General features: G+C 68.7%; 45 protein-coding genes and 2 pseudogenes (1 of these 47 only partly in view). 26 read left to right on the top strand and 21 right to left on the bottom strand.

What is annotated here, in order from left to right; genetic code table 11:
• From DMX10_RS19830 to gspG, 9 genes are all read right to left on the bottom strand, one after another.
• A protein-coding gene (locus DMX10_RS19830) for a filamentous haemagglutinin family protein (RefSeq protein WP_111262665.1) crosses the window boundary here: on the bottom strand, positions 1-2,978 show its start. The gene continues 9,565 nt to the left of window position 1, outside the view; only the first 2,978 of its 12,543 coding nucleotides appear in the window; the start codon lies at positions 2,976-2,978; the stop codon falls past the left edge of the window.
• Between the two features lie 209 nt (positions 2,979-3,187).
• Positions 3,188-4,429, bottom strand: a complete 1,242-nt coding sequence (locus DMX10_RS19825; protein WP_111262664.1) for a substrate-binding domain-containing protein — start codon at positions 4,427-4,429, stop codon at positions 3,188-3,190.
• Between the two features lie 1,008 nt (positions 4,430-5,437).
• Positions 5,438-6,646, bottom strand: a complete 1,209-nt coding sequence (gene gspF, locus DMX10_RS19815) for a type II secretion system inner membrane protein GspF (RefSeq protein WP_111262662.1) — start codon at positions 6,644-6,646, stop codon at positions 5,438-5,440.
• Positions 6,646-8,064 (bottom strand): type II secretion system ATPase GspE, encoded by a 1,419-nt coding sequence (gene gspE, locus DMX10_RS19810; protein WP_111262661.1) that lies wholly within the window; start codon positions 8,062-8,064, stop codon positions 6,646-6,648. The genes gspF and gspE overlap by 1 nt, the downstream gene beginning before the upstream one ends.
• Complete coding sequence (gene gspD, locus DMX10_RS19805) at positions 8,061-10,457, bottom strand: type II secretion system secretin GspD (RefSeq protein ID WP_111262660.1); 2,397 nt, start codon at positions 10,455-10,457, stop codon at positions 8,061-8,063. The genes gspE and gspD overlap by 4 nt, the downstream gene beginning before the upstream one ends.
• Positions 10,454-11,005, bottom strand: coding sequence for a type II secretion system protein GspM (gene gspM / locus DMX10_RS19800; RefSeq protein WP_111262659.1), 552 nt, complete (start codon positions 11,003-11,005; stop codon positions 10,454-10,456). The genes gspD and gspM overlap by 4 nt, the downstream gene beginning before the upstream one ends.
• Complete coding sequence (gspL, locus tag DMX10_RS19795; RefSeq protein WP_111262658.1) at positions 10,998-12,167, bottom strand: type II secretion system protein GspL; 1,170 nt, start codon at positions 12,165-12,167, stop codon at positions 10,998-11,000. Before gspL ends, gspM begins: the two co-directional genes overlap by 8 nt.
• Positions 12,164-13,105, bottom strand: a complete 942-nt coding sequence (gspK, locus tag DMX10_RS19790) for a type II secretion system minor pseudopilin GspK (protein ID WP_111262667.1) — start codon at positions 13,103-13,105, stop codon at positions 12,164-12,166. The genes gspL and gspK overlap by 4 nt, the downstream gene beginning before the upstream one ends.
• Positions 13,106-13,140: 35 nt before the next feature.
• The gene (gene gspG, locus DMX10_RS19785) at positions 13,141-13,590 is read right to left on the bottom strand and encodes a type II secretion system major pseudopilin GspG (protein ID WP_021217637.1); all 450 of its coding nucleotides are present in this window, start codon (positions 13,588-13,590) and stop codon (positions 13,141-13,143) included.
• Between the two features lie 262 nt (positions 13,591-13,852).
• On the opposite strand from gspG, the gene gspI reads away from it, so the two are divergent.
• Entirely contained in the window at positions 13,853-14,248 is a 396-nt protein-coding gene (gene gspI, locus DMX10_RS19780; protein ID WP_111262657.1) for a type II secretion system minor pseudopilin GspI, read from the top strand.
• Positions 14,249-14,250: 2 nt separating this feature from the next.
• Here the strand turns inward: gspI and DMX10_RS19775 are convergent, their stop codons facing one another.
• Entirely contained in the window at positions 14,251-14,679 is a 429-nt protein-coding gene (locus DMX10_RS19775; RefSeq protein WP_111262656.1) for a type II secretion system protein N, read from the bottom strand.
• Positions 14,680-14,736: 57 nt separating this feature from the next.
• On the opposite strand from DMX10_RS19775, the gene gspH reads away from it, so the two are divergent.
• Both gspH and DMX10_RS19765 read left to right on the top strand, forming a co-directional pair.
• On the top strand, positions 14,737-15,207 hold the full coding sequence (gspH, locus tag DMX10_RS19770; RefSeq protein WP_111262655.1) for a type II secretion system minor pseudopilin GspH: 471 nt from the start codon (positions 14,737-14,739) through the stop codon (positions 15,205-15,207).
• A complete protein-coding gene (locus DMX10_RS19765; protein WP_111262654.1) occupies positions 15,207-15,824 on the top strand; it encodes a type II secretion system protein J in 618 nt (205 codons plus the stop codon). The genes gspH and DMX10_RS19765 overlap by 1 nt, the downstream gene beginning before the upstream one ends.
• Positions 15,825-16,245: 421 nt before the next feature.
• On the opposite strand, the gene glgB is transcribed toward DMX10_RS19765, so the two are convergent.
• Genes glgB through DMX10_RS19750 form a run of 3 tightly spaced genes read right to left on the bottom strand, consistent with a single transcriptional unit; the run spans position 16,246 to position 23,778 of the window.
• Entirely contained in the window at positions 16,246-18,441 is a 2,196-nt protein-coding gene (gene glgB / locus DMX10_RS19760; RefSeq protein ID WP_111262653.1) for a 1,4-alpha-glucan branching protein GlgB, read from the bottom strand.
• Entirely contained in the window at positions 18,438-21,758 is a 3,321-nt protein-coding gene (gene treS / locus DMX10_RS19755; protein ID WP_111262652.1) for a maltose alpha-D-glucosyltransferase, read from the bottom strand. The genes glgB and treS overlap by 4 nt, the downstream gene beginning before the upstream one ends.
• 10 nt (positions 21,759-21,768) lie before the next feature.
• Positions 21,769-23,778: an alpha-1,4-glucan--maltose-1-phosphate maltosyltransferase gene (locus DMX10_RS19750; RefSeq protein WP_111262651.1), complete on the bottom strand. Its 2,010-nt coding sequence runs from the start codon at positions 23,776-23,778 to the stop codon at positions 21,769-21,771.
• Positions 23,779-23,988: 210 nt separating this feature from the next.
• On the opposite strand from DMX10_RS19750, the gene DMX10_RS19745 reads away from it, so the two are divergent.
• The 6 genes from DMX10_RS19745 (at position 23,989) to DMX10_RS19720 (ending at position 33,268) form a co-directional block, all read left to right on the top strand.
• Positions 23,989-25,509, top strand: coding sequence for a sigma-54-dependent transcriptional regulator (locus tag DMX10_RS19745; RefSeq protein ID WP_111262650.1), 1,521 nt, complete (start codon positions 23,989-23,991; stop codon positions 25,507-25,509).
• 518 nt (positions 25,510-26,027) lie between these two features.
• A complete protein-coding gene (gene gcvH / locus DMX10_RS19740) occupies positions 26,028-26,402 on the top strand; it encodes a glycine cleavage system protein GcvH (RefSeq protein WP_111262649.1) in 375 nt (124 codons plus the stop codon).
• An 11-nt stretch (positions 26,403-26,413) separates the two neighbouring features.
• Positions 26,414-29,278, top strand: a complete 2,865-nt coding sequence (gene gcvP, locus DMX10_RS19735) for an aminomethyl-transferring glycine dehydrogenase (protein ID WP_111262648.1) — start codon at positions 26,414-26,416, stop codon at positions 29,276-29,278.
• Between the two features lie 182 nt (positions 29,279-29,460).
• Complete coding sequence (locus tag DMX10_RS19730; protein WP_111262647.1) at positions 29,461-30,837, top strand: L-serine ammonia-lyase; 1,377 nt, start codon at positions 29,461-29,463, stop codon at positions 30,835-30,837.
• A 106-nt stretch (positions 30,838-30,943) separates the two neighbouring features.
• Entirely contained in the window at positions 30,944-32,059 is a 1,116-nt protein-coding gene (gene gcvT / locus DMX10_RS19725) for a glycine cleavage system aminomethyltransferase GcvT (RefSeq protein ID WP_111262646.1), read from the top strand.
• Between the two features lie 654 nt (positions 32,060-32,713).
• On the top strand, positions 32,714-33,268 hold the full coding sequence (locus DMX10_RS19720) for a hypothetical protein (protein WP_111262645.1): 555 nt from the start codon (positions 32,714-32,716) through the stop codon (positions 33,266-33,268).
• Between the two features lie 575 nt (positions 33,269-33,843).
• Here the strand turns inward: DMX10_RS19720 and feaR are convergent.
• The 4 genes from feaR to DMX10_RS32555 all read right to left on the bottom strand — a co-directional run bounded on the left by feaR (position 33,844) and on the right by DMX10_RS32555 (position 36,816).
• A complete protein-coding gene (gene feaR / locus DMX10_RS19715; protein WP_111262666.1) occupies positions 33,844-34,758 on the bottom strand; it encodes a transcriptional regulator FeaR in 915 nt (304 codons plus the stop codon).
• Between the two features lie 156 nt (positions 34,759-34,914).
• Positions 34,915-35,838, bottom strand: coding sequence for a phenylacetic acid degradation operon negative regulatory protein PaaX (gene paaX / locus DMX10_RS19710; protein WP_111262644.1), 924 nt, complete (start codon positions 35,836-35,838; stop codon positions 34,915-34,917).
• Between the two features lie 67 nt (positions 35,839-35,905).
• Positions 35,906-36,502: a phenylacetic acid degradation protein PaaY gene (gene paaY / locus DMX10_RS19705; RefSeq protein ID WP_111262643.1), complete on the bottom strand. Its 597-nt coding sequence runs from the start codon at positions 36,500-36,502 to the stop codon at positions 35,906-35,908.
• Positions 36,499-36,816: a hypothetical protein gene (locus DMX10_RS32555; protein ID WP_146603036.1), complete on the bottom strand. Its 318-nt coding sequence runs from the start codon at positions 36,814-36,816 to the stop codon at positions 36,499-36,501. Before DMX10_RS32555 ends, paaY begins: the two co-directional genes overlap by 4 nt.
• Before the next feature lie 105 nt (positions 36,817-36,921).
• Between DMX10_RS32555 and paaF the strand changes: the two genes are divergently transcribed.
• From paaF to paaK, 6 genes are all read left to right on the top strand, one after another.
• A complete protein-coding gene (gene paaF / locus DMX10_RS19700) occupies positions 36,922-37,695 on the top strand; it encodes a 2,3-dehydroadipyl-CoA hydratase PaaF (protein WP_111262642.1) in 774 nt (257 codons plus the stop codon).
• A 38-nt stretch (positions 37,696-37,733) separates the two neighbouring features.
• On the top strand, positions 37,734-38,525 hold the full coding sequence (gene paaG, locus DMX10_RS19695; protein ID WP_111262641.1) for a 2-(1,2-epoxy-1,2-dihydrophenyl)acetyl-CoA isomerase PaaG: 792 nt from the start codon (positions 37,734-37,736) through the stop codon (positions 38,523-38,525).
• Positions 38,526-38,528: 3 nt separating this feature from the next.
• Positions 38,529-40,052: a 3-hydroxyacyl-CoA dehydrogenase PaaH gene (gene paaH / locus DMX10_RS19690; RefSeq protein WP_111262640.1), complete on the top strand. Its 1,524-nt coding sequence runs from the start codon at positions 38,529-38,531 to the stop codon at positions 40,050-40,052.
• Entirely contained in the window at positions 40,039-40,488 is a 450-nt protein-coding gene (paaI, locus tag DMX10_RS19685; RefSeq protein WP_021217229.1) for a hydroxyphenylacetyl-CoA thioesterase PaaI, read from the top strand. Before paaH ends, paaI begins: the two co-directional genes overlap by 14 nt.
• A complete protein-coding gene (gene pcaF, locus DMX10_RS19680) occupies positions 40,481-41,686 on the top strand; it encodes a 3-oxoadipyl-CoA thiolase (RefSeq protein WP_111262639.1) in 1,206 nt (401 codons plus the stop codon). Before paaI ends, pcaF begins: the two co-directional genes overlap by 8 nt.
• Before the next feature lie 90 nt (positions 41,687-41,776).
• Positions 41,777-43,090: a phenylacetate--CoA ligase PaaK gene (gene paaK / locus DMX10_RS19675; protein WP_111262638.1), complete on the top strand. Its 1,314-nt coding sequence runs from the start codon at positions 41,777-41,779 to the stop codon at positions 43,088-43,090.
• A 283-nt stretch (positions 43,091-43,373) separates the two neighbouring features.
• On the opposite strand, the gene DMX10_RS19670 is transcribed toward paaK, so the two are convergent.
• Positions 43,374-43,745, bottom strand: a complete 372-nt coding sequence (locus DMX10_RS19670) for a type II toxin-antitoxin system HigA family antitoxin (RefSeq protein WP_111262637.1) — start codon at positions 43,743-43,745, stop codon at positions 43,374-43,376.
• Positions 43,742-43,879, bottom strand: a pseudogene (locus DMX10_RS19665) (type II toxin-antitoxin system HigB family toxin); the annotation flags it as partial. The gene DMX10_RS19670 and the pseudogene DMX10_RS19665, both read right to left, overlap by 4 nt.
• Before the next feature lie 143 nt (positions 43,880-44,022).
• Here DMX10_RS19665 and DMX10_RS19660 point away from each other — a divergent pair.
• Positions 44,023-44,376 (top strand): DUF1428 domain-containing protein, encoded by a 354-nt coding sequence (locus DMX10_RS19660; protein ID WP_111262636.1) that lies wholly within the window; start codon positions 44,023-44,025, stop codon positions 44,374-44,376.
• Positions 44,377-44,540: 164 nt separating this feature from the next.
• On the opposite strand, the gene DMX10_RS19655 is transcribed toward DMX10_RS19660, so the two are convergent.
• The gene (locus tag DMX10_RS19655; protein WP_111262635.1) at positions 44,541-44,735 is read right to left on the bottom strand and encodes a hypothetical protein; all 195 of its coding nucleotides are present in this window, start codon (positions 44,733-44,735) and stop codon (positions 44,541-44,543) included.
• A 68-nt stretch (positions 44,736-44,803) separates the two neighbouring features.
• Complete coding sequence (locus tag DMX10_RS32550; RefSeq protein ID WP_146603035.1) at positions 44,804-45,007, bottom strand: hypothetical protein; 204 nt, start codon at positions 45,005-45,007, stop codon at positions 44,804-44,806.
• 589 nt (positions 45,008-45,596) lie between these two features.
• Here DMX10_RS32550 and paaA point away from each other — a divergent pair.
• The 10 genes and pseudogenes from paaA to DMX10_RS33660 form a co-directional block, all read left to right on the top strand.
• Complete coding sequence (paaA, locus tag DMX10_RS19645; RefSeq protein WP_111262633.1) at positions 45,597-46,586, top strand: 1,2-phenylacetyl-CoA epoxidase subunit PaaA; 990 nt, start codon at positions 45,597-45,599, stop codon at positions 46,584-46,586.
• A 155-nt stretch (positions 46,587-46,741) separates the two neighbouring features.
• Positions 46,742-47,023: a 1,2-phenylacetyl-CoA epoxidase subunit PaaB gene (gene paaB / locus DMX10_RS19640; protein ID WP_111262632.1), complete on the top strand. Its 282-nt coding sequence runs from the start codon at positions 46,742-46,744 to the stop codon at positions 47,021-47,023.
• A gap of 10 nt (positions 47,024-47,033) precedes the next feature.
• Entirely contained in the window at positions 47,034-47,795 is a 762-nt protein-coding gene (paaC, locus tag DMX10_RS19635) for a 1,2-phenylacetyl-CoA epoxidase subunit PaaC (RefSeq protein WP_111262631.1), read from the top strand.
• Positions 47,782-48,315, top strand: coding sequence for a 1,2-phenylacetyl-CoA epoxidase subunit PaaD (paaD, locus tag DMX10_RS19630; RefSeq protein WP_111262630.1), 534 nt, complete (start codon positions 47,782-47,784; stop codon positions 48,313-48,315). Before paaC ends, paaD begins: the two co-directional genes overlap by 14 nt.
• Positions 48,316-48,391: 76 nt before the next feature.
• Positions 48,392-49,468 carry a 1,2-phenylacetyl-CoA epoxidase subunit PaaE gene (gene paaE / locus DMX10_RS19625; RefSeq protein WP_111262629.1) on the top strand — a complete coding sequence of 359 codons (1,077 nt, stop codon included), beginning with the start codon at positions 48,392-48,394 and terminating at the stop codon, positions 49,466-49,468.
• A gap of 85 nt (positions 49,469-49,553) precedes the next feature.
• Entirely contained in the window at positions 49,554-49,862 is a 309-nt protein-coding gene (locus DMX10_RS19620) for a DUF485 domain-containing protein (RefSeq protein WP_111262628.1), read from the top strand.
• Positions 49,859-51,496, top strand: a complete 1,638-nt coding sequence (locus DMX10_RS19615; RefSeq protein WP_111262627.1) for a cation acetate symporter — start codon at positions 49,859-49,861, stop codon at positions 51,494-51,496. The genes DMX10_RS19620 and DMX10_RS19615 overlap by 4 nt, the downstream gene beginning before the upstream one ends.
• Before the next feature lie 72 nt (positions 51,497-51,568).
• Positions 51,569-53,623, top strand: coding sequence for a phenylacetic acid degradation bifunctional protein PaaZ (paaZ, locus tag DMX10_RS19610; RefSeq protein ID WP_111262626.1), 2,055 nt, complete (start codon positions 51,569-51,571; stop codon positions 53,621-53,623).
• Between the two features lie 295 nt (positions 53,624-53,918).
• A complete protein-coding gene (locus DMX10_RS19605) occupies positions 53,919-55,256 on the top strand; it encodes a hypothetical protein (protein ID WP_111262625.1) in 1,338 nt (445 codons plus the stop codon).
• A gap of 1,232 nt (positions 55,257-56,488) precedes the next feature.
• Positions 56,489-57,351: pseudogene (locus tag DMX10_RS33660) on the top strand (methyl-accepting chemotaxis protein); the annotation flags it as partial.

The raw sequence follows: 57,351 nt of genomic DNA, 5'->3' as shown, positions 1-57,351 counted from the left end.
CGCAGCAGCAGGGTGCCGGCATCGGCTGAGGTGGCGCTGTCGCTGATCAGCACCTTGCCGGCCTGCAACGCCAGGGTGCCACCACCCTTGACGCCCTGGCCGCGCAGGTCGCCGCCCAGGCTCAATACACCGCTATCGCCCGTCCCGCTGCCGGCGTTGGCCGCCAGGGTGACATTGCCGCCCTTGCCACCCTGCAGCTTGCCGTTGGCCAGCAAAGCGGCACCGGAGGAGACGTCCACCAGGCTGCCGCTGCCCAGCAGGGTGCTGCCGCTGCTGCGCAGGGAGATGCTGCCGCCATTGAGGTAAGGCAGCGCACGGCTGTCGTTCGGGTCCAGCAGCTGGTTGCTCCACAGGCCGCTGGCATCGAGCTTGACGCCCTCGGCGACCTTGACGGATGCCGCCCCGGCCAGGGTGGTATCGGCCTTGCCGTTGGCGGTGATCTGGTTGAGCACGTTGCCCAGCTGGATGCTGCCGCCATGGGCAGTGATGTCGGCATTCACCTCCACCTTCGGGCCATACAGGGTGACGCTGCCCGCCGGGGCCACCTGCAGGTCGCCATCGACACGGATGCCTTCGCTGGCGGCCACCTTGACCGCCCCGAGGTTGAAACCGTTGAGCTGAGCACTGTCGAGGTAGAGGGTGCCCTGGCGGCCGGCCGGCAGGGCCGAACCCAGGTCCAGCCCATCGGCGATGCGGGTGCCGCCCTCGCCGAGGATCACGTTCTTCAGGGTGTTGGCATCGGCGCCCAGGGCGTATTCCAGGGTGCCGCTGCTCTTCACGTACCAGGGGGTGTAGCTGCCCACCACCAGTTGCGCGCCACGGGCCACGGCCTTCTGCGACTGGCTGTAGCCGTCGAGCCCGGCCTGGGCGCCACGGGTCTGGCGCTCGCCCTGGTAGGTGTCGCTGGCCAGGGTGCCTTCCAGCACGGCGTTGCGGGTGCCGATCACCAGGGTGCCGGCGTCGCGCCCCACGGTGTAGCCGCCTTCCTTGCGCTCGTTCGGGGCGATCAGCGGGGTGTAGTAGTAGTCGGTCTGCCCCCAGCGCTGGCTGTGGTCTTCGTAGCCCTTGTAGAGGCCGGTGTAGAGGATGTCCCCCGGCGCGCTGGAGAGCTCGTAGAGGCGCCCGTCGGCGCCCTTGAGCCAGGTCTGCTTGATAGTGCCGGCCTGCACATCCAGGGTGCCGCCGGAGAGGTTGATCTGCGAGCCGGCCTGGGTCACCACCTCGTTGCCGGTGAAGCTGACGGTGCCGCCCTGGGCCATCCACTCCGCCACGCTGTGGCCCTGGGTACCCAGGTAGCCGCTGACTTCCAGCAGGCCGCCGGCGGTGTACCAGCGGTCGGTGGCGTAGCCGTTGGTGCCGGCGGGCACGAACACCAGGTCGCGCACATCGACCCAGATATCGTTGTTGTTCAGGCCGCCACCGTCGCGGTTGACCGAGGAATCGCGCTGCTCGTTGCCCTGCAGGTTGACCTTGACGCTGTTGGACTCCATCGCGACCTTGACCCCGGTGGCACCGGAGACGTCGATCACCGCGCCATCGCGCACCAGGCTGCGCTGGCCGGCGTTGACCGCCACCTGGCCACCGGTGGCCAGGGTGATGGAACCCTTCTGGAAGTCCACGGTGCCGCTGCTGTCGATCTGCACCAGGGACAGGTCGCGGCGGAAGGTATCGCCGGGAATAACCTTGCCGTCCAGAGTCACCGCCGGCGCGATCAGCGCATCGCGCTGGCTGTCCAGGGCCGTGGCGCTGGCATCCAGCAAAATGGCTGTGGTGCTGCCCTCGCCCAGGGTCACGCTGCCGTTGGCGCCGGTTGCGGTGAGGTGCACCGTGCCGCGGGCATCGGCCGAAGTGCTGGCCATTGCCGCGCCGTTCTGGCGCACCTGGTTGCCCGCCAGGGTCACGTCGCCGCTGGCAGCGAGGATCACCCCGCTGTTGGTCACCGTACCGGTGCCGCCGACGGTCACCTCGTTGCCACGGGTGGTGGAGGTCGGGCTGCCGTCGGTGCCATAGCCCTTGCGGATGGTGAAGCTGTCGCCCGCCGCCAGCAGCGCCTGGCCCTTGGGCGTGGCGATGGTGCCGGCGTTGTCCACCTCCTTGCCCAGCAGCAGCACGTAGCCGCCACCGGCCGTGGAGGTGGCCGGCGCGGCGGTGTTGAGCTGCGCACCCTGCTCCACGCGGATGGCGCCCTGGGCGTTGGTGAAGGCCGGGTTGCTGCCGCTGTAGAGGCCGCCGGTCTTGAACTGCTCGTCGCTGAAGTCGGTGGCCGCGGCCACCAGGTTGCGCACGTTGACCTGGCTGCTGCCGCTGAACACCACGCCGTTGCCGTTGAGGATCATCACCGTGCCGTCGCCCTTGATCTGGCCCTGGATCTGGCTCGGCGCCGTGCTGTTGTTGACCTTGTTCATCAGGGCCCAGCTGGCGTCCTGCTGGAAGGCCACGGTGGTGTCGCGGCCGACGTTGAAGGTCTCCCAGTTGAGGATGGCCTTGTCGGCGGTCTGCTTGATGGAGACCAGCACCTTGCCGTTGGCGTCGGTCTGCACCGGCCCCTCGGCGTTGACGAACAGCGGCTTGCCGTCCGGGCCGATCACCACGTTGAGGCCGTTGCCGCCCAGGCCGTTATGAATGGTCTGCGGCCCGCTGGAGGCGGCAGCGCGCCCCGCCGCCTGCGCGGCCTGGGCCGCAGCGATGGCGGCCACCGTGTTGTTCATGTTGGCGAAGCTGCGCCCCAGGCGCTCCTGCACCCGTTGCTGCTGGGCCAGGGGCGGCGGAGTGCCCGGCGCCGGGGTGGTCGGCCGCGTGGCACCCGAGGCCTGGGCCGCGCCCTTGGCGGCGAACCAGGCGGCGCTGAAGGCCGGCTCCGCCTGGGCGCCGCCGGCCAGCAGCATCAGGGCGATGGCCTGGGCCAGGGGCTTGAGCGGCAGGAAGCCGTCGTGGCGGTTGGCGGTGCGGGAAGCGGGCTTGCTCGGCTGGGAACGCATCACTACGGATCCTTGTGTTCTCGCGAAAGACGGGCGCATCGCCCTCCCCTGAGGTGCGCGCCATGGCTATACCCCAAGGCGGTGCCAGCGGCCTCCGACCGAACTTTTGTCATGCAAAGTTCATCTGCCCGGCAGGCGGCTGAAACAGGAAAACCGGCAAGGGCGCGAGGCCATTGCCGGTTCTGTGGAGCGAGGACCCGATTAAGGGCTTAGAGCGGACGGCCGATGCCGTTGCAGGCAGTGGTGTTACCCACGGCCAGGGAGCTGGTCGCCAGGGAGAAGGTGTTGCGGATGGCGTTTTTCCAGTCGTTGTTCAGCGGGATCAACTTGGCAGCGATGATGGCTGCGTCGTTGTTGGTGGTGGTGCTGTAGTGACGGGCCAGCAAGGTGCGCACGGCCGAGGTGTCGGTGCTGTCCTTGTAGCACTGGTTGAACACCAGGAAGGTGTAGCCAACAACCTTGTAACCGCTGGACGGGTTAGCCAGTACCTTGGCCCAGTTTTCCGGCTTGGAACGATCTTCTGCAGGCACGCCGGCAGCGTTCGACGGCGGGGCGATGGTGCTCAGAGCGGTGGTGACGTTGCCGACGGTGGGCAGCAGGCCGTTGACCCTGGAGACTACGGCGTTGCTGGTGGCGTTGACATCTTCCGGACCGACGTAGCCGATAGCGCCTTCGGTAGCCAGAACAGTGCTGGCCATGGCGGGGCTGCTGGCAACAGCGACGGAGCCAGCCGGTGCGGTGCCACCTACAGCGGTGAGGAAGGTGCTGCTGGTGGAGAACTTGCTGGAGCACTGGCTGTTCAGGTGACGGGTGAAGATTTCGCTGGTGCCGCTGCTACCGGAACGGTAGTGAACCTTGATGGCGGTGTTCGGGTAGCTGGCGTTGACCTGGTTCCAGGTGGTGATGGTGCCCGAGAAGATGTCGCAGAGCTGGGCGCTGGTCAGGTCCAGGTTGTTGACGGCGGTGCCGTTGGCCAGGGTCAGCTTGTAGGGGAAGGTGACCGAGGTAGCGGCGGACGGAACCTGGATGATCGGGCCCCAGTTGGCGGCGCTGGAAGTGGGAACGGCCGGGGACTGGTGAGCAGCCTGATAGGTGCTGAGTTCGGTAGCGGACAGGATGGAATCGCTGCCTGCGTAGTCGACGCTTACAGCGGGGCTGTAGACCTGGTCCAGAGTGCCGTTGTCATCCAGGTCCCAAACGAAACCGTTGGAGTTGTTGGTCAGGAAAGCAGTCTTGCCAGCGCCGCTGCCCACGCCGATGTAGTTGTTGAAGCCCGGGTAGGGAGACGAGCCATTGAGAATGCCCAGGGGAGCAGGCTTGGCGGGAGTGCTCGGAATACCATACAGGTTCTGCGGCAGAGTGGCGCCGCCACCGACTACGGCAGCCATGGCCTGGGCGGAGCACAGGCCGGCGACGGCCATGGAAACAGCGAGAACATTGCGCTTGAACATGAAGAATCTCCTTTCATCGTGTCTGGACGTTGAGTGGTTCGCTCTTGCATCACGCTGCGGCCTGGCCCCGAGCCACATTCCCCTGCTCGTCGGTGGGCTGGCCACGAGATAGACGTTCTCAACTTCCGGTGACAGAGAAAGGAAAAAACCTCGGGAGCTTGTGCGGATTTTTTCCAGTATTTCTCGGGAGTTAGCGAAACTTTCCTGACATGTCGGCCAGTCCCTCCAGCCATTTTCCACGGGGTGCGGATCGCCCTCTCCCGCCATTGCTGAGCCGGGCCCACGTTGCATGACGGAAGGATGAACCCGAGTGGCGCGAAGACGGGGCTCTGGAGTGAGGGGCAAGGCTGGACGTGGGCGAATTCATTGGCTCTGTCTGCGTTAAGTGTTGCTAGAGGATTTGAGCCCAGCTGATTGCCGAGTTCTGGTGATGCTTCTGGTTTCGCCCCCCCGGGCGAGTCCCTTTTAACAATCGTCGGAATGCCGAACCACTTAAAAGGAACCAAAAGGGCTTGCCCCATCATCCGGCCCCGGCTTCGCCGGGGTTCCCTCACTCCATCGTCCTATCGGGGGCCGGCGCGATGGGCCATCCATGGCCTGGCGCGCCTCTCGCGGCATCCATGCCGCTCGTCCCCCTGCGCAACGACTGCGTTCGGCCTCCTGGAGGGGCGTTGGCGGCTGCTCCAACTTTTTCGGCCAGCGCATCGCCACGTGGTGCGCACGGGCTTTCGTAGGATGGCGTAGAGCGAAGCGAAACCCATGCGGTGGCGGTGGCAGAAATACTTTGGTGCCCGGAAAGCACCGTGCTTGAGCGCTTGCATTAAAACCACAATAGCTAACGCCGACAGCGCCAATTCATTCGCGAATGAATTGGGTACTGTCGGTGATGGCCCGAGGATGAACACCGTGCACACCGCCGCAGAGTGCTTCCGGAAAATCCCAGGTGCGCGCAGCACACCCTACGTCCGGGGCACTTGTGAAACGGTTCTCCCAGGGGAGACGAACGCCCTACTGCACCAACTGGTTGATCTCGATGATGGGCAGCAGCACGGCCATGACGATGGTCAGCACCACGCCGCCCATGACCACGATCATCAGCGGCTCCAGCAGTGCGGTCATGCCCATGGCGCGGCGTTCGATGTCGCGGGACAGGGTCTGCGCGGCGCGGTCGAGCATGGGCGGCAGGGAGCCGGTCTTCTCGCCGCTGGCGATGAGGTGGATGAGGATGGGCGGGAACACGCCGCCGGCCTTGAGCGCGCTGGCCAAGCTGATGCCCTCGCGCACGGCGAGGGTCGCGTCGGCGACGCAGGCGGCCAGGCGGTCGTTGGCCAGGGTTTCGCGGGCGGCGTCGAGGGCGCGCAGCAGCGGTACGCCGGCGCTGCCGAGAATCGCCAGGGTGGAGGCGAAGCGCGCGGTGTTCACACCCAGCACGAAGCGCCCCAGCAGGGGCAGGCGCAGCACCCGGGCGTGCCAGGCCAGGCGCGCGGCAGCGTCGCGCAGGTACATCCGCCAGCCCCAGAAGGCCCCGGCGATGCCGGCGAAGCAGACCACGCCCCAGGCACGGACGAAGTCGCTGGCCTGGAGCATCACCCGGGTCAGCGCGGGCAGGTCCTGGCGTGCCTGGGAGAAAGCGCTGACCACCTGGGGCACGACGAAGCCGAGGAGGAAGACGACGATGCCGATGGACACCAGCCCCACCACCGCCGGGTAGATGAAGGCGGTGAGGATCTTGCCGCGCAGGTTGTTGCGCTCCTCGATGTAGTCGGCCAGGCGCTCCATCACCTGGGCCAGGTTGCCGGATTCCTCGCCGGCGGCGATCAGCGCGCGGTAGATGTCGGGGAAGTCGCGCGGGCGCGCCGCCAGGGCTTCGGCCAGGCGCATGCCGCTGCGCACGTCGGTGCGCACCGCGCCCAGGGTCTCGGCGATATGGCGGCGCTCGGCCTGGTCGACGGTGGCCGACAGCGCCGACTCCAGCGGCAGCCCCGCCGCCAGCAGGCTGGCCAGCTGGCGGGTGGCCCAGGCCAGGTCGCCATCGGACAGGCGCGGCGCGAACAGGCCGCCAGCGGCGCTGCCACCGCCCTCCTCCTCGGCCAGCTCCAGGGGCGTCAGGCCACGGGTGCGCAGCAGGCCCATGGCGCTGCGCGGGCTGTCGGCCTCCAGGGTGCCGCTCTCGATGCGCCCGCTGGCATCGGCGGCTTCGAAACGATAGCGGTGCATCAGGCATCCCTCGTGACGCGGAGGATTTCCTCGGGCGTGGTGAAGCCGCCCTGCACCCAACGCTCGCCGTCCTCGCGCATGCTGGCCATGCCGGCGGCGCGGGCGGCTTCGCGCAGGCTCTGCTCGGCCTCGCCCTGGTGGATCAGGCGGCGCATGTCGTCGTCGATCACGAAGAGTTCGTGGATGCCGGTACGGCCGCTGTAGCCGGTGTTGTTGCAGGCCGCACAGCCCACCGCGCGCCATTGCCCGGGGAAGGCCGGGTCGGGTTCGCGACATTGCATGCAGAGGCGGCGCACCAGGCGCTGGGCGAGCACGCCGAGCATGCTGGAGGCCAGCAGGAAAGGCTCCACGCCCATGTCGGTGAGGCGGGTGACGGCCGAAACCGCATCGTTGGTGTGCAGCGTGGCCAACACCAGGTGCCCGGTGAGCGAGGCCTGCACGGCGATCTGCGCCGTCTCCAGGTCGCGGATCTCACCGATCATGATGATGTCCGGGTCCTGGCGCAGGATGGCGCGCAGGGCCAGGGCGAAGCTCATGTCGATGCGCGCGTTGACCTGGATCTGGCTGATGCCCGGCAGGTCGTATTCCACCGGGTCCTCCACCGTGAGGATGTTGCTGGTGGCGGCGTCCAGCCGCGCCAGGGCGGCGTAGAGGGTGGTGGTCTTGCCGCTGCCGGTGGGCCCGGTGACCAGCACGATGCCGTGGGGCTGGCGGATCAGCCGGTCGAGCCGCTCCAGCAGCGTCGGCGCCATGCCCAGGGTCTCCAGGCGCAGGCGCCCGGCCTGCTTGTCCAGCAGGCGCATCACCACCCGCTCGCCATGGCCGGTGGGCACGGTGGACACGCGCACGTCGATGGGCCGCCCGGCCACGCGCAGGGCGATGCGGCCGTCCTGGGGCAGGCGTTTCTCGGCGATGTCCAGCTGCGCCATGATCTTGATCCGCGACACCAGCGCCGCGTGCAGCGCCTTGCGCGGGGCGACCACGTCGCGCAGCGCGCCGTCCACCCGGTAGCGCACCACCGAATGGGTCTCGAAGGGCTCGATGTGGATGTCGCTGGCCTCGTCCCGCGCGGCCTGGGTCAGCAGGGCGTTGATCATGCGGATCACCGGTGCGCCATCCTCGGTATCGAGCAGGTCGGTGACCTCGGGCATGTCCTGCAGCAGGCGGTCCAGGTCCACCTCGCTCTCGGCGGCGCCGACCACTGCAGCAGCGCTGCCGGTGTCGGCGTAGGCGCTGGCCAGCAGGGTTTCCAGCTCGGCCTCGGTGACCCGCTGGATGGGCGTAGCGCCATGGCGGCGGCGCACCTCCCCTATGGCCCAGCCGGGGGTGCTGGGGCTCACCAGCAGCACCGCGCCCTCCCCCTCGCCCTGCAGCAGCAGGCGCTGGGCGCGGGCCCAGGCGTAGGGCAGCGCGCTCATGGCTGCTCGCCCGGGCGCAGCGGCACGGCGCGCATGGGCCGGGGCTGCGGGGCCGGCAGGGGCGCTGCCGGCTCCGGCGGCATGGCCTGTTCGGCCGGCGGCAGCTGCGGCGCCTGCATGTCGCTGAGGGACCACTTGCGCTCGGGCTGCAACGCGCCCTGGGCACGGCGGATGAAGTCGTAGCGGTTCAGGGTGATGCTGCGGCCCACGCCGTCGTCGCGAATGATGTAGGGCCGCAGGAACACCATCAGGTTGGTCTTGGTCCGTGCGCGGCGGTCGCTGCGGAACAGCGCGCCGATGCCGGGCAGGCTGCCGAGCCCGGGCACGGCGTCGCTGCTCTGGACGAAGCTGTCCTGCAGCAGCCCGCCGAGCACCATGATCTGCCCGTCGTCGAGGAGGATGCTGGTGTCGATGGCGCGCTTGTTGGTCACGGTGCCGGCATCGTTGTCGGCGCGCTCGTCGACGCTGCTGACCTCCTGGTAGATGTCCAGCTTCACCGTGCCGCCTTCGGAGATCTGCGGTCGCACGTTGAGGCGCAGGCCCACTTCCTCGCGCTCGATGGTCTGGAAGGGGTTGTTGCTGGTGCCGCCGCCGTTGGTGACGTAGTTGCCGCTGACGAAGGGAATGGTCTGGCCGACGAAGATGCTCGCCGCCTCGTTGTCCAGGGTCAGCAGGTTGGGCGTGGACAGCACGTTGGTGCCGCCCTTGCTCTTCAGCGCGCGGGCCAGGACCTTGAGGTCGAGCACGCGACCGATGCCGGGGATGTCCACGCCCCCGGACACCTTGCCGATGCTGAGGCCGCCCGGCAGCACGTCGATGCTGTTCTTGGCGGCGGTGTTCAGGCCCGCGCCCCCGAGGTTGGCGCCCCCGATCCAGCCGTTGCCGGCCAGGTTGCCGGCCTGCCACTGGATGCCGAACTCGCTGGTGTCGTCTTCGCTGACTTCGACGATCAGGCTCTCGATCACCACCTGCGCACGGCGCTGGTCGAGCAGGTCGATGACCTCGCGCAGGTTGCGGTACAGCGGGTCGGGCGCGGAGATCAGCAGGGTGTTGGTGGTGGTGTCGGCCTGCACGGTGACGCCGTTGGCGGAGAAGGCCACCGCGCCCTCCTGGCCGCCCTGCCCCTTGGCTGCCGACAGCAGGCCGCCGCCCGACTGCCCGTAGCCACCGGAGCTGCCGCCCTGCCCGTTGCTGCTGGTGGCGGTGCCGGAGCTGGAACCGCTGCTGCCGGTGCCACTCTGCGTGCTGCCCCCCAGGTTGCCGCCATTGAGCTGGGCACGGCTGCCGTCGCCCTGCCCGGCGCTCTCGCCCTCGCCGGTGAGCAGGCCGCGCAGCGCCTGGGCCAGTTTGTTGGCCTGGGCGTTGCGCAGGTACACCACGTGCAGGTTGCTGGGGTTGCCCTGGGCGCTGTCGAGCTTGGCGATCAGCTGGCGGGCCAGCTCGGTGCGTTCGGGGCTGCCGGTGCGCAGGATGATGCTGTTGGAGCGCGGGTCGCCGATCACCGCGACCTTCTGCGTGGCGTCGTTGCCCGGGCTCTCCATCAGCTCGGCGACCATGGCGGCGATGTCGGTGGCGATGCCGTTCTGCACGGGCACCACGTCGGTGTCGATGGAGCCAGGCACGTCGATGTTGGCGATGATCGCCGCGACCCGTTCGAGGTTCTCCGCGTAGTCGGTGACCACCACCGTGTTGTTGCCCGGGTAGGCGTTGATCGGGTTGTTCGGCGAGACGATGGGGCGCAGCACCGGGATCAGGTTCACCGCGTTCTCGTACTGCAGGCGGTAGGTACGGGTGACCATGCCGTTGCCCGCCGGACGGTCGGCGTCGCTCACCGGGCCGCCGAGCAGCTTGGCGTCGGCCTCGGGTACCACCTGGCTGACGCCGCCCACCTCCACCACCGAGAAGCCCTGCATGCGCAGCGCCGCCAGGAGCATGTCGTAGGCGGTGCGGGCCGGCACCTCGCCCTCGGAGACCAGGGTCAGCTGGCCCTTGACCCGGGGGTCGGCGAGGAACTGCCGGCCGGTGGCGCGGGACAGCGCACGCAGCACGGCGGGGATGTCGGCCTCGACGAAGTTCAGCTGCACCGGCTGCTCGCCCAGCACGGCGGTGCGCGTGTCCCGGGGCGGCGTGCCGGGGTGCCGGGCGGCCTGTTGCGCGCGCTGCGCCCGCGCCACCTGCTGCTGGCGCTCGGCCTGGGCCTGGATGCGTTCGCGCTCCGCCAGGGCATCACCCTGCCCCACCTGGGCCATGGGCCGGCCCAGCTCGCTGGCGGCTGGGATCGGCAGCGGCGGCGTGCCCCCGGACTGACTGCAGGCAACGAGCACCGCCGCGAGGGAAATCGCCGCCCCGTGCCGCAGCGTCCGCCGCAGCCCTTGTCCATCGAACCGCTTCATGAGGATTCCTTAGCGCCTGGCGCCTGTTCCATGCCGACGACGCCGGAAAGCCGGGCGTCCGTCCGTTCGCTTTCTGTCCCGCCGTCGCGCCGCAGCCGCACCTGGCGCAGCTCCAGCGGCAGGCTCGGGGTCACGCCCAGCAGCCAGTCCATCACCCCTTGCGCCGGGGCGCCTTGCAGTTCCAGCTGCCAGTGCGGGCCTTCCGCCCGCAACTGGTAGTGCCCGGCCAGGCCGTTGCCATCCAGACCCTGGCGCAGCAACGTTTCCAGGGATGCACCGGGCGCCAGGGCGGCGGGCCCCTGCACCTCGGCCAGCACCGCTTCGAGGGTCTGTGCCTGGGCACGCAGGCGCGGCAACTCGGCCTGCCAGTGCTCGATGCGCGCCAGGGGCGGTTCGATCAGGGCGAACCACAGCAGCATCGGCGGCAGCGCGATGGCCGCCAGGCGCAGGATGCGCCGGTCGCGCGGGCCCAGCCGCTGCCAGCGCTGGCGGGCCTGTGCCGTCTGTTCGCGCCAGGTGCCACGCAGTTTCAGCAGGCGCTCATTCATCGCGGCCGGCCTCGCCGCTGGGGGCGTCGCCCGGTGGCAGCGGCTTCAGGCTCCAGCCGTCCGCGCCGATGGCCGCCTGCAACCCGGCCTGGGCCAGGCTCGCCTGCCAGGCAGGGTCCGCCGGGGGCTTGCGCGCGCCGGCACGGGGCGTCAGGCGCAGGGTCTCGCCGTCGTAATCGATGGACTCGATGGCGCCCAGGGCGAAGGGCATGGCGCCAACGGCCTGCTGCACCAGGGCGGCGAAGCGGCCGGGGCCATCCTGGGTGCCGCCGGCAAGGCGCGCGTCGCGCTGCTGGCGGGCTTGCTGCAAGGGGTTGAGCACCACCGGCAGCTGCGGGAAGACCTGTTTCACCCGCTGCGACATCTGCTGCTTGAGTGCCAGCCCCTGGTGGGCCATCTGGGTGGCGTGCAGGTTGAGGCCGAGGGTCCAGACGCCAACGGCCAGGGCGCAACAGGCCAGTGCCCTGCCCCAGCGCCGTGGTCCCCGGGCGGGCCCTTCCAGCCCCTGCAGCAGGTTGCAGGCGGGTGCCGGGCCGGTCCAGCGGCGGCTGGCGGCGACGGCCTCGCCCGGCAGGCCCTCGGGTACATCGCCAGGCCAGCGCGGTGCCTCGCCGCTCTCCAGCAGGCGCGGCAGGCAATCTTCGGGCAGGGGATGCACCCAGCCGCCCTGAACGTTTTCACGCACCAGCAACTGGCCGTCACGCAGTTGTGCGCAGGCGGCCCCAGCGTCGACGTTCAGGAAGAACGGCGCGCCGTAGAGGCCGCGAGGCTCCAGCGCACATTGCCGCAGGCCCTGCAGCAGGCGCTGCAGGCGCTCCCGTTCGAGCCAGGCCAGCTGCACCCGGCCATCGGCCTGGCGCGGGCCGTGCACCAGTTGCAGCCCCTCGCAGCCGCCGAGCACCAGGCCGTCCGCCGCGCAGCGCACGGCATCCCCCAGGCGCGCGGCGGGCAGCGGCGGCAGTTCGAGGCTGGCCAGCAGGCTGTCGTCCGGGTGTAGGGTCAGCTCCACGGCCTTGCCCCGGGCCTGGCGACCCAGTTCGGCGAGGCTGGCCCGGCCCTCGCTGGCGAGGTGGCCCTGGCGATCCAGCCAGGCGTACTCCACTTCGGCCTCGGGGTGCAGCCCGGCCAGGGGTGGCAAGGCGATCCGCAGTGACGCGCTCATGCGCCCACCCGCGTCCAGACGATGCGCGGCTGGCCTTCCTCGGCACGGAACAACAGCGCCTCCACCGGGCTGCGGCGCTCGCCGGCCCGGGCCAGGCCGCGCACCAGGAACCACTCGCTGGTGATGCCGATGCGCACCCGCTCGGTGGTCAGGTCCGGCATGCGCAGGCGGTTGAGCACATCACCGCTGTTGATGAACCACTGCCCGCGGTCGCGCTCGGCCACCAGGGCGCGGGCGCGCTCCAGGCCAAGGCCGGGCACCCGCGCGGCGATCACCTCGGCGCTGGTGGTGTTGCCGTTGACCCAGGTGGGCACGGGCAGCAGCGTGACGAAGGGTGCCAGGCGCTGCAGGGCATCGGCGGGCACGCCGGGCAGCCCGGCCAGGTCCTCCAGGCGGCGCAGCATGGGGCGCTTGGCTTCGATGGCGCGATCCTGCGCCTCGGGCGAGGTCAGCCGGCCGCTGTCGAAACCGCTGCCCCCGGCCGGCTCGCTGCGGGGCGGCGGGAGGCGGTAGGCATAGCCGTCGATCACCCGGCGGGCGATGCGCGAGGCCGCATCCGGCGGCACGCCGAGCAGCGCGCAGAGGCGTTCGAAGGTGGCCATCTCCAGCGGGTCGAGCTGGTCGTCCTGCACCAGGTTGCGCAGGTTGAAGCGGCCCTGTTCGTCGATGATCGCGCCCTCGAAGGCGGCGCCCTCGCCCAGGTTCAGGTTGCGCAACGGCTGTGCCCAGGCCTGGTCGAGACGGGTAGCCGGCTCGCGCAGGCGCGCCTCCCAGAGCCGCTGGCGGCTCCACTCCAGGGCGCCGCGTGCGGCCCAGGCGCCCTGCAGGCGCTGCTGCTCGCTCTCCACGGCGCGGGTGATGCGCGCCTGGCGGGCGATCATGCCGGCGGCGATCACCGCCACGACGGTCGCGATCAGCAAGGCGCTGATCACCGCCATGCCGCGCTGGCTGGCCAGGGGATGCACGGCGCGGCCTACAGCTGCCAGGAGCCGATGTCGGCATTCACGCCCTCGCCCTCGGGCTGGCCGTCGGCCCCCAGGGAGAAGATGTCCACCTCGCCGTTGGCGCCGGGGTTGAGGTAGTTGTAGGGGCGACCCCAGGGGTCGTTGGGCAGGCGTTCGAGGTAGGAGCGCCAGTTGCTCGAGGTGGCATTCGCCGGGCGTTCCACCAGCACCTTCAGGCCCTCGTTCTGGCTCGGGTAGCGGCCCTGGTCGAGGCGGTAGAGCTTGAGCGCCTGCATCAGCCCGCCGATGTCCTGGCGCGCGGCGGTGGCGCGGGCCTGGTCGGGGCGGTCGAGCACCTTGGGCACCACCATGGCGGCGAGGATGCCGAGGATCACCACCACCACCATGATCTCGATGAGGGTGAAGCCCTGCTGGCCATTCCGGCCGCGAACCGGGGAGCTGAACCGCGCGATATCCATCTCGACACTCCTTGGGTCTGCCTCGGCCCGCTTCCATGGAGGCGGGCCTGTCCTGTCGACCCGGATTGTTCCAAGCGCATATGTCACTGGTATTGAAAATCCTCGGGAGGATTTCCCCCGCGTCCGGCCACGACGCCCGTGGCATGGGGGCTGCGGGCCGGCGGGCCAGGGCTACGGCGCACCGTCCTCCGGTGTTTCCGTCAGCGTTTCGTCAGACGCCGGCGCTAGGCTGGAGCCTTCTTCCCCGCCCCGTGACCCGCTCATGAGCAAGGCCCACGCAACGCCCCGGCCAGCGGCCGGTTTCACCCTGATCGAAGTGCTGGTGGCGCTGGCCATCGTCGCCGTGGCGATGTCGGCGGCGGTGCGTGCCGCCGGGCAGATGACCCAGGCCGACGGCTTGCTGCGCGACCGATCCATCGCCCTGCTGGCGGCCCAGTCGCGCCTCGCCGAGCTGCGCCTGGAGGGGCTGCCGGGTGTCGGCCGCAAGGTGCTGGAGTGTGATCAGGGGCGCCTGCGGTTGAGCTGCGAGCAGCGCGTCACCCCGCTGGGCGACCTGGTGCAGCTGAGCCTGCGCGTGTACGACCGCGAACGTGGCGGCCCGCCCCTGGCGCGCCTGGAAACCCTGGTGGCACGCGACCGCCTGCAGGTGACGCCGTGAACTCAGCGCAGGGACGGCAGCGGCGGTGCCTCGGGCAGGCGGGCGATGGACAGGCGCTGGGTTTCACCCCCCCGGGCGATGATCACCGCATCGCCTTCGATGGCGTCCAGGCGCACGCCTTCGCCCAGGCTCTCGCCCGTGAGGAAGGCGCGTGGCGGTGCATCGTCGATGGCGAGGATGGCCACGGCACCGCGCTCCCCGGCGAACAGCCCGGTGAGGCGCACGTCCAGCTGGCTGGCGCGGCTGGCGAACCATTGCGCCGCCTCCCGGGCGGCGGCAGGCGCCGGCTGCGGGGCCTGGCTGAGCGCCTGGGCCTGCTGGGGCCTGGGGTCGCCCAGCAGCAAGCCCCAGGTGACGAGGCCGGCCAGGGTCGCCGCCAGCGCGGCGCCCTGGACCCATGCGGCGGGGTTGAAGCGGCTGACAAGGCGCATGCGACGGTTCTCCGGAAATTCCTGGCGCCGACGCTAGCAGCCGATCTTCACGGTTTTATGTCATCTCCTCCCGAGTGTGCCGGGCACGCGCAACGGGGCTTCACCCTGATCGAGCTGATGGTGGTGCTGGTGATCGTCGGCATCGCCACGGCAGCGGTGAGCCTGAGCATCCGCCCCGACCCGGCGCGCCTGCTGCGCGAGGACGCCAAGCGCCTGGCGCTGCTGTTGCAGAGCGCCCAGGACGAGGCCCGTGCCGACGGACGCGCCATCGCCTGGCAGCCGGATGAACGCGGCTACCGCTTCCTGCGCCTGGAAGATGGCGGTGCCGATGAGCGGGTGTTCGCCGGCGACCCGCAGCTGCGCCCGCGCACCTGGCAGGTGAGCCCGCTGGAGGTGCGCCTGAGCAGTGGCCGCTGGCTGCTGATCGACGCCGAGTGGATCGGCGAGCCGGCGCGCATCGAGCTGTCGGATGGGCACAACAGCGTCAGGGTCGTGCGCGAGCCCTCCGGCCGCATCGAGGTGCAGTGATGAGGGGGCAGCGCGGTTTCACCCTGATCGAGGTGATGGTGGCGATCCTGCTGATGGCCCTGGTGTCGCTGGTGGCCTGGCGTGGCCTGGACAGCGTGAGCCGCAGCGACGCGCACCTGCAGGCAGCGGCCGAACGCAACGATGAACTGCTGCGCGCGCTCAACCAGTTGCAGCGCGACCTGGCCCAACGTGCCACCACCGAGCTGCTGGAGCCGTTGCGCCCGGACGCCGACGCGGGCGCGCTGCCGATCCGCTCCGGGCCGCCGGCCCTGGTGCTGCGCGGCGGCGGCAATGGCCCGCCGCGCCTGGAGCTGGTGCGCGTGGCCCCCTCCCGCCCCGGTCGCCTGCTGCGGGTGCGCTGGTGGGTGGAAGGCGACACCCTGTACCGCGCCGCCTCCTCCCCCGGCACGCGCTACCCGCTGCCGGCCCCCGACAAGGGCGTGGCGGTGATGAGTGGCGTGAGCGACTTCGACCTGCGCACCTGGCGGCCCGGCAAGGGCTGGGCCGCCCTCACCGGCACCCCGGTGGAGAACCCCGGCGGCCTCGAACTCACCCTCACCCGCCAGACAGCGCAAGGCACCGAGCACTACCGCCAGGTGATGGGGCCGTTCGAGTGAACCCCGGCGCACACGCGGTGGGAGCGAGTTCATTGGCGATGGAATGTCCGGTCGCTCGCAGCCTGTTGCCGGTGGCAGGTCGTTCGCGGCTGAAGCCGCTCCCACACATTGGAGCCGTCCTGGCACGGATGTAGGTTGGGTTGAGGCACGAAGCCCAACGCAGCAGAGCCGAACCCCGCACCGTTGGTGCCTCGCTGCGCTCGGCGCCAACCTACGGCACCGTGCTTATCCCGGACCACGGTGTTAACCGGTGTGTAGGGTGGATGACGCTCCACCCATCCACCATCGCGGCCCCGTGCAACACCGCTGGTGGAGGTAAAGAGCGACCTCCACCCGCAGTCTGTAGCCTGGGCTTTAGCCCGGGGATACCGGCCGCCTCGCTCCCGGGCTGAAGCCCGGGCTACCGTCGACAGGGTCACCTTTACTGCGGTTTGAGGATCAGCGCGCCCAGCGGTGGGAGGTCGAGCACCAGGGAGTGGGGCTGGCCGTGGCTGGTCTCGTCCTCGGCGTGCGCTTCGGCGAGGGTGCCGGCGTTGCTGCCGGCGTACCCTTCGGCGTCGCTGTTGAGCAGCACCTGCCAGGTGCCGGGCAGCGGCACGCCGATGCGGTAGCCCGAGCGCGGCACCGGGGTGAAGTTGTGCACCACCAGCAGCGGCGCGCCATCCCGGCCCTTGCGCAGCCAGGCGTAGACGCTGTTGGCCTTGTCGTCGCCGATCAGCCACTGGAAGCCGTCGGCGACGCCGTCCAGCTGGTGTAGGGCGGGCTCGGCGCGGTACAGGGCATTGAGTTCGCGCAGCAGGGTCTGCACGCCCTGGTGCTCGCCGTAGCGCAGCAGGTACCAGTCCAGTTCGCTGTCGTGGCTCCATTCGCGCCACTGGCCGAACTCGCAGCCCATGAACAGCAGCTTCTTGCCCGGATGGCTCCACATGAAGCTGAGGTAGAGGCGCAGGTTGGCGAACTTCTGCCAGCGGTCGCCGGGCATCTTGTCCAGCAGCGAGCGCTTGCCGTGCACCACCTCGTCGTGGGAGATGGGCAGGATGAAGTGCTCGGAGAAGGCGTAGAGCAGGCCGAAGGTCAGTTGGTGGTGGTGATGGCTGCGGTTGACCGGGTCCTCGCTGGCGTACTTCAGGCTGTCGTGCATCCAGCCCATGTTCCATTTGTAGGCGAAGCCCAGGCCGCCCTCGCGGGTGGGCCGGCTGACGCCGGGCCAGGCGGTGGATTCCTCGGCTATCACCAGCGCGCCCGGCGCCTCGGTGGCGACCACGTCGTTGAGATGGCGGAGGAAGTCGATGGCCTCCAGGTTCTCGCGGCCGCCGTGGCGGTTGGGGATCCACTCGCCGTCCTTGCGCGAGTAGTCGCGGTAGAGCATCGAGGCCACGGCGTCCACGCGCAGCCCGTCGATGTGGTAGGCGCGCAGCCAGTGCAGCGCGGAGGCCAGCATGAAGCCGTGCACCTCGGTGCGGCCGAGGTTGTAGATGTAGGTGTCCCAGTCCTGGTGGAAGCCCTCGAAGGGGTGCTCGTACTCGTACAGCGCGGTGCCGTCGAAGCGGCCCAGGCCGTGGGCGTCGGTGGGGAAATGCGCCGGCACCCAGTCGAGGATGACGCCGATGCCGGCGCGGTGGCAGGCATCGATGAAGGCGGCGAAGTCACGCGGGCTGCCGTAGCGCGAGGTGGGCGCGAACTGCGACAGCGGCTGGTAGCCCCAGGAGCCGCCGAAGGGGTGCTCCATGATCGGCAGCAGCTCGATATGGCTGAAGCCCAGCTCCAGCACGTAGGGAATCAGCTGTTCGGCCAGCTCGTGCCAGTTGAGCACGCGGCCGTCGTTGCCGCCCTCCTTGCGCCAGGAGCCGACGTGCACCTCGTAGATCGACAGCGGGCGGTCGTGGGCCTGGCCGCGCTGGCGGCCGTCCATCCAGTCCTGGTCCTGCCAGTGGAAGTCCAGCGGCGCACTGACCACCGAGCCGGTGGCCGGCGGCAGTTCGGTGGCCAGGGCCACCGGGTCGGCCTTGAGCGGCAGCAGGCCGTGCTGGCCGAGCAGCTCGTACTTGTACACCTCGCCCGCCTGCAGGCGGGGCACGAAGAGTTCCCAGACCCCCGCCGGGTGACGCAGGCGCATGGGGTGGCGGCGCCCGTCCCAGCCGTTGAACGCGCCCACCACGGAGACGCGCCGGGCATTGGGCGCCCACAGGGCGAAACGCACGCCGGGCACGCCCTCGTGCTCGGTGAGCTGGGCGCCGAAGACCTTGCCCAGCTCGCGGTGGTTGCCCTCGGCGAACAGGTAGAGGTCGGTCTCGCCCAGCAGCGGGCCGAAGGCGTAGGGGTCCTCGGTTTCCTGCACGCCTTCACTCCAGTGGATGCGCAGGCGGTAGCGCTGCAGCTGCGCGGGCCGGGCGATGAACAGGCCCGGCGTGGCGGCCTGTTCGAAGGGGCACAGGGTCTGCCCGCTGTCGCCATCCAGCAGCTCGACGCCCAGGGCGCCCGGCAGGTAGGCGCGGACCACCGGGCCCTGGTCGTCGTGGTGCGGGCCGAGGAAGGCGAAGGGGTCGCCGTGCTCGGCGCGCACCAGTGCCTCGATCTGGGCCCGGTCGGCGCCCTGCTCCATTGCTACGTCATTCATTTCTTGCTCCCCAGGAGATGGCGACCCAGTTCCACCAGCCCCAGCATCGGCACATCCAGCCAATCGGGGCGGTAGCGGGCTTCGTAAAGGATTTCGTAGGCGGCCTTCTCGATGCTGAACAGCGCCAGGGCGGCGACCTCGCCGTCACGCTCGTGCCAGGCGTGCGGCAGGTTGGCGGCGGCCAGCCGATAGGCTTCATGGAAGGCCGTGCGGGCCTGGCTGCGGTAGGCGCTGGCGATGCGCTGGCGGGCCGCCTCGGCCTCGCTGGAAGCATCGGCGCCCTGGGCGTTGCGCAGCGCCATGGCGGCGGCGTAGTCGAAGGAGCGCAGCATGCCGGCCACGTCTTTCAGCGGGCTGTGGTGGGCGCGGCGCTCCTCCAGGCTGCGGGTCGGCTCGCCTTCGAAGTCGATGATGAAGGCGTCGCCCTGGGCCACCAGCACCTGCCCCAGGTGCAGGTCGCCGTGCACGCGGATGCGGATGCCGCCGGCGCTGCGCCGGGCCAGCCTGTCGACCACCTCCAGCAGCCCGGCCTGGTGGCTGCCCAGCCAGTCGGCCAGCGCCCGGGCGGAATCGGAAAGGCCCTCGCGGGATTCGGCCACCCGCTCCAGGGCCTCGCGCAGCTGCACGCCGACGCTGTGGGCCCAGGCGTCGGTTTCCGGCGTGTCGCTGCCCCGGTAGCCGAAGTCGGGGTTGTCGCTGGGGCGGGCGAGCACCTCGTGCATCTCGCCGAGGCGGCGGCCGAGCATGCGGGCGAAGGCCTCCAGTTCCACCAGCGCGGTGTACTGGCTCTCCAGCCCGGACACGCCACCGGCCAGCTCGTCACGCACGGCGCGTTCCAGGGTGTTCTGCGTCCATTGCCAGGCATCGCCCTGGTTGCTGAGGAAGGCCTGCAGCACCATCAGCGTGTGCGGCGTGCCGGCTTCGTCGACCCGGCGCACCTCGCCCAGCAACGGCGGGATGTTGGCGAAACCCTGCTCGGTGAGGTAGCCGCCCATCTCGGTTTCCGGGTGGATGCCGGGCAGCACGCGGCGCACCAGCTTGAGCACCATGCTCTCGCCGATCACCGCCGAGCTGTTGGACTGCTCGGCGGAGACGAGGTTGACGTCGCCGTCCAGGGCGCCGATGAAGTCCACCAGGCGCGAGGTCGGGGCGAACTGCAGCTCGCTGCCCTGCCAGCGCAGCACCTGGCCGCGACTCAGCTGGCGCACCACCTGGCGGACGAAGCCCGGCAGGGTGAAGGCGTCAGTGAGCAGGCCGACCTGGCGACCCCGGCGCAGGCGCGCCAGGGCCAGTTGCTCGGGCACGGCACTGCCCCCCTGGTGCTCGGCGACGAACGCCAGGGGCAGCTGGTAGTGCTCGCGGCGCTCGCCGTCGCGGCACTCCACCTCGGCCAGCACGCAGAGCGCGTCCGCCTCGCCGAAGGGCACGGCATAGAGCAGGCGCACCTCGCCCGCGCCGTCGCCGGAGAACCAGCGACGCTTGGGCAGGTAGGCCGGCAGGGATTCCCGCGCCAGGGTGCCGCCGGCGGCGCCGCGCAGCAGCTCCTGCAGGTCGTGCTTGATGACCAGGGTGGGCAGCTCGGGCAGCCGGTCCACGGGGGGTACGTGCCAGGTGGGCATTTGCGCCTCGTCTGCGAGAAGGAACCAGTAGAAACCGTAGGGCGGCAGGGTCAGCAGGTAGCTGAGCTGGCCGATCGGCGGGAATGGCGAGCCACCGACCATCTCCACCGGCACCTTGCCGTCGTAGGCGGAGAGTTCGAGCTCGGCGGCCTGGGCGGCGCGGGACAGGTTGGCCACGCAGAGGACGATCTCGTGGCGACCGTCGGGCCCGGTGTACTCGCGCAGGTAGGCGAGGATGCGGCGGTTGGCCGGTGACAGCATCTTCAGGCTGCCGCGCCCGAAGGCCTTCTGCTGCTTGCGCACGGCGAGCATGCGCCGGGTCCAGTTGAGCAGCGAGTGCGGGTCGCGGGCCTGGGCCTCGACGTTGATGGTCTGGAAGCCGTAGAGCGGGTCCATGATCGGCGGCAGCACCAGGCTCGCGGGGTCGGCGCGGGAGAAGCCGCCGTTGCGGTCGATGGACCACTGCATGGGCGTGCGCACGCCGTCGCGATCGCCGAGGAAGATGTTGTCGCCCATGCCGATCTCGTCGCCGTAGTAGAGGGTCGGCGTGCCGGGCATGGACAGCAGCAGGCTGTTGAGCAGCTCGATGCGCCGGCGGTCGCGCTCCACCAGGGGCGCCAGGCGCCGGCGGATCCCCAGGTTGATGCGCGCACGGCGGTCGGCGGCGTAGTAGTCCCAGAGGTAGTCGCGCTCCTGGTCGGTGACCATCTCCAGGGTCAGCTCATCATGGTTGCGCAGGAAGATGGCCCACTGGCAGTTGGCGGGGATGTCCGGGGTCTGCCGCAGGATGTCGGTGATGGGGAAGCGGTCTTCCTGGGCGATGGCCATGTACATGCGCGGCATCAGCGGGAAGTGGAAGGCCATGTGGCATTCGTCGCCCTCGCCGCTCTCGTTGCCGCCGAAGTACAGCTGGGTGTCCTCGGGCCACTGGTTGGCCTCGGCCAGGAGCATGCGGTCGGGGTACTTGGCGTCCAGCTCGGCGCGGATGCGCTTGAGCACCTGGTGAGTCTCGGGCAGGTTCTCGTTGTGGGTGCCGTCACGCTCGATCAGGTACGGGATGGCGTCCAGGCGCAGGCCGTCGACGCCCAGGTCGAGCCAGAAGCGCATCACCCCGAGCACTTCGCGCATCACCTGGGGGTTGTCGAAGTTGAGGTCGGGCTGGTGGGAGTAGAAGCGATGCCAGAAGTACTGGCCGGCCACCGGGTCCCAGGTCCAGTTGGACTTCTCGGTGTCGAGGAAGATGATCCGCGTGCCCAGATAGTGCTGGTCGGTGTCGGACCAGACGTAGTAGTCACGCGCCCTGGAGCCCTTCTTCGCCTCGCGGGCACGCTTGAACCAGGGGTGCTGGTCGGAGGTGTGGTTGATGACCAGCTCGGTGATCACCCGCAGGCCGCGCCGGTGGGCTTCGGCGATGAAGCGACGGGCGTCGGCCATGCTGCCGTAGTCGGGGTGCACGCCGCGGTATTCGGCGATGTCGTAGCCGTCGTCGCGCCGTGGCGAGGGGTAGAACGGCAGCAGCCAGATGGTGTTCACGCCCAGCTCGGCGATGTAGTCGAGCTTGTCGATCAGGCCGGGGAAGTCGCCGATGCCGTCGTTGTTGGAGTCGAAGAACGACTTCACGTGCACCTGGTAGATCACCGCGTCCTTGTACCAGAGCGGGTCGTTGAGGAAGGCGGCGGGCCGCTGTCTCTTGGCCATGGCGCTGATCTCAGGTCGCGGCGCGGATGCGCCAGATGCCGAAGGGCTGGTGCCAGGGCTCGATGCGCATCCACTGGGTCTTGCCGTACCAGGTCCAGGTGTGGCCGTTCATCAGGTCCTCGCCCTGGGTGGCGGCGTCCTCGGGCAGGCCCAGCTCCCACAGCGGCAGCTCGAAATGCGCCTCCTGGGCGTTGTGCGGATCGAGGCTGATGGCGATGAGGATGAAGTTGGAGCGGTCGGCGGTGCGCTTGCCGAAGTACAGGATGTTGTCGTTCCAGGCGTTGTAGACCTGCAGCCCCAGGTGGGTCTGCAAGGCCGGGTTGGCGCGGCGGATGCGGTTGAGCTGGGCGATCTCGCTGACGATGTTGCCGGGGGCGCGGTAGTCGCGCTGGCGCAGCTGGTACTTCTCCGAATCCAGGTATTCCTCCTTGCCCGGCACCGGTGCCGACTCGCAGATCTCGAAGCCCGAGTACATGCCCCAGAGGCCGGAGCCCATGGTGGCCAGTGCGGCGCGGATGAGGAAGGCGGCGCGGCCCTGGCCGTGCAGCGGGAAGGGGTTGATGTCCGGCGTGTTGACGAAGAAGTTCGGCCGGTAGCAGTCGCACAGGGGCGGCTGGTTGAGCTCGGTGAAGTACTGCGCGAGCTCCTCCTTGGTGTTGCGCCAGGTGAAGTAGGTGTAGCTCTGGGTGAAGCCGACCTTGCCCAGGCGCGCCATCACCGCCGGCCGGGTGAAGGCCTCGGCGAGGAAGATCACCTCGGGGTGGGCGGCGCGGATGTCGGCGATCAGCCATTCCCAGAACGGCAGCGGCTTGGTGTGCGGGTTGTCGACGCGGAACAGGGTCACGCCCTGCTCCACCCAGCCCTTGACCACGTCGCGCAGGGCCAGCCACAGGTCGGGCTGGGCGTCACGGGCGTAGAAGTCGACGTTGACGATGTCCTCGTACTTCTTCGGCGGGTTCTCGGCGTGGCGGATGCTGCCGTCGGGGCGCCAGCTGAACCAGCCGGGGTGCTGGGCCAGCCAGGGGTGGTCGGGGGAGCACTGGATGGCGAAGTCGAGGGCGATCTCCAGGCCGTGCTCGCGGGCGGCCCGGACCAGGGCCTGGAAGTCCTCGCGGCTGCCCAGCTGCGGGTGGATGGCCTCGTGGCCGCCCTCGGCGCTGCCGATGGCGTAGGGGCTGCCGGGGTCGTCCGGGCCGGCCTTCAATGAGTTGTTCGGCCCCTTGCGGTGGGTGCGGCCGATGGGGTGGATGGGCGGGAAGTAGAGCACGTCGAAGCCCATGGCCTGGATCTCCGGCAGCCGCGCGATGACGTCGCGGAAGGTGCCGTGGCGCTTGCCGTCGTTGGCCGCCGAGCGTGGGAACAGCTCGTACCAGCTGGCGAATTCGGCCTGCTTGCGTTCCACGTCCAGCGGGTACAGCGGGCTGCGCACGCGATGGGGATGGGCCTCGACCCGGGTCACGGCGGCCACGGTCTCGGGCGCCAGCAGCAGGGCCACGCGCGCGTCGATGGACGGGGTCTCTTCCAGGCGTGCGAGCAGCGCCTGCAGCTCGTCCACCAGGCCCGCCGGGGCCTGTTCCAGGGCCTGGCGCAGCAACAGCTCGCCTTCCTGCAGCTCCAGCTTGATGGGCACGCCGGCACCGTGCTTCTTCGACAGCTCGTAGCAGTAGCTGCCGTAGAGGTCCCACCAGGCTTCCACGGCGAACACCACGCGGCCCACGCGTGGCGGCACGAAGCTGGCCTGCCAGTGGTCGTTGCCGAGGAACTCCAGGGGCACGCGCTGCCACTCGGGGTCCTCGACCAGGCGCCAGAGCACCTGGCCGGCGAGCTTGTCGTGGCCGTCGGCGAAGATCACCGCGGTGACGGTGCGGGCCTCGCCCTCGATGGCCTTGGCGGCGAAGCGACCGCCCTCCAGCTGGGGCTCGACGGACTCGATGGCGATACGCGGGAAGGCCAGGGCCTCATCCAGTTGCAGCGCCCCGGAAAGGCGCGCGGCGGACTCGGCTGGGGTGTTCAGGGACATCGGGCTGGCTCCTTCTGACCGGCGCATGGAGGCCGGCTGGGGCCGCGCCGGGTTGCGGAAGTGGTGTGCTAGTTCCGAGCCCGGGGGGCGGGCAAAAGTTCGAACTTTCGTGTGCGGATCGACAATCCCCTGCGCCCGGGCACTGGCCATGGCCCCACACCGTCCGGAGCGGGCATAATCCACGGCTTTCATCCAGCGGCTCCGCCTTCCATGCGCATTCACGTCACCTTCATCGATCGCGTCGGCATCACCCAGGAAGTCCTCGCCCTGCTCGGCGGGCGCAACCTCAACCTGGACGCGGTGGAAATGGTCCCGCCGAACGTCTACATCGACGCGCCCACCCTCAGCGCCGAGGTGCTGGACGAGCTGCGCGGCGCGCTGCACAAGGTCCACGGCGTGCAGGAGGTGACGGTGGTGGACATCCTCCCCGGCCAGCGCCACCGGCTGCAGCTGGATGCGCTGCTGGCGGCCATGACCGACCCGGTGCTGGCGGTGGACCAGGACGGCCGCGTGCTGCTGGCCAACCCGGCGCTGCTGGCCCTGCATGGCGGCGAACTGGAAGGCGCGACGCTGGCCCAGCTGTTCGCCGACGACAGCCTGCACAACGTGCTGCGCGAGCAGGGTTTCCGCCTGCCGCTGCGCGAGGTGACGCTCAAGGGCCAGGCGCTGATGCTCGACGCCGTGCCCATCACCGAAGGCGAGCACCTGGCCGGTGCGCTGCTCACCCTCTATCTGCCCAACCGCATCGGCGAACGCCTCTCGGCCCTGCACCACGATCACGCCGAAGGCTTCGACGCGTTGCTGGGCGACTCCCAGCCCATCCGCACCCTCAAGGCCCGCGCCCTGCGCGTGGCGGCCCTGGATGCGCCCCTGCTGATCAACGGCGAGACCGGCACCGGCAAGGAGCTGGTGGCGCGGGCCTGCCATGCCGTCAGCGCGCGACACAACCAGCCGTTCCTGGCGCTGAACTGCGCGGCCCTGCCGGAGAACCTCGCCGAAAGCGAGCTGTTCGGCTATGCCCCGGGGGCCTTCACCGGTGCCCAGCGCGGCGGCAAGCCGGGGCTGCTGGAGCTGGCCAACCAGGGCACGGTGTTCCTCGACGAGATCGGCGAGATGTCGCCCTACCTGCAGGCCAAGCTGCTGCGCTTTCTCAGCGATGGCTGCTTCCGCCGGGTGGGCGGCGACCGCGAGGTGAAGGTGGACGTGCGCATCCTCAGCGCCACCCACCGCGACCTGGAGAAGATGGTGGCCGAGGGCAGCTTCCGCGAGGACCTGTTCTACCGCCTCAACGTGCTCAACCTGGACGTGCCGCCGCTGCGCGAACGCGGGCAGGACATCCTCCTGCTGGCGCGCTTCTTCATGCAGCAGGCCTGCACCCAGATCCAGCGCCCGCCCTGCCGCCTGGCGCCGGGCACCTATCCGGCGCTGCTGGGCAACCGCTGGCCCGGCAACGTGCGCCAGTTGCAGAACGTGATCTTCCGCGCCGCGGCCATCTGCGAGAGCAGCATCGTCGAGATAGGCGACCTGGACATCGCCGGCACCGCCGTCGCCCGGCAGAACGACGGCGAGGTGAACAGCCTGGAGGAGGCCGTGGAGAACTTCGAGCGCGCGCTGCTGGAAAAGCTCTTCACCAGCTACCCCTCCACCCGCCAGTTGGCGGCACGGCTGCAGACCTCGCACACCGCCATCGCCCACCGTTTGCGCAAGTACGGGATACCCGGCAAGAGTTGATACAGCACCTCAATAATTATGTATATCCATCTGTTTTCATTCATTTTTTATTAAAACCACCACGTAGGATGGGTAGAGCAACGCGAAACCCATCGTGAATGTGCTGGAACACAGCATGGGTTTCGCTTCGCTCTACCCATCCTACGGCGCATAACCTCATCTAATTTCTATAAAAACAACCCAATATATTGATTTATAAATAATTAAATCATGACTCGAACTGATCCGTAGCGAATTCGCTACAGCGTAACGACTCCGTAACATCCGGCCCTGCACCCCGTCGTTCCTGCCGTTTCCCTTGCATCCCGCCCAAAAGCCCCACTTTCTGTAGCGTTTTCGCTACACCCCTCTTCGCGCAAGACCTCGCGAATCACGCCCAAGCCCTTGTTTTATCTGGCCATGACCATCCTGGCACCACCCTTGCTAACTAGCCGACCAGACAGCACGGGACGTCGTCCCGTGCGGGGGTCCATAGAGCGCCCGGCAAAGAACCGGGCCAAAGCATCGAGGAGTTCCGAATGAGCGAGTTGCGTTTCACCGCCGAACACGAATGGCTGCGCCTGGAGGCCGATGGCCAGGTGACCGTGGGCATCACCGAGTACGCCCAGGAGGCGCTGGGCGACGTGGTCTTCGTGCAGCTCCCGGAGCTCCAGGCCTATGCGCAGGGCGCGGAAGTCGCGGTGCTGGAATCGGTCAAGGCCGCCAGCAACATCGTCATGCCGCTGGACGGCGACGTGCTCGAAATCAACGAGGCCCTCAACGACAGCCCCGAACTGGTCAACGAAGACCCGCTCGGCAAGGGCTGGTTCTTCCGCATGCGCCTGGCCGACAACGCCGTGCTGGCCGACCTGATGGACCGCGCCGCGTACGAAGCCCTGATCAAGAACGCCTGAGGAGCCCGACCATGCCCATCCAGACCAACGCCCTCGGCACCGCCAACGAATTCATCGCCCGCCACATCGGCCCGCGCGACGCCGACACCCAGGCCATGCTCGACCAGCTCGGCTACGCCGACCTGGAAGCCCTGAGCACCAGCGTCATCCCGGACAGCATCAAGGGCACCAGCGTGCTCGACATGGGCCCGGGCCAGAGCGAAGCCGACGCCCTGGCCGCGATCAAGGCCATCGCCGGCAAGAACCAGCTGTTCACCAGCTACATCGGCCAGGGCTACTACGGCACCCACACGCCCTCGCCCATCCTGCGCAACCTGCTGGAAAACCCCGCCTGGTACACCGCCTACACCCCGTACCAGCCGGAAATCTCCCAGGGCCGCCTGGAATCGCTGCTCAATTTCCAGACCCTGATCAGCGACCTCACCGGCCTGCCGATCTCCAACGCCTCGCTGCTGGACGAAGGCACCGCCGCCGCCGAGGCCATGACCTTCTGCAAGCGCCTGTCGAAGAACAAGGCCAGCAACGCCTTCTTCGCCTCCCGCCACTGCCACCCGCAGACCCTCGACGTGCTGCGCACCCGCGCCGAGCCCCTGGACATCGAAGTGGTGGTGGGTGACGAGCGCGAGCTGACCGACGCCGCGCCCTACTTCGGCGCGCTGCTGCAATACCCGGCCAGCAATGGCGACCTGTTCGACAACGCCGAGCTGGTGGAGCGCTTCCACGCCGCCGGCGCCCTGGTGGCCGTGGCCGCGGACCTGCTGGCCCTGACCCTGCTCAAGGCCCCGGGCGAGTTCGGCGCCGACGTGGCCCTGGGCAGCGCCCAGCGCTTCGGCGTGCCGCTGGGCTTCGGTGGCCCGCACGCGGCCTACTTCGCCACCCGCGATGCGTTCAAGCGCGACATGCCGGGCCGCCTCGTCGGCGTCTCCATCGACCGCCACGGCAAGCCGGCCCTGCGCCTGGCCATGCAGACCCGCGAGCAGCACATCCGCCGCGAGAAGGCCACCAGCAACATCTGCACCGCGCAGGTGCTGCTGGCCAACATCGCCAGCATGTACGCCGTCTACCACGGCCCGCAGGGGCTGACCCGCATCGCCAAGCGCGTGCACCAGCTCACCGCCATCCTCGCCCAGGGCCTGGCCAAGCTGGGCGTCACCGTCGAGCAGCAGAGCTTCTTCGACACCCTGACCCTGGCCACCGGCGCGCGCACCGCCGAGATCCACGCCAAGGCCCGCGAGCACCGCATCAACCTGCGCGTGGTCGACGACCAGCGCCTGGGCCTTTCCCTCGACGAGACCACCACCCAGGCCAGCGTCGAAGCGCTGTGGGCGATCTTCGCCGACGGCCAGGCCCTGCCCGCCTTCGCCGAGCTGGCCGCGACCATCCCCAGCCGCCTGCCCACCGCACTGCTGCGCGAGTCGGCGATCCTCGCCCACCCGGTATTCAACCGCTACCACTCGGAAACCGAGCTGATGCGCTACATGCGCAAGCTGGCCGACAAGGACCTGGCGCTGGACCGCAGCATGATCCCGCTGGGCTCCTGCACCATGAAGCTGAACGCCGCCAGCGAGATGATCCCGGTCACCTGGGCCGAGTTCGGCAACCTGCACCCCTTCGCCCCGGCCGAGCAGTCCGAGGGCTACCAGCAGCTGACCTGCGAGCTGGAAGCCATGCTCTGCGCCGCCACCGGCTATGACGCCGTGTCGCTGCAGCCCAACGCCGGCTCCCAGGGCGAGTACGCCGGCCTGCTGGCCATCCGCGCCTACCACCTGAGCCGTGGCGACGACCAGCGCGACATCTGCCTGATCCCGCAATCGGCCCACGGCACCAACCCGGCGACCGCCAACATGGTCGGCATGCGCGTGGTGGTGACCGCCTGCGACGCCCGCGGCAACGTCGACATCGCCGACCTCAAGGCCAAGGCCGAGGAACACCGCGACCGCCTCGCCGCGATCATGATCACCTACCCCTCCACCCATGGCGTATTCGAGGAAGGCATCCGCGAAATCTGCGAGATCATCCACGCCAACGGCGGCCAGGTGTACATCGACGGCGCCAACATGAACGCCATGGTCGGCCTCTGCGCCCCGGGCCAGTTCGGCGGCGACGTGTCCCACCTGAACCTGCACAAGACCTTCTGCATCCCCCACGGCGGCGGCGGCCCGGGCGTCGGCCCGATCGGCGTCAAGGCCCACCTGGCGCCCTTCCTGCCCGGCCACGGCCATCTGGCACGCAAGGAAGGCGCGGTGAGCGCCGCGCCCTTCGGCAGCGCCAGCATCCTGCCCATCACCTGGATGTACATCCGCATGATGGGCGGCGCCGGCCTGCGTCGCGCCTCGCAGATGGCGATCCTCAACGCCAACTACATCGCCCGTCGCCTGGAAGAGCACTACCCGGTGCTCTACACCGGCACCAACGGCCTGGTGGCCCACGAGTGCATCCTCGACCTGCGCCCGCTCAAGGACAGCAGCGGCATCAGCGTCGACGACGTGGCCAAGCGCCTGATCGACTTCGGCTTCCACGCCCCCACCATGTCCTTCCCGGTGGCCGGCACGCTGATGATCGAGCCGACCGAGAGCGAGTCCAAGGAAGAACTGGACCGCTTCTGCGACGCCATGATCCGCATCCGCAACGAGATCCGCGCGGTGGAGACCGGCGCCCTGGACGCCAACGACAACCCGCTGAAGAACGCCCCGCACACCGCGGCGGAGCTGGTCGGCGAGTGGGCCCACCCCTACAGCCGCGAACAGGCCGTGTACCCGACCGCCAGCCTGGTGGACGGCAAGTACTGGCCGCCGGTGGGCCGCGTCGACAACGTCTTCGGCGACCGCAACCTGGTCTGCGCCTGCCCGTCCATCGAGGCGTACCAGGACGCCTGACCCACACGGTGGGCTCCCGCCTGCGCGGGAATGACGATGCACGGGGCGCCTGGCGGGCGCCCCGTCACCCCCCGCGAACGCGGGGGCCCACCGAACAGCCGTCGGGCCGCGAGGCCCGATATCCCCCAGTGTCTACGCTGACCCAATAACAACGAGCGCGATCCAGGCTCAGGAGCGACACCATGTCCCTCAGCGTCTTCGACCTGTTCAAGATCGGCATCGGCCCTTCCAGCTCCCACACGGTCGGCCCGATGCGGGCGGCCGCGCGCTTCGTCGACGGCCTGCGCCGCGAAGGCCTGCTGGCCGCCACGGAAGTCCTCCGCGTGGAGCTCTACGGCTCCCTCGGCGCCACCGGCAAGGGCCACGGCAGCGACAAGGCCGTGCTGCTCGGCCTGGAAGGCGAGCAGCCCGACACCGTGGACACCGAGCACATCGACACGCGCCTGGCGCGCATGCGCAAGGACGGCGAGCTGCGCCTGGGTGGCGAGAAGACCATCCGCTTCGTCGAGAAGGACCACCTGGCGATGATCCGCCGGCCCTTGCCCTACCACCCCAACGGCATGATCTTCCGCGCCTTCGATGCCGCCGGGTTGCAGTTGCGCTCGCGCGAGTACTACTCGGTGGGCGGCGGTTTCGTGGTGGACGAGGAAGCCGCCGGGCACGACCGCATCGTCGAAGACCAGACGCCGCTCGCCTACCCCTTCAGGACCGGCAAGGAGCTGCTCGCCCACTGCGCCGCCAGCGGCCTCTCCATCAGTGCACTGATGCGCGAGAACGAGAAGGCCTGGCGCAGCCCCGAGGAGACCAGCGCCGGGCTGCAGCGCATCTGGCAGGTGATGCAGGACTGCGTGAAGGCCGGCTGCCGCAAGGAAGGCATCATGCCCGGCGGGCTCAAGGTCAAGCGCCGCGCCGCCGCCCTGTTCCGCCAGCTCAGCGAGCGCCCGGAAGCGGCCCTGCGCGACAGCCTGACGGTGCTCGACTGGGTCAACCTCTACGCCCTGGCGGTGAACGAGGAGAACGCCACGGGCGGCCGCGTGGTCACCGCGCCCACCAACGGCGCGGCCGGCATCGTCCCGGCGGTGCTGCACTACTACGCACGCTTCGTCCCCGGCGCCAATGACGAGGGCGTGGAGCGCTTCCTGCTCACCGCCGCCGCCATCGGCATCCTCTACAAGGAGAACGCCTCCATCTCCGGCGCCGAAGTGGGCTGCCAGGGCGAAGTCGGCGTGGCCTGCTCCATGGCCGCCGGCGCGCTCTGCGAAGTCATGGGCGGCAGCGTGCAGCAGGTGGAGAACGCCGCCGAGATCGGCATGGAACACAACCTGGGGCTGACCTGCGACCCGGTCGGCGGCCTGGTCCAGGTGCCCTGCATCGAGCGCAACGCCATGGGCTCGGTGAAGGCCATCAACGCCGCCCGCATGGCCCTGCGCGGCGACGGCCAGCACTTCATCTCCCTCGACAAGGTCATCCGCACCATGCGCCAGACCGGGGCCGACATGAAGAGCAAGTACAAGGAAACCGCTCGCGGCGGTCTTGCCGTGAACATCATTGAATGTTGAGAGCAGCGGCAAGCTTCAAGCCGCAAGCTTCAAGTGAAAACACCGTTTTGCTGCCACCTGCTTGCGGCTTGCCGCTTGTGGCTTGCAGCTTCCGAAGGAGATTTACATGACCCTCGCAAAGACCCCCCTGCACGCCCTGCACCTCGAACTGGGCGCCAAGATGGTTCCCTTCGCCGGCTACGACATGCCGGTGCAGTACCCGCTGGGCGTGATGAAGGAGCACCTGCACACCCGTGAACAGGCCGGGCTGTTCGACGTGTCCCACATGGGGCAGATCCGCCTGCGTGGCAGCGACGCCGCCAAGGCCCTGGAGAGCCTGGTGCCGGTGGACATCATCGACCTGCCGGTGGGCCTGCAGCGCTACGCCGTGTTCACCGACGCCAACGGCGGCATCCTCGATGACCTGATGGTGGCGCGCCTGGGTGCGGACGAGCTGTTCCTGGTGGTCAACGCCGCCTGCAAGGACCAGGACCTGGCCCACCTGCGCGCGCACATAGGCGAGCGCTGCGAGATCGAGCCACTGTTCGAGGAGCGCGCCCTGCTCGCCCTGCAGGGCCCGGCAGCGGTCACCGTGCTGGCACGCCTGGCGCCCGAGGTGGCGAAGATGACCTTCATGCAGTTCGGCAGCGCCCGCCTGCTGGGCGTCGAGTGCTACGTCAGCCGCTCCGGCTACACCGGTGAGGACGGCTACGAGATCTCCGTGCCTGCCGACAAGGCCGAGGCCCTGGCCCGCGCCCTGCTGGCCGAACCGGAAGTCCAGGCCATCGGCCTCGGTGCCCGCGACTCGCTGCGCCTGGAAGCCGGCCTGTGCCTCTACGGCCACGACATGGACACTGCCACCACCCCCATCGACGCCAGCCTGGCCTGGGCCATCTCCAAGGTGCGCCGCGCCGATGGCGAGCGTGCCGGTGGCTTCCCGGGCGCCGAGCGTATCTTCGCCCAGCAGCGCGAGGGCGTCGCCGCCAAGCGCGTCGGCCTGCTGCCCCAGGAGCGCGTACCGGTGCGTGAAGGCGCCGAGATCGTCGACGCCGACGGCACCGTCATCGGCCGCGTCAGCAGCGGCGGCTTCGGCCCCACCCTGGGCGGCCCGGTGGCCATGGGCTACGTCAATGCCGCCCATGCCGCCCTCGACAGCGAGATCTGGGCCGTGGTGCGCGGCAAGCGCGTGGCGATGAAGGTCGCCAAGACCCCCTTCGTGCCGCAGCGCTACTACCGCGGCTGACCCTTTACCCTCGATGCCCCGCAGGCTCCCCCAGCCGAACGGGCCCTCAAGGCGACGGTGCGAACCGTCGCCTTTTCTTTTTCCGGCACTCCACCCAAGGCAGGGCCTATCCCGGGATGCAGGGTGGAGGTCGGCCTTTACCTCCACCGGCGATGCCCGGTGCCACAACCCAATTCCGAGCCGTGGCACACCGCCGTGGGTTGGCGTCGAGCGCAGCGAAGCCCAACGGGGGTCAATGGGAAGGTGCCAGGGCCGTTCGCGAGCAGAGCTCGCTCCTGCGAGGTGGAATCGGAGGTGGGCTGCGTAGGGCGGGTGAAACCCGCGTGAGGCGTGCCGAAGGAAGATTCATGGCACGAAATCCGCGCCGCCCGGGTGCTTATTCGCGAATGAATTCGCTCCTGCAAAGGCGGGTACGGACGGCGGCCTGCCGATCACTCGAATTCTCACTTTAAAGATTACAAAAAGCACGTAACTCATTGATTTTCATATAAATGAAAAATCTAGAATTTACTTTAACTTTTGCCTGCATACGTTTGAAAGCAGGCGATTCCGGCGCCGAAACCTTGCCGTAATACTTCTGGCATATCACCGTCATCTCGCCGTCACACGACTCGGGCAGATTCGCGTCTCACCAATCCTGGGGAGGACCATGAAATGCCCTACAAGAAAACCCTGATCCAATCGCTGACCCTGGCCGCGCTGGCCATCGCCGTTTCCGCCTGCAGCACCCAGCCGGCCGCCCCGGCCAAGGTCGAGGCGCTGAACAACGAAGACTGGTATCAGATCCGCACCGAGAAGGAGCTGTTCGTCTTCGACGACTACGCCACCTATCGCGGCTTCATGCAGAACGGTACCGCCCCGCTGAAGAAAGCCACCGGCAAGAAAGACGGCTTCGACCGCGACATCACCCTGATCCTCAAGGCCGACGACCAGGGCAAGGAAGCCAAGACCAGCGCCCAGCGCTTCCTGGACGTCAGCCTGCCGCCGGCCCAGCCGTTCTACGGCGAGCTGCGTGACGAAGAAGGCATCATCTATGTGTTCAGCCGCTACGGCGACATGATGGACATGTACAAGATCGGCGAGCCCACCTTCAGCTACGTCGACATCGGCGGCGGCCCCGACGGCCAGCGCGTGGTCTACGTCCTGACCAAGGAAGAGCCCAAGCCGGAAAAGCTGATCGCCCAGTTCCGCCGCAACTACGGCATGTGATCCGCCCACCACGGTCACCCAACGGAAGCGCCCAGGCGCTGCCGTTTTCATTTGTGCGAAAAATGCCGACACCAACCCGCCCGGGAACACCCGTAGGGGCGAGTTCATTGGCTCTGTCTGCGTTAGCTGTTGTGGTTTTGAAGCAAGCCGTCAAGCACGGTGCTTTTCGGGCACCAAGGGTTTGTGCCACTTCCACAGCATGGGTTTCGCTTCGCTCTACACCATCCTACGAAAGCCGCCGCCACGTGCGTACTGGGTCGGTGCGCGCAGAAATGTTGGGATTTGAGCGAAGAAGGCTGGCCCGAAGGGTGAGCGAAGCGAATCAAGGGGTTGAGCGACATGGATGTCGCGAGAGGCGCATCGGGCCAGGGATGGCCCATTGGCGATGGAGCGAGGGAAGTCTGGCTTCAGCCAGACCCGTATGGCGGGGCAGGCCCTTTTGGTTGCTTTTAAGTGGCTCGGCATTCCGACGATTGTCAAAAGGGACTCGCCCGGGTGGGCGAAACCAAAAGCCCCACCAAAACCCTGCAATCAGCTGGGCTCAAGTCCTCTAGCAACGCGCAGCCCAAGTCCACCTAGTGCTGATAACGCTTGCGGTACTCGCCGGGAGAAACGCCGAAGCGCGCCTTGAAGGCGGTGGAGAAATAGCTGGAATCCGAGAACCCCCAGGAATAGCCAAGAGCGGAGAGCTTCTGCTCGGCGCCGCCCAGGCGCAGGGACTCGGCGCAGAAGTCCAGGCGGCGGTTCTTGATGTACTGCGCCACCACCAGCCCCTTGCGCGAGAACATGCGGTACAGGCCACGCACCGAAACCCCCACCTCGCGCGCCAGCAGCTCCGGGCAGAGCTCCTCGGAACGGATGTGCGCATCGATGAAGTCCAGGGTCTTGCGGAACACCCGCTCGTGCACGTCGCCCTCGGCATCGACGGCGCTGATGGCCGGGCGCAACAGGCTGACCACCGCATCCAGGGTCGCCTCGCTCTCGTGCTGGCTGAGGCACTCGTGCTGGCTGGCCTCCAGCACCAGGCGATGGGTGAGCAGCGCGATGGGCGAGGTGGCGGCGATCTTCTGCGCGCAGCGCACGCTGCCATAGCGCAGGTTCTGTTCCACCAGGTGGCGCGGCAGGATCAGCGACAGCTGCCGGGAATTGGCGCCGTAGGTGAAGTCGCTGGGCAGCGAGGAGTCGATCAGGGTGATGTCGCCGGGCGCCAGGCGCACGCGGTTGCCGCCCTGCTCCATGTTCGCCTCGCCCTGCAGCTGGAAGGCGGCGAAGAAGTGCCGACCGTCGCTCTGCGCCACCTCGTGCTCGGTGCGATAGAGCCGCGCCTGGGCGACATCGACGAAGCTCAGCTTGATGGCGCCGGATTTGTATTCGCGGACCGCGCCGGAGAATTCATCCCCGAGGGTCTTGGCGCAGAAGCGCCCGCATACCTGGTTGATCCGCTGCAACCACTCGTCGAAGCGGTCGGTTCTCAGTGCACGTGCAGTCATGGCCATGGAGCCTCTGGCTAGCTTTCTTATTGTTATTGAAGGCCGCATCGAGGCGACCTTCGTTCATTCTTCCTCCGTGCCATCCCGCGACCTGCGGTGCGGCCCGGCGGATCACGCCAAGCACTTCGCCCTCCTGGGCATTTCGAGACAGGAGCCCTATTTAAGCCCGCCGAATCGCCGATAGAAACTTTCGCCGACATCCGGCAGCGGACCGTCTGCGGTTTCCAGTGCGCCATTGAGCCACTCCTCGGCCTTGGCTTGCACCAGGCGGTAGATATTGCGGCACAGCTGGCGCGCCGCACGCCCCTCCCAGTCGCCCGGCAACAGCTCGTCGGGCAGCTGCGGGTCGCGCAGCAGCAATTTGCGGTACTCGTGTATCAGCAGGGTTCGTGCCAGGAAGCAGTCCTGCGGCTGCAGCGCCTCCTGTTCGCGCAGCGCCTGCCACAACGGGCGGAACAGCTGGATGAATTCGCTGTAGTGCGCCGCCAGCTCGTCGATGTTCCAACTCTCGCGAACCTGCATGCGCAGAGCCCTGGAGGCGAGCACATCCTGGGCGGTGGTCTCGAAGACGATGGTTTCCTCCAGGGCCTCGAGGTCCTGCAGGGTGGCGTTCACATCCATGCGGTCGCAGCGCGGGCAGGCCAGCACGATCGGGGAAATCGCACCAAAACCTTGCCACTCCAGCTCCTCGCGCACCTGTTTGCGCTTCTCCTGGGGCAGCTGCGAGAGCATCACCAGGCACCAGGAACCGTCCCAGGCCGGCAGGCTGGAGCTGTACACGCGCTTGAAGGCCTTTTCGAAACGCCGCCGCCCGGTGCCGGTGAGGCTGTAGTAGCTGCGCCGGCCGACCTTCTCGGCGGTGAGCCAGCCTTCCTTGGTCAGGCGGAAGATCGAGGTACGGATCAGGCGCTCATTCACGCCGATGGGCTCCAGCAGCTGGATCAGGCTGCCCAGCCACACGGTGCCGCCATGGGGTTCGATGGCATCGCCATAGAGGGTGATGATCAGCGAGCTGGCGCGCAGCGGCGTCTGCTCCTGGAAACGGGTGATGAGGTGCTGCAGGGGAGCGAGGGACGTCATGGGCGAACCGGGCGCTGGAAAGTTGCCGAATATACCCGTCGCATCGGCGCGCTGACCACAGTCGCGCTCATGCCGATTCCCCCTTCGGGCGCAGGCCGTCGACGCGGTTGCGCGGGCGATCCGGCTCCACCGCCGACAGCGGCTCGCAGGCCACCATGCTCGCCATGCAGCGCCGCGCCAGCGCCTGGTACTCCCGGGTGCCGCGCTGCTTCCAGGCCACCTCCTCGTCGCCGAGCCGGCGCTTCACCTCGGCCGGCGCACCCATGACCAGGGACTGCTCCGGGCACTCGAAGCGCGCCTTGACGAAGGCCGCGGCGGAGACGAAGGAGCGCGCACCGATATGGGCGCCATCCATCACCACCGCATTCATGCCCACCAGGGCGTCCTCGCCGATGCGACAGCCGTGCAGCACCGCGCCGTGGCCGATGTGGCCGTTGCGCTCCACCACCGTGTCGCTTTCCGGGAAACCATGCATCACGCAGGTGTCCTGGATGTTGGCGCCCTCCTCCAGGACGATCCGCCCGAAGTCGCCGCGCAGGCTGGCCAGCGGGCCCACATAGCAGTTGGGGCCGATGATCACGTCGCCGATCAGCACCGCCGACGGGTGCACGTAGGCGCTCGGGTCCACCACCGGAACCAGCCCGTCGAGGCTGTAGCAGGTCATGGCGCAACACCCCGCGCGATGGGTTGAAGCAGGAAAAGGCGGCTCATGGTCGATCCTCGCAAGCGAATACCGCGACAAAAAAGCGATGCGGCAGGTGACGCAACTTGTATCACATCATTTTTATCGGATAAAGCCAGCAATCGCGTATCGGTTGACACAAATCCACCCTTCACCGCCAGAAGCCCGCACCAATACTGGAACTCGCCGACTCGCATTGGCGAGAAGCCAGCATCGGAACGCCAGGACGCGCAAGGAAACACCTCATTAAAGACACACAAAATCAATTCAATGCTTATTGTTTTGTATCGCTTCACGCGTATACTCCGGAAAAACGCCAGCCCGCCCAGCGGACGAATGCCTGGCAACCCAACAACAAATGCCGGCCCAGATGCCGTGCGTGCGCCGTGAGGGCCCGCTGCATGCCCCAGACTCTCGTCGTCCTGCCACCGGATAGAGGCGTGCGCCTCATCACCCTGCAACGCCCGGAGGCGCTCAACGCCCTGAACACCCAGTTGCTGGGCGAACTGGCACTGGAACTGGACACCGCCGAGCGCGACCCGGAGACCCGCGTGGTGGTGCTCACCGGCAGCCGCAAGGCCTTCGCCGCCGGCGCCGACATCAACGAGATGGCCGAGCGCGACCTGGTGGGCATCCTCGACGACCCGCGCCAGGCCCACTGGCAGCGCATCACCCGCTTCCCCAAGCCCCTGGTCGCCGCGGTCAACGGCTTCGCCCTGGGCGGCGGCTGCGAACTGGCCATGCACGCCGACATCCTCATCGCCGGCGAGGACGCCCGCTTCGGCCAGCCGGAAATCAACCTCGGCATCATGCCCGGCGCCGGCGGTACCCAGCGCCTGCTGCGCGCCGTAGGCAAGTCCCTGGCCATGCAGATGGTGCTCGGCGGCGAGGCCATCGACGCCCGCCACGCCCTGCGCGCCGGCCTGGTCAGCGAAGTGACCCAGCCGGAATTCACCGTCGAGCGCGCCCTGGCCATCGCCCGCGTCATCGCCGGCAAGGCACCTCTCGCCTTGCGACTGGCCAAGGAGGCGTTGCTCAAGGCCGAAGACACCGACCTCGCCAGCGGCCTGCGCTTCGAGCGCCACGCCTTCACCCTGCTGGCCGGCACCCGTGACCGCGAAGAAGGCCTCGCCGCCTTCCGCGAGAAACGCACCCCCGAATTCACCGGCCGCTGACCCGGCCGCCCACCACTCGACTCCATAGAGCGCACGCCATGAATTTCGAGCACATCCTGTTTTCCATCGAGGCCGGGGTCGCCACCCTCAGCCTCAACCGCCCCGAACAGCTCAACAGCTTCAACGCCGCCATGCACGGCGAGGTCCGCGAGGCCCTCAAGCGCGTGCGCCAGGACCCGGAGGTGCGCGTCCTGCTGCTCACCGGCGAGGGCCGCGGCTTCTGCGCCGGGCAGGACCTGGCCGACCGCAACGTCGCGCCGAGCGCCGAGATGCCCGACCTGGGGCTGTCCATCGAGCGCTTCTACAACCCGCTGATCCGCGCCCTGCGCGACCTGCCGCTGCCGGTGATCTGCGCGGTCAACGGCGTGGCCGCCGGTGCCGGCGCCAACATCCCGCTGGCCTGCGACCTGGTGCTGGCGGCGCGTTCGGCCAGTTTCATCCAGGCCTTCTGCAAGATCGGCCTGGTGCCCGACTCCGGCGGCACCTGGAGCCTGCCGCGCCTGGTCGGCCTGGCCCGTGCCAAGGCCCTGGCATTGCTGGGCGAGCGGCTGAGCGCCGAGCAGGCCGAGCAATGGGGGCTGATCCACCGCGTGGTGGATGACGCCGCGCTGCGCGACGAGGCCCTGAAGCTGGCGCGCCACCTGGCCACCCAGCCCACCTACGGCCTGGCCCTGATCAAGCGCGCCCTCAACGCCAGCCTGGACAACGGCTTCGACCAGCAGCTGGAGCTGGAGCGCGACCTGCAGCGCCTGGCCGGCCGCAGCGAGGACTACCGCGAAGGCGTCGGCGCCTTCATGGAGAAACGCACCCCGAGCTTCAAAGGACGCTGAGCCATGCACGCCCTGAACAGAGAAACCCCGGTGGCCGTGATCGGCGCGGGCGCCATGGGCGCCGGCATCGCCCAGGTCGCCGCCCAGGCCGGGCACCCGGTGCGCCTGTACGACACCCGTACCGGCGCCGCCGCCCAGGCCATCGCCGGCATCGACCGGCAGCTCGCCCGCCTGGTGGACAAAGGCAAGCTGGAGGCCGCCGCCCATGTCGCCACCCTCGCCCGCCTGCGCCCGGCCGATGAGCTGGAGGAGCTGGCCGACGCCGGCCTGGTGATCGAGGCGATCGTCGAGAAGCTGGAGATCAAGCGCGAGCTGCTGCAGCGCCTGGAGGCCCTGTGCGCCCCCGACTGCATCCTCGCCAGCAACACCTCGTCGCTGTCCATCACCCGCCTCGCCGCCGGCCTGCGGCACCCGGGCCGCGTGCTCGGCATGCACTTCTTCAACCCGGCACCGCTGATGGCGCTGGTGGAGGTCGTCTGCGGCCTCGACAGCGACCCGCAACTGGCCAGCTGCCTGTTCGAAACCGCCCGCGCCTGGGGCAAGCAGCCGGTGCACGCCCGCTCCACCCCCGGCTTCATCGTCAACCGCGTGGCGCGTCCCTTCTATGCCGAAAGCCTGCGCCTGCTGCAGGAAGGCGCCGCCGATTGCGCCACCCTCGACGCCCTGCTGCGCGAGGCCGGAGGCTTTCGCATGGGCGCCTTCGAACTCACCGACCTGATCGGCCATGACGTCAACTACGCCGTCACCTGCGGGGTGTTCGACGCCTACTACGGCGACGCCCGCTTCCAGCCCTCACTGATCCAGAAGGAGCTGGTGGACGCCGGCCGCCTCGGGCGCAAGAGCGGCCGGGGCTTCTACGACTACGCCGAAGGCGCCGAGCGCCCGCAGGCGGCGACGCTCGCCAGCACCGCCACCGTGGACACCTGCGCCATCGAAGGCGATCTCGGTGTCGCAGCCCCACTGGTGCAGCGCCTGGAAAGCACCGGCGTGCGGGTCACCCGCCGTGACGGTGCCGGGCTGCTGCGGGTCGGCGACGCCACCCTGGCGCTGAGCGACGGCCGCCTGGCCGCCCAGCGCGCCCGCGAGGACGGCCTCGACAACCTGGTGCTGCTGGACCTGGCCCTCGACTACGGCCGCGCCGAACGCCTCGGCATCAGTTGGGCGGCGGGCACCTCCCAGGCCGCCATCGATGCAGCGGTCGCCCTGCTCGCCCGCGCCGGCATCAGTGCCAGCCCGCTGGCCGACGTCCCCGGCCTCGCCGTGCTGCGCACCGTGGCCATGCTCGCCAACGAAGGCGCCGACGCCTTGCTCCACGGGGTCGCCAGCGCCGCCGACATCGACCTGGCCATGTGCGCCGGGGTCAATTACCCGTGCGGCCCGCTGGCCTGGGCCGACGCCATCGGCCCGGCCCAGGTGCTGCGCACCCTGGACAACCTGCAGGCCGCCTATGGCGAGCCGCGCTACCGCCCCTCGCTGGCCCTGCGCCGCCGGGTGGCCGAAGGGAGGACACTGCATGACCAACCGTGAAGCCCTGTCGCTGGCCGAGGCCTGCGCCAGCACCCTGTACGAACGCGACGCCGCCAGCCAGGCCATGGGCATGCGCCTGCTCTCGGTGGCCCCCGGCGCCGCCCGGGTGGGCATGAGCGTGCGCGCCGACATGCTGCAGGGCGTCGGCACCTGCCATGGCGGGCACCTGTTCGCCCTGGCCGACTCGGCCTTCGCCTTCGCCTGCAACACCTACAACGAAGTCACCGTGGCCATCGGCTGCAGCATCGACTACGTGGCCCCGGCGCACCTGGGCGACACCCTCACCGCCCAGGCCACCGAACAGAGCCGCAGCGGCCGCACCGGCAACTACGACGTGCGCATCGAGAACCAGAACGGGCAACTGATCGCCCTGTTCCACGGCAAGTCCTACAAGGTGCGCGGCACCCTGCTCGACGAGGAATCCCTGCATGAATGACGCCCTGATCATCGACGCCGTGCGCACGCCCATCGGGCGCTACGCCGGCGCCCTGTCCTCCGTTCGCGCCGACGACCTCGGCGCGGTGCCGATCCGCGCCCTGATGCAGCGCCACCCCGAGCTGGACCGGGGCGCCATCGACGACGTGATCTACGGCTGCGCCAACCAGGCCGGCGAGGACAACCGCAACGTCGCGCGCATGGCAGCCCTGCTCGCCGGGCTGCCGGTCACCGTGCCCGGCACCACCCTCAACCGCCTGTGCGGCTCGGGGCTCGACGCCATCGGCAGCGCCGCCCGCGCCCTGCGCTGCGGCGAGGCCGGGCTGATGCTGGCCGGCGGCGTGGAATCCATGTCCCGCGCGCCCTTCGTGATGGGCAAGTCCGAACAGGCCTTCGGCCGCAGCGCGGAGCTATTCGACACCACCATCGGCTGGCGCTTCGTCAACGGCCTGATGAAGCGCCAGTACGGTATCGACTCCATGCCCGAGACGGCGGAGAACGTCGCCGAGCAGTTCGGCATCAGCCGCGCCGACCAGGACGCCTTCGCCCTGCGCAGCCAGCTCAAGGCGGCCGCCGCCCAGGCCAGCGGGCGCCTGGCGAAGGAGATCGTCCCGGTGGAGATTGCCCAGCGCAAGGGCCCGTCGAAATGGGTGGAGCAGGACGAGCACCCGCGCGGCGACACCACCCTGGAGCAGCTGGCGCGCCTCGGCACGCCCTTCCGCGAAGGCGGTAGCGTCACTGCCGGCAACGCCTCCGGGGTCAACGACGGTGCCTGCGCCCTGCTGCTGGCCAGCACCGATGCCGCCCGCCGCTTCGGCCTCAAGCCCCGCGCCCGCGTGGTCGCCATGGCCTGCGCCGGCGTCGAGCCGCGCATCATGGGCATCGGCCCGGTGCCGGCCACGCGCAAGGTGCTGGCGCTCGCCGGCCTGTCGCTCGCCGACATGGACGTGATCGAACTCAACGAAGCCTTCGCCGCCCAGGGCCTGGCCGTGCTCCGCGAACTGGAACTGGCCGACGACGATCCCCGGGTCAACCCCAACGGCGGCGCCATCGCCCTGGGCCACCCGCTGGGCATGAGCGGCGCGCGCCTGGTCACCACCGCGCTGCACGAACTGGAAGCCCGCTCCGGCCGCTACGCCCTCTGCACCATGTGCATCGGCGTCGGCCAGGGCATCGCCCTGATCATCGAAAAACTGTAACCGCCACACCGGGCCGGGAAGGCCGGGAGTATCCTGCCTTCCTGCACTCAGGCGCCCAGCGCCACGCACAAGAACAATACGAGTGATGAAATGAACATGATCGCCAATGCCGCCTTGCTCGACCCGATGGAAACCGCCAGCGTCGACCAGCTCCGCCAGCACCAGCTGGAACGCCTGCGCTGGAGCCTTGACCACGCCTACCGCAACGTCCCGCTGTACCGCCAGCGCTTCGACGAACTGGGCGTGCACCCCGAGGACCTGAAGAGCCACGACGACCTCGCCCGCTTCCCCTTCACCGGCAAGTCCGACCTGCGCGACAACTACCCCTACGGCATGTTCGCCGTGCCCCAGCAAGAGGTGGTGCGCATCCACGCCTCCAGCGGCACCACCGGCAAGCCCACCGTGGTCGGCTACACCCAGAACGACATCGACACCTGGGCCAACGTGGTGGCGCGCTCGATCCGCGCCGCCGGCGGCCGCAAGGGCGACAAGGTGCACGTCTCCTACGGCTACGGCCTGTTCACCGGCGGCCTTGGCGCCCACTACGGCGCCGAGCGCCTGGGCTGCACGGTGATCCCCATGTCCGGCGGCCAGACCGAGAAGCAGGTCCAGCTGATCCGCGACTTCCAGCCGGACATCATCATGGTCACGCCCTCCTACATGCTGAACCTCGCCGACGAGATCGAGCGCCAGGGCCTGGACCCGCACAAGCTGGCCCTGCGCCTGGGCATCTTCGGCGCCGAACCCTGGACCGCCGAACTGCGCCGCGCCATCGAGGAGCGCCTGGGCATCACCGCCCTGGACATCTACGGCCTCTCGGAAATCATGGGCCCGGGCGTGGCCATGGAATGCGCCGAGACCAAGGACGGCCCGACCATCTGGGAAGACCACTTCTACCCCGAGATCATCGACCCGGTGACCGGCCAGGTGCTGCCGGACGGGCAGATGGGCGAGCTGGTGTTCACCTCCCTGTCCAAGGAGGCGCTGCCGATGATCCGCTACCGCACCCGCGACCTCACCCGCCTGCTGCCGGGCACCGCGCGCCCCATGCGGCGCATCGACAAGATCACCGGGCGCAGCGACGACATGCTGATCATCCGGGGCGTCAACGTCTTCCCCACGCAGATCGAGGAGCAGGTGCTCAAGGTCCGCCAGTTGGCCGAGACCTACGAGATCCACCTCTCGCGCACCGGCAACCTCGACAGCATGGAAGTCCACGTCGAACCCCGCCATGGCCTGGAGCCGCTGGACCAGGCGCAGGAACTGGCGCTGTGCACCGAACTGGGCCGCCATATCAAGACCTACATCGGCATCACCTCGCGCATCGTGCTGCGCCCGGCTTACTCGCTGAAGCGCTCCGAAGGCAAGGCCTGCCACGTCTACGACAACCGCGCCAAGGCGTGAGCCGCCCACGCCTTTAGAACGTGGAGGGGCACAGACAGTCCTCGGAGTTTGCGGCCGCCGCTCACTCCGGACGTAGGGTGTGCTGCGCGCACCTGGGCTCGCCGGAAGCACCCTGCGGCGGTGCGCACGGCACACCCTACGGCTCGAGCTCATCCTGTCGTGCCCTCAGTTCGAGTCGTCACAGGCAAAGCCGATGACACATGACCACGGCCTAAGGAGGTGACTGCTCACGTGCAAATGAAAAGCCCCGCCGAAGCGGGGCTTTTTGCCGTGCTGGAACCACTCAGACGGCGGTCGGTGGCTTGATCAGGCTCTCCGCAGGGATGCCGAACATCTCGTGCAGCTTCCAGATCATCGGCAAGGTGAGGGAGCGCTTGCCGTTGAGCACCTCATAGACCCGGTTGGGGCGCCCGATGGCGGGCACCAGGTCGGCCACGGTCAACCCGGACTGCTCCATGCGGAACTTGATGGCCTCCACCGGCCCGGGCAGGTCGACCGGGAAGTGACGCGCCTCGTACGCCTCGATCAAGGTGAGCATCACCTCGAAGAAGTCGCCTTCGGGCGTGTCCGGCTCAGGCTCGTTCTCGAACAGCGGCGCCACCAGCTCGAGCGCCGCGCGGTAGTCATCGTCAGTGCGAATCGGGCGGATGTTCATGATCCCGGGTCCATCTCCACAGTGTTGGCATCGATGGCGTCGTACTCCCTGTGAGTACCGACGAACTTGATATAGAGCGCACCGAAGCGGTAGGCAACCGCCACCACCAGCCGATAGTCATTGCCCTTGATACTGCCTCACAACCTGCAGCCGCCGCGCCGCTCGTCGGAACAGCCCGGGCATTCGCCCAGGAATTGTCTCAATCGCCAATCCTGAATCGACTACCGGATGAGACCGGCACGTGGATCGCCACGCGCCACCGCCCAGGAGATCGCTCATGAGCTACGTAGATGGATTCGTCGTCCCCGTGCCCACCGCCAAGCGCGAGGCCTATATCGCCCTCGCCCGCACCGCCGCCCAGGTGTTCAAGGACCATGGCGCCCTCAGCGTCGTCGAGTGCTGGGGCGATGACGTGCCGGAGGGCAAGGTGACGTCCTTCCCCATGGCGGTGAAACGCAAGGACGACGAGACGGTGGTGTTCTCGTGGATCACCTGGCCGTCCCGCCAGGCCCGCGACGAAGGCATGAAGAAATCCATGGAGGACCCGCGCCTGCATCCCGATCCCGAGAAGATGCCCTTCGACGGGCAGCGCATGATCTATGGCGGCTTCGAGGTGATAGTCGACGCCTGATGGGCACGGGTAGCCCGGACTGTTCAGTGGATCCCCGCGTTCGCGAGGATGACGGTGCTCGCTGCGGTATCCCCGCCACCTCGTCACCCCCGCGAACGCGGGGGCCTACTAAACGTAAAGGCGGGCTGAAACCCACCCTACGCCCGCCCGACACCTCACCCCGATCAGGGCTCCAGCGCCGGGGATTGCAGCGCCACTAGCACGCCGTCAGCCCAGCGCAGGCGCGAGGCAAGACGGCCCGAGTCCTCGCGGGCGGGCGCGGCCAGCTCGGTGGCGCCCTCTGCCAGGGCCTGGGCGTGCAGTTCCGCGACGCGCGGGGTGACCAGCAGCACCTCGATGGCTTCTAGACCCGCGCCCATCAGCCCTTCGCCTTCGTGGTCATTTCGAACATCCCTGAATGATGGGTTCGAGTGGAATGCGCGGCCGCTCAGCCCCGCAGCAGCCCGCGCAGCGAGCGCACCAGCCAGGCGATGGCCATCAGCTCCAGCGCCACCAGCACGCCCACCAGCTCACCGAGCTCGGCCGAGAACAGCGGCAGGCACAGCCCGCCATCGGCACAGGCGAGAAACGGGCGCAGCGCAGCCACCAGCGCCACCACACCCACCCCGCAAGCCAGCAACGCCAGAGCCAAGTGCCCGAACGCCTCCGACGAAGGCGCCGAGAACGACCACGGCCTCGGCCCGCGCCAAGCCACCAACGCCGCGCCGGAACCCGGATGGAAACAGAAGGGTGAACACACGCGCCTGAACATGAAGGCCTCCAATGCCGATGGCAGGCCAGCAGTATGCAAAGGCGCGCCGCGCCGGTCTTTTAAGCTTTGGAGGGCAATTGTTAAAAAGAGTAAAGGGAACGGAACAACGTAGTCATTTCTGAAATTTTGAATCTCTTTCCCCTTAGCTGGAAGCTTGAAGCCTGAAGCTGGAAGAAAAAGCCAGCAAGCGCCCCAACCCAACCGCAACCCATCGCCCTGGCTCTGGCTCTGGCTCTGGCTCTGGCTCTGGCTCTGGCTCTGGCTCTGGCTCTGGCTCTGGCTCTGGCTCTGGCTCTCAGCTTCCAGCTTCCAGCTTCCAGCTTCCAGCTCCTAGCTTGCCACTTGAAGCTTGCCACTTGCCGCTTTTCCAATACGACACCTATTTTTTAATTTGATATTTGTTTTTGTATCATTTAAAACTAGCGCCATGGCCAAGCCACCCCACGAACCCGCATGGCTGGAGAACGGCATGTACGCACAATTGGTTGAGACCGGCGTGAAGCGCGTGAAGGCGCTGGAGGAGATGTCCCCGGAAGAGCGCGCCTTCCAGGAAAGGATCGATGCGGAAATCAAGATCGAGCCGAAGAACTGGATGCCGGACGCCTACCGGCAGACGCTGATCCGGCAGATTTCCCAGCATGCGCATTCCGAGATCGTCGGCATGCTGCCGGAGGGCAACTGGGTGACCCGCGCGCCCACCCTCAAGCGCAAGCTGCAGCTGATGGCGAAGATCCAGGACGAGGCCGGCCACGGCCTCTACCTCTACAGCGCCATGGAAACCCTCGGCGCCTGCCGCGACGAGGAGATCGCCAAGCTGCACAGCGGTCGCGCCAAGTATTCGAGCATCTTCAACTACCCGACCCTGAGCTGGGCCGACATGGGCGCGGTGGGCTGGCTGGTGGATGGCGCCGCCATCGTCAACCAGGTGGTGCTGCAGCGCACCTCCTACGGGCCCTACTCCCGCGCCATGGTCCGCATCTGCAAGGAAGAGTCCTTCCACCAGCGCCAGGGCTACGAAATCCTCCTGCACATGATGCGCAACGGCACCCAGGCGCAGAAGGACATGGTCCAGGACGCCATCAACCGCCTCTGGTGGCCCTCGCTGATGATGTTCGGCCCCAGCGACGAACACTCCCCCAACAGTGCCCAGTCCATGGCCTGGAAGATCAAGCGCCAGGGCAACGACGAGCTGCGCCAGCGCTTCATCGACCAGACCGTGCCGCAACTGGAGCTGCTCGGCTGCACCGCGCCGGACCCGCACCTGAAGTGGAACGAGGCGCGCGGCCACTACGACTTCGGCGAAATCGACTGGAGCGAGTTCTACGAAGTGCTCAAGGGCAACGGCCCCTGCAACCACGAGCGCATCGCCACCCGCCGCAAGGCCATCGAAGACGGCGCCTGGGTCCGCGAAGCCGCGGTGGCCCATGCCCGCAAGAATCAGAAGAAAGACGCCGCCTAACCCACCGCCACCTGTGAGCTTGCGAGCTAGAGCAGAACGAGGCGGAAACAGGCGCGGGCGCGGAGTTTACGACTGTAAATGAGCAAGCCCGGGGCTGTTTCCAACGACGTTATGCCGACGCGCAGCAGCTCACACCTGATGAGCAGGAGAACACAATGAGTGAATGGACCCTTTTCGAGGTCTTCGTGCGCAGCAAGCACGGCCTCAACCACAAGCATGTCGGCAGCGTGCACGCCGCCGATGCCGCCATGGCCATCGAGAACGCCCGTGAGCTCTACACCCGCCGCAACGAGGGCGTGAGCCTCTGGGTGGTGCCCTCGGCGCTGATCACCGCCTCCTCCCCCGATGAGAAGGAACCGCTGTTCGACCCGGCCGAAGACAAGGTCTACCGCCACGCCAGCTTCTACGAGCTGCCGGCCGAAGTCGGCCACATGTGAGGCGCACGCCATGACTGCCAAGCACGACCTGATCGAATACCTGCTGCGCCTCGGCGACAGCGCCCTGGTGCAGGGCCAGCGCCTTTGCGAGTGGTGCGGCAAGGCCCCGGCCCTGGAAGAGGAGCTGGCGTTGATGAACGTCGGCCTCGACCTGGTGGGCCAGGCCCGCAACTGGCTGGAATACGCCGCCGAGCTGCTGGACGACGGCCGCGACGCCGACCACCTGGCCTACCGCCGCGACGAGCGCGCCTACCGCAACCTGCTGCTGGTGGAGCAACCCAACGGCGACTACGCGGTGACCCTCACCAAGCAGTTCCTCTTTGATGCCTGGCATTTCCAGGTGCTCCACGGCCTCAGCAGCTCCCGTGACGAACGCATCGCCAGCATCGCCGCCAAGGCCCTCAAGGAAGTCACCTACCACCTGCGCCGCTCCAGCGAATGGGTGCAGCGCCTGGGCGACGGCACCGAGGAAAGCCACCGGCGCATGCTGGCGGCTATCGGCGAACTCTGGCGCTTCACCGTCGAACTGGTGACCGGCGACGAGGTGGAACAACGCCTGGCCGCCGCCGGCAGCGCACCGGAGCCTGCGGACATCGCCGCCGCCTGGAAGGCCAGGGTCGCCGACACCTTCGCCAGCGCCACCCTGCCGCTGCCGGAGCCGGCCAGCCACTTCTACCTTTCCGGCCGCCGTGGCCTGCACACCGAGCACCTGGGCCTGCTGCTGGCCGAGATGCAGTTCCTGCAAAGGGCCCATCCCGATGCGTCCTGGTGAGCTGATCGCCAGCGACCGTGGCGCCCGCCCCGGCGTACCCGCCGACCTGGCGCGCGCCTGGTCGGTGCTCGGCGAGGTGATGGACCCGGAAGTGCCGGTGGTCAGCGTGGTCGACCTCGGCATCGTCCGCGCCCTCGACTGGCGAGGCGGCCACCTGCACGTGGTGGTCACCCCCACCTATTCAGGCTGCCCGGCCACCGAGGTGATCGAACGCGACATCGAACAGGCGCTGGAAGGCGCCGGTTTCGCCGCGCCGAACCTGGAACGCCGCCTGGCGCCGGCCTGGACCACCGACTGGATCAGTGACGAGGGCCGCGAACGCCTGCGCGCCTACGGCATCGCCCCGCCCAGCGGCAGCACCAGCAAGCGCGCCCTGTTGGGGGACGCCCCGGATATCCGCTGCCCGCAATGCGGCAGCGTGCATACCGAACAGTTGAGCGAATTCGGCTCCACGGCCTGCAAGGCCTTGCACCGTTGCAAGGAGTGCCTGGAGCCGTTCGATTACTTCAAGTGCATCTAGGAGAGCGAACACAGGCCGTTGCCACTGGCACCGCTTGTATTCGTCCTCCATGCGGTAAAGCCGCAGGAGAACAACAATGAGCAAGTTCCACAGCCTGACCATCAAGGACGTGCGCCCGGAAACCCGCGACGCGGTGTCCATCGCCTTCGACATTCCCGCCGCGCTGCGCGACAGCTTCCGCTTCACCCAGGGCCAGCACCTGGTGGTGCGCACCCAGCTGGATGGCGAGGAAGTGCGCCGCTCCTACTCCATCTGCACCGGCGTCAACGACGGCGAGCTGCGCGTCGCGGTCAAGCGCGTGGCGGGCGGGCGCTTCTCCAGCTGGGCCAACGAGCAGCTCAAGGCCGGCCACAGCCTGGAGGTGATGCCGCCCTCCGGCCACTTCAACGTGCCGCTGCACCCGGCGCGCCACGGCCACTACCTGGCGGTGGCCGCCGGCAGCGGCATCACGCCGATCCTCTCCATCGTCAAGACCACCCTTCAGACCGAGCCCCACAGCCGCGTCACCCTGCTCTACGGCAATCGTTCCAGCGCCTCGGCACTGTTCCGCGAACAGCTGGAGGACCTGAAGAACCGCTACCTGCAGCGCCTCAACCTGATCTTCCTGTTCAGCCGCGAGCAGCAGGACGTGGACCTCTACAACGGCCGCATCGACGCCGACAAATGCGGCCAGCTGTTCCAGCGCTGGATCGACGTGCGCGCCCTGGACGCCGCCTTCATCTGCGGCCCGCAGGCGATGACCGAGACCGTGCGCGACCAGCTGCGCGCCAACGGCATGCCGGCCGAGCGCATCCACTTCGAGCTGTTCGCCGCCGCCGGCAGCGAGCACCGGCGCGAAGCCCGCGAGGCTGCCCAGCAAGCAGGCAGCGCGCAAAGCCGGGTGACGGTGATCAGCGACGGCCGCGAAGTGAGCTTCGAGCTGGCCCGCAACAGCCAGAGCCTGCTCGACGCCGGCAACGCCCAGGGCCTGGAACTCCCCTATTCCTGCAAGGCCGGCGTCTGCTCCACCTGCAAGTGCCGGGTGGTCGAGGGCGAGGTGGAGATGGACAGCAACTTCGCCCTGGAGGACTACGAGGTGGCCGCCGGCTACGTGCTCTCGTGCCAGTCCTATCCCGTCAGCGAAAACGTGACCCTGGACTTCGACCAGCTCTGATCCCAACCCCGCCCTACGAGAAGAGATCCACCCGCTTCACCTGCGTGCCGCACCGTCTCGACAACCACAACAAGAGAGAGCAGCCATGACCCCGCAAGACCTCGACCGCATCCGGCAGCACCCGGATTTCATCCAGCTGGTCAAGCGCAAGCAGCGCCTGACCTGGTCCCTCACCGCCGCCATGCTGGCGATCTACTACGGCTTCGTGCTGCTGGTGGCCTTCGCCCCGGAGCTGCTCGGTCGTTCCCTCAGTGGCGGGGTCACCAGCGTCGGCATGCTGGTGGGCGTGGTCATCATCCTCCTGGCCTTCGGGCTCACCGGCATCTACGTGGTGCGCACCAACCGCGTGCTCGACCCGCTGAACGACAAGCTCAAGCAGGAGTGCGCGCCATGAAGGCCCTCCTCGCCCTCACCGCCCTGCTGGCCTCCGGCAGCGCCCTGGCTGCCGATGCCGGCGCGCGGCCGCTGAACTGGCCCGCCATCTATATGTTCCTGGCGTTCGTCGTATTCACCCTCGGCATCACCCGCTGGGCCGCCCTGCGCACCCGCTCCACCGCCGACTTCTATACCGCCGGTGGCGGCCTCACCGGCTTCCAGAACGGCCTGGCAATAGCCGGCGACATGATCAGTGCGGCGTCCTTCCTCGGCATCTCGGCGATGATGTTCCTGAACGGCTACGACGGCCTGCTCTACGCCCTGGGCGTGCTCGCCGGCTGGCCGATCATCCTCTTCCTGATCGCCGAGCGCCTGCGCAACCTGGGCCGCTTCACCTTCGCCGACGTGGTGTCCTACCGCCTCGACCAGAGCCCGATCCGCATCACCGCCGCCTTCGGCACCCTCACCGTGGCCCTGCTCTACCTGGTGGCGCAGATGGTCGGCGCCGGCAAGCTGATCGAGCTGCTGTTCGGCCTCAGCTACCTGCAGGCGGTGTTGCTGGTGGGCGTGCTGATGGTCTGCTACGTCACCTTCGGCGGCATGCTCGCCACCACCTGGGTGCAGATCATCAAGGCCGTGCTGCTGCTCTCGGGCACCAGCTTCATGGCCTTCATGGTCCTGCGCCACTTCGGCTTCAGCACCGAGGCGATGTTCGCCGCCGCCACCGAGGTACACGACAAGGGCACCGCGATCATGGCGCCGGGCGGGTTGCTGTCCAACCCCGTCGACGCCATCTCCCTCGGGCTCGGCATGATGTTCGGCACCGCCGGCCTGCCGCACATCCTCATGCGCTTCTTCACCGTCAGCGACGCCAAGGAAGCGCGCAAGAGCGTGTTCTATGCCACCGGCTTCATCGGCTATTTCTACCTGCTGCTGATAGTGGTGGGCTTCGGCTCCATCGTCATGGTCGGCACCAACCCGGAGTTCCGCGACGCCGCCGGCGCCATCATCGGCGGCGGCAACATGGTCGCCGTGCACCTGTCCCACGCGGTGGGCGGCAGCCTGTTCCTCGGCTTCATCTCGGCCGTGGCCTTCGCCACCATCCTCGCGGTGGTCGCCGGCCTTGCGCTCTCCGGTGCCTCCGCCGTGTCCCACGACCTGTATGCCTGCGTGGTGCGCAAGGGCAAGGCCAGCGAACGGGAGGAAATGCGCGTCTCGCGCCTCGCCACCCTCGGCATCGGCGTGCTGGCGGTGATCCTCGGGCTGCTCTTCGAGTCGCAGAACATCGCCTTCCTTTCCGGCCTGGTGCTGGCCATCGCCGCCTCGGTCAACTTCCCGGTGCTGTTCCTCTCCATGTTCTGGAAGGGCCTGACCACCCGGGGCGCCGTCGCCGGCAGCCTGGCCGGCCTGGCGTCGGCCATCGCCCTGCTGGTGGCCAGCCCGGCGGTGTGGGTCAACGTGCTGCACCACGAGCAGGCGCTGTTCCCCTACGCCAACCCGGCGCTGTTCTCCATGACCCTGGCCTTCTCCAGCGCCTGGCTGTTCTCGGTCACCGACCGCTCCGAACGCGCCACCCGGGAACGCGGCCGCTACCTGGCCCAGTTCATCCGCTCCATGACCGGCATCGGCGCAGCCGCCGCCAGCCGCCACTGACTCCTCGGCCGCCCCCAGCTCCCGAGCGGGGGCGGCCCCACCCCCTCGAACACCGCCTCAAGGAGAACCACCATGAGCAACGTCACCACCCTGCAGAGCCTTATCACCGGCCGCTGGATCGGCCAGCACGGCGCCCAGACCCTGCGCAGCGCCATCGACGGCAGCGCGCTGTTCCGCACCCATGAAGAGCACCTGGATTTCGCCGAAGCCGTCGAGTTCGGCCGCCGCCGCGGCATCCCCGCACTGATGGCATTGGACTTCCAGCAACGCGCCGCGCGGCTCAAGGCCCTGGGCCTCTACCTCAACGAGCGCAAGGAGCAGCTCTACGCCCTGTCGCGCCACAGCGGCGCCACCCGCGCCGACAGCTGGATCGACATCGAGGGCGGCAGCGGCACCCTGTTCGCCTATGCCGGCGTCGGTGCCCGCGAACTGCCCTCCGGCAACGTGGTGCACGAAGGCCCGGCCATGCAGTTGGGCAAGCAGGGCCTGTTCGCCGGCAGCCACATCTTGGTGCCGCGCGGCGGCGTCGCCGTGCACATCAACGCCTTCAACTTCCCCATCTGGGGGATGCTGGAGAAGTTCGCGCCGAGCTTCCTCGCCGGCATGCCCTGCATCGTCAAGCCGGCCACCGCCACCAGCTACCTGACCGAAGCCGCCGTGCGCCTGATGCACGAGTCCGGCCTGCTGCCCGAAGGCAGCCTGCAGCTGGTGATCGGCGGCACGGGCGACCTGCTCGACCGCCTCCAGGGCCAGGACGTGGTGACCTTCACCGGCTCCGCCGACACCGCCGCCACGCTGCGGGTGAACGCTAACCTGGTGCGCAACTCCATTCCCTTCAACGCCGAGGCGGATTCGCTGAACTGCGCCATCCTCGCCCCGGAAATCACCCCGGACGACCCGGAGTTCGACCTCTTCGTCAAGGAAGTGGCCCGGGAGATGACGGTGAAGGCCGGTCAGAAGTGCACCGCCATCCGCCGCGCCATCGTGCCGGCGAAACACATCGACGCCGTGGCCGAGCGCCTGCGCGAGCGCCTGGCCAAGGTGGTGATCGGCGACCCGGCCGTGGACGGCGTGAAGATGGGCGCCCTGGCCTCCCATGCCCAGCAGGCCGACGTCGCCGCGCGGGTGGAAACCCTGCTGGCCGGCAGCGAGCTGCTGTTCGGTGCCCGCGACGGCTTCGCCCCGCAAGGTGAAGGCGTGGCCGAAGGGGCTTTCTTCGCCCCCACCCTGCTGCGCGCCCGCGACCCGCATGCCGAAGGCGGCGCCCACGACATCGAGGCCTTCGGCCCGGTGAGTACGCTGATGGCCTATGAGGACATCGACGAAGCCATCGCCCTCGCCGCCCGTGGCAAGGGCAGCCTGGTGGCCAGCCTGGTGACCCGCGACCCCGCCGTAGCCGCCTACGTGGTGCCGCGCGCCGCCGCCCTGCACGGCCGCCTGCACATCCTCGACCGCGAGTCCGCCGCCGAATCCACCGGTCACGGCTCGCCGCTGCCGGTGCTCAAGCACGGCGGCCCCGGCCGCGCCGGCGGTGGCGAGGAACTGGGCGGCCTGCGCGCCGTGAAGCACTACCTGCAACGCGCCGCCGTGCAAGGCTCGCCCACCATGCTCGCCGCCGTCACCGGCGAATACGTGCGCGGCGCCAAGGTGATCGAGACCGAGGTGCACCCGTTCCGCCGCTGGTTCGACGAGCTGCAGGTCGGCGAATCCCTGCTCACCCACCGCCGCACCGTCACCGAGGCCGATATCGTCAACTTCGGCTGCCTCTCGGGCGACCACTTCTACATGCACTTCGACGAGTTGGCGGCCAAGGAATCCCAGTTCGGCAAGCGCATCGCCCACGGCTACTTCGTGCTCTCCGCCGCTGCCGGCCTGTTCGTCTCCCCGGCCCCCGGCCCGGTGCTGGCCAACTACGGCCTCGACACCCTGCGCTTCGTCAACCCGGTGGGCATCGGCGACACCATTCAGGCGCGCCTGACCTGCAAGCGCAAGATCGACCAGGGCAAGAAGAGCGCCAAGGGCGAGCCCCAGGGCGTGGTGGCCTGGGACGTGGAAGTCACCAACCAGGACGGCGAGCTGGTGGCCAGCTACGACATCCTCACCCTGGTGCTCAAGCGTCCTGCCTGACACCTGATCCGGGCGTTGCACGGCACAGCATGGGTTTCGTTCCTCTCTACCCATCCTACGGGGACTCAATCGCAGGATGGGTCGGGCGGCGCTCCGCGAGCGAAGCGAAACCCATCACCTCCGCCAATCCCTCCCCACCGCGATGCCCAAGCGATTCCCACGCAATCTGGCATGCACAGCCAAACGGTTGGCAAGCAGGCACAAGGCTCGCGCGAGGGCGATACGTACCATCGCCCCATGGGCCGATCCGCGTAGAGCCCCCACGCCAACACCAACAACAACGGGAATCCCACGCATGCAAAGACTCACCCGCGTCACGCCGCTGTTCCGCCTTTCGACCCTGGCCCTGCTGGTGGCCTGCGCCACCCAGGCCGGGGCCTACGAGCTCTACGCCGACGAGGACACCCACCTCAATGCCGACCTGGAAGCGGTGTTCGGCGTCTTCCACAGCCAGGAGAACTACGCCACCACCGGCACCCAGTCGAAGGGTTCCTCCAGCTGGCGCGAGGGCTACATCAAGTACGGCATCAGCGGCGACCAGGGCCTGGGCGGCGCCGGTACCGGCTACGGCGCATTCAACCTGCTCAGCTCCGCCACCTGGGGAGATGGCGACGCGGCGGGCTTCACCGACGGTGACGAACGCACCACCAAGATCGAGGACGCCTACCTGGGCTGGCGCTCCGGCACCCTGTTCGAGGCCCTGGGCGAGGACGGCATCGACTTCTCCTTCGGCCGCCAGAACATCTCGGTGGGCGACGGCTTCCTGATCAACGGCGACGCCCTCAACCTGGGCAACGGCCTGGCCGACGGCGAGTTCGACCGGGGCGGCGCCTACTGGCTGGCGGCCCGCAAGGCCTTCGACCAGACCGCCGTGCTGCGCATCGGCGGCAAGGACGGTTGGCGCGGCGACCTGATGTGGCTGAAGTCCGACAACCGTTCCCAGGCCAGGCCCGAGCTGTTCGTCGGCACCCTGGAGCACGTGGCCGAGCAAGGCACCGTCGGCCTGACCTGGATCGACATCCGCGACGTCGACGAGGAATACGCCTCGCCCATCCAGCTCGACCGCGACGGCATGAAGACCTACAGCCTGCGCGCCCAGGGCAACGCCGGCGTGGAGAACCTGTTCCTCTCCGGCGAATACGCCTGGCAGGACAAGAAGACCGCCGACAACGAGGACGCCTGGTACCTGGAAGCCGGCTGGACCTTCGCCGACGCGCCCTGGAGCCCCAGCGTCAGCTACCGCTACAGCCGCTTCTCCGAAGCCTTCGACCCGCTGTTCTTCGGCTTCAACCGCGGCTACGGCACCTGGTTCCAGGGCGAGGTGGCGGCCAACTACGCCGGCCCCTTCAACAGCAACACCCGCGTCCACCACGTGGCGCTCAAGGCCACTCCGCTGGAGAACCTGAGCATCGGCGCGCTGTACTTCGACTTCGACACCCTCGACCGCGACCTGGGCAACTTCGACGGCCGCGAGCTGGACCTCTACGCCGAGTGGGCGGTCAACGACAACCTGGTGATCATGCCGGTGGTGGGTGTGTACGAGCCCAGCCGCAGCGCCGACAACGGCGGCACCCAGATAGGCAGCAACGACCGCAACCTCTACACCCAGCTGGTCTTCGCCAGCCACTTCTGAGCCCCTGGCGGCGGGTCTCCCGCCGCCCTTCCCCCGAGCACGCCATGCGTACACCTTCCCTGAGCATCCAGAGCCGCATCACCCTGCTCGCCAGCGCCTGCCTGATCCTCGTGGTGGCGTTGCTGGTGGGGCTTTCGCTGTACCAGACCCGGCTCAGCACCGAACGCGTCAAGGCCTCCAGCGGCCGCATGCTGGCCAACGCCGCCGAAGCCCACATGCAGGCCCAGGCCCGCGTGCAGGCGCTGCAGATCCAGCGCACCTTCCTGCAAACCTACGAATACGGCCAGGGCCTCTCGCGCGTCCTCCTCTACCTGCGGGCGCGGGCGACGGCCGGCGAGCTGACCGCCGCCGAGCTGCGCCAGCGCATGGCCGAACAGATGCGCAGCGCCGTCCTCGCCAAGCCCGACCTGCTCGGGCTTTTCGTCATCTTCGAGCGCGACGCACTGGACGGCGCCGACAGCCAGTTCGTCGGCCAGGACCAGGCCTTCGGCAACGACGCCGGGCGCTTCTCGCTGTACTGGGTGCAGGGCAAGCCGGGCGAGCTGCAACCGGTGGTCGGCCCGGAGCAGATCCTCGGCGACACCTCGCCCGGCCCCAGCGGCAGCCCCTACAACGCCTTCTACACCTGCCCGCGCGACAACCGCCGCGCCTGCCTGCTGGAACCCTATTTCGACGACGCCTCCGGCACCCGCCGGCTGGTCACCAGCGTCGCCTTCCCGCTGATCGAGAACGACAAGGTGATCGCCGTGGTCGGCCTCGACATCAGCCTCGACGCCCTGCAGCGCAGCGCCCTGGACGGCAGCGCCCAGTTGTTCGACGGCGCCGGCCAGTTGGGCATCCTCAGCAACGGTGGCGTGGTCGCCGGCTACAGCGCCGATGCCACCGCCCTGGGCAAGCGCCTCGACCAGGCCCTGCCCGACGGCGCCGACGCGGTGCTCGACAGCCTGCGCCAGGCCAAGGCACGCACCCTGGTGGACGAGCAGCGCATCCGTGTCCTGGAGCCGCTGGAACCCATCCCCGGCGCCGCGCCGTGGGGTGTGCTGGCGACGGTGCCGCAGCGCGTGCTGCTGGCCCCGGCCGAAGCCCTGCAGAAGGAGCTGGACGCCGAGCGCCTGGCCAGCTCCGCCCTGGAGTTCGGCCTGGGCAGTGGCGCCGCCCTGTTCGGCGTGCTGCTGATCTGGTTCGCCGCCTTCCGCATCACCCGCCCGCTGCAAGGCCTGACACGCATGCTGGAAGCCATCGCCCAGGGCGAAGGCGACCTCACCCGTCGCCTGGCCGTGCACTCCCGTGACGAGCTGGGCAAGCTCGCCGGCGCCTTCAACCGTTTCGTCGAACGCATCCACGCCTCCATGGGTGAGGTGGCCTCGGCCACGGGACGGGTCAACGAGGTCGCACAACGGGTGCTGGCCGCCTCCAACTCCTCGATGCACAACTCCGACGAGCAGGCCCAGCGCACCAACAGCGTCGCCGCCGCGATCAACCAGCTGGGCGCCGCCGCCCAGGAGATCGCCCGCAACGCCGCCGACGCCTCGCACCAGGCCTCCGACGCCCGAGAACTGGCCGAGGAAGGCAAGCAGGTGGTCGGCAAGACCCTCACCGCCATGCACGAGCTGTCCACCAAGATCAGCGCCTCCAGCACCCAGATCGAGACCCTCGCCGGCAAGACGGTGAACATCGGCCAGATCCTCGACGTGATCAAGGGCATCTCCGAGCAGACCAACCTGCTGGCCCTCAACGCCGCCATCGAAGCCGCCCGCGCCGGCGAGGCCGGCCGTGGCTTCGCCGTGGTCGCCGACGAGGTGCGCAACCTCGCCCACCGCACCCAGGTGTCGGCCCAGGAAATCCACCAGATGATCGAAGAGCTGCAGGTCGGCTCCCGCGAGGCGGTCGCCAACATGACCCAGAGCCAGCGCTACAGCCAGCAGAGCGTCGAGATCGCCAACCTGGCCGGCGAACGCCTCTCCAGCGTCACCCAGCGCATCGGCGAGATCGATGGCATGAACCAGTCCGTGGCCACCGCCACCGAGGAACAGACCTCCGTGGTCGAAGCCCTGAACATGGACATCACCGAGATCAACACCCTCAACCAGGAAGG

It is taken from the genome of Pseudomonas sp. 57B-090624, from assembly GCF_003234055.1.
Classification (GTDB): domain Bacteria; phylum Pseudomonadota; class Gammaproteobacteria; order Pseudomonadales; family Pseudomonadaceae; genus Metapseudomonas; species Metapseudomonas tohonis.
This window is presented reverse-complemented; position numbering and strand designations above follow the sequence as displayed.

Bases quoted from the DNA above. Each gene is read 5' to 3' on its own strand.
- DMX10_RS19825 (WP_111262664.1), bottom strand. From the start codon at position 4,429: ATGTTCAAGCGCAATGTTCTCGCTGTTTCCATGGCCGTCGCCGGCCTG.
- gspF (WP_111262662.1), bottom strand. From the start codon at position 6,646: ATGCACCGCTATCGTTTCGAAGCCGCCGATGCCAGCGGGCGCATCGAG.
- gspE (WP_111262661.1), bottom strand. From the start codon at position 8,064: ATGAGCGCGCTGCCCTACGCCTGGGCCCGCGCCCAGCGCCTGCTGCTG.
- gspD (WP_111262660.1), bottom strand. From the start codon at position 10,457: ATGAAGCGGTTCGATGGACAAGGGCTGCGGCGGACGCTGCGGCACGGG.
- gspM (WP_111262659.1), bottom strand. From the start codon at position 11,005: ATGAATGAGCGCCTGCTGAAACTGCGTGGCACCTGGCGCGAACAGACG.
- gspL (WP_111262658.1), bottom strand. From the start codon at position 12,167: ATGAGCGCGTCACTGCGGATCGCCTTGCCACCCCTGGCCGGGCTGCAC.
- gspK (WP_111262667.1), bottom strand. From the start codon at position 13,105: ATGGCGGTGATCAGCGCCTTGCTGATCGCGACCGTCGTGGCGGTGATC.
- gspG (WP_021217637.1), bottom strand. From the start codon at position 13,590: ATGGATATCGCGCGGTTCAGCTCCCCGGTTCGCGGCCGGAATGGCCAG.
- gspI (WP_111262657.1), top strand. From the start codon at position 13,853: ATGAGCAAGGCCCACGCAACGCCCCGGCCAGCGGCCGGTTTCACCCTG.
- DMX10_RS19775 (WP_111262656.1), bottom strand. From the start codon at position 14,679: ATGCGCCTTGTCAGCCGCTTCAACCCCGCCGCATGGGTCCAGGGCGCC.
- gspH (WP_111262655.1), top strand. From the start codon at position 14,737: ATGTCATCTCCTCCCGAGTGTGCCGGGCACGCGCAACGGGGCTTCACC.
- DMX10_RS19765 (WP_111262654.1), top strand. From the start codon at position 15,207: ATGAGGGGGCAGCGCGGTTTCACCCTGATCGAGGTGATGGTGGCGATC.
- glgB (WP_111262653.1), bottom strand. From the start codon at position 18,441: ATGAATGACGTAGCAATGGAGCAGGGCGCCGACCGGGCCCAGATCGAG.
- treS (WP_111262652.1), bottom strand. From the start codon at position 21,758: ATGGCCAAGAGACAGCGGCCCGCCGCCTTCCTCAACGACCCGCTCTGG.
- DMX10_RS19750 (WP_111262651.1), bottom strand. From the start codon at position 23,778: ATGTCCCTGAACACCCCAGCCGAGTCCGCCGCGCGCCTTTCCGGGGCG.
- DMX10_RS19745 (WP_111262650.1), top strand. From the start codon at position 23,989: ATGCGCATTCACGTCACCTTCATCGATCGCGTCGGCATCACCCAGGAA.
- gcvH (WP_111262649.1), top strand. From the start codon at position 26,028: ATGAGCGAGTTGCGTTTCACCGCCGAACACGAATGGCTGCGCCTGGAG.
- gcvP (WP_111262648.1), top strand. From the start codon at position 26,414: ATGCCCATCCAGACCAACGCCCTCGGCACCGCCAACGAATTCATCGCC.
- DMX10_RS19730 (WP_111262647.1), top strand. From the start codon at position 29,461: ATGTCCCTCAGCGTCTTCGACCTGTTCAAGATCGGCATCGGCCCTTCC.
- gcvT (WP_111262646.1), top strand. From the start codon at position 30,944: ATGACCCTCGCAAAGACCCCCCTGCACGCCCTGCACCTCGAACTGGGC.
- DMX10_RS19720 (WP_111262645.1), top strand. From the start codon at position 32,714: ATGCCCTACAAGAAAACCCTGATCCAATCGCTGACCCTGGCCGCGCTG.
- feaR (WP_111262666.1), bottom strand. From the start codon at position 34,758: ATGACTGCACGTGCACTGAGAACCGACCGCTTCGACGAGTGGTTGCAG.
- paaX (WP_111262644.1), bottom strand. From the start codon at position 35,838: ATGACGTCCCTCGCTCCCCTGCAGCACCTCATCACCCGTTTCCAGGAG.
- paaY (WP_111262643.1), bottom strand. From the start codon at position 36,502: ATGACCTGCTACAGCCTCGACGGGCTGGTTCCGGTGGTGGACCCGAGC.
- paaF (WP_111262642.1), top strand. From the start codon at position 36,922: ATGCCCCAGACTCTCGTCGTCCTGCCACCGGATAGAGGCGTGCGCCTC.
- paaG (WP_111262641.1), top strand. From the start codon at position 37,734: ATGAATTTCGAGCACATCCTGTTTTCCATCGAGGCCGGGGTCGCCACC.
- paaH (WP_111262640.1), top strand. From the start codon at position 38,529: ATGCACGCCCTGAACAGAGAAACCCCGGTGGCCGTGATCGGCGCGGGC.
- paaI (WP_021217229.1), top strand. From the start codon at position 40,039: ATGACCAACCGTGAAGCCCTGTCGCTGGCCGAGGCCTGCGCCAGCACC.
- pcaF (WP_111262639.1), top strand. From the start codon at position 40,481: ATGAATGACGCCCTGATCATCGACGCCGTGCGCACGCCCATCGGGCGC.
- paaK (WP_111262638.1), top strand. From the start codon at position 41,777: ATGAACATGATCGCCAATGCCGCCTTGCTCGACCCGATGGAAACCGCC.
- DMX10_RS19670 (WP_111262637.1), bottom strand. From the start codon at position 43,745: ATGAACATCCGCCCGATTCGCACTGACGATGACTACCGCGCGGCGCTC.
- DMX10_RS19660 (WP_111262636.1), top strand. From the start codon at position 44,023: ATGAGCTACGTAGATGGATTCGTCGTCCCCGTGCCCACCGCCAAGCGC.
- DMX10_RS19655 (WP_111262635.1), bottom strand. From the start codon at position 44,735: ATGGGCGCGGGTCTAGAAGCCATCGAGGTGCTGCTGGTCACCCCGCGC.
- paaA (WP_111262633.1), top strand. From the start codon at position 45,597: ATGTACGCACAATTGGTTGAGACCGGCGTGAAGCGCGTGAAGGCGCTG.
- paaB (WP_111262632.1), top strand. From the start codon at position 46,742: ATGAGTGAATGGACCCTTTTCGAGGTCTTCGTGCGCAGCAAGCACGGC.
- paaC (WP_111262631.1), top strand. From the start codon at position 47,034: ATGACTGCCAAGCACGACCTGATCGAATACCTGCTGCGCCTCGGCGAC.
- paaD (WP_111262630.1), top strand. From the start codon at position 47,782: ATGCGTCCTGGTGAGCTGATCGCCAGCGACCGTGGCGCCCGCCCCGGC.
- paaE (WP_111262629.1), top strand. From the start codon at position 48,392: ATGAGCAAGTTCCACAGCCTGACCATCAAGGACGTGCGCCCGGAAACC.
- DMX10_RS19620 (WP_111262628.1), top strand. From the start codon at position 49,554: ATGACCCCGCAAGACCTCGACCGCATCCGGCAGCACCCGGATTTCATC.
- DMX10_RS19615 (WP_111262627.1), top strand. From the start codon at position 49,859: ATGAAGGCCCTCCTCGCCCTCACCGCCCTGCTGGCCTCCGGCAGCGCC.
- paaZ (WP_111262626.1), top strand. From the start codon at position 51,569: ATGAGCAACGTCACCACCCTGCAGAGCCTTATCACCGGCCGCTGGATC.
- DMX10_RS19605 (WP_111262625.1), top strand. From the start codon at position 53,919: ATGCAAAGACTCACCCGCGTCACGCCGCTGTTCCGCCTTTCGACCCTG.